The sequence below is a fragment of the Salinimicrobium soli genome, from assembly GCF_048323655.1.
GTDB classification, from domain to species: domain Bacteria; phylum Bacteroidota; class Bacteroidia; order Flavobacteriales; family Flavobacteriaceae; genus Salinimicrobium; species Salinimicrobium soli.
In genome coordinates this window covers 690,892-748,562 of the sequence record NZ_JBLUWW010000003.1, presented here as the reverse complement: position 1 = coordinate 748,562, position 57,671 = coordinate 690,892, and the positions used below count along the sequence as shown (strand labels likewise).

The window sequence follows — 57,671 nt, the reverse complement described above, 5'->3', positions numbered from 1 at the left end:
TAGTTTTGTACCTTTTGTTATCTGTGTTGTATTGGGAATAGTTTCCAGAATAGAAATAATTCTAATTATTCTAAAACTGAAAAAATGGACAACAGATGTGCCTTCGGTTTTTTCAGTTTCTAAACTTAATCGTGGGCTCCCGATAAGGAAAAATAAATTATTTAATAGCTGAAACCGGAAAGGAGGAGAAGTATAATTTTCACCAAACCTGAAATATAGTTTACCATGAAGACCTTTCGCAATGTTTTACGTGTTCTGCTTTCTCTCGCGGCTATCATTTATGTGCTGGTCTTTATTGATGAAGCGTTTCCACCTTATGATCCCGCCACAAGAGAATCAGATATAGGAATAGTAATGGTTTTTGTACTCTTTCTTTGGTTCCTGGCAGCCTATATCTTTCTATGGAAAAATGAGAAGATCTCCGGAATCCTTTTTACCACCTGGTGGCTGGCGCTCCTGTTAACGGCCTGGTTCATTTGGGTCTATGGAAATGTGACCGTCATACTGGGACTCCCGGTTTTTATAATGGGAATTCTTCTTCTCGTATATGACGGCAAAAAAGGTAAATAGCCCTTGGGAAGGCAGGGATCAATTCTTAACCTTTTCTTTCATGTGTTCGATCACGTTAGTATGTTCTTTTTGTGGGCTGAACATAATGATCTCGGCATCTTCTAGCACCTTTACATTATGTCCCGGAGGCCAGTAAAAAAGATCTGAAGCCTTTACCTCTTCTTCTTTTCCGTCAGCATCTGTAGTAACTATGTTTCCACTCAAAACATAACCCCAGTACGGACACTGGCATTGATCTCCTTCCAGCCCTATGAACAGCGGGGTAGTATCTACTCCTGCTGACAGGCTAAAGTATTCGGCACCAATTTTTCCAAATCCGGTAGCATCACCAAAGTCGGTTCTTTGCCGAAGAATTGCTCCGGGAATTTGCATCTTCACGTCCACTTCATTCTTTGAAATTTTCATAGCATTTTGATTTTAGTTACCGGGGGAATATCAGGCTTAATGGAGGGAAATATTCAGTAGCCTTACCTATTAAAGATAAACAATAAAATGCGGTTGCAGTTATTAAAATAAAATAGTTTAAAAATGCCACTTTTGAGGACCTTCAAAAATGGCATTTTTTAGTAACCTTAAAATTCACAATCAACTCTAACTAAAGTCTTTTCAATTGAAGTGGTTTGAACAAAATTCTAGAGCAATAGCTAATCTTTCAAACAGGTGGGTGTGATGTCCACCCTCATAAGTTTCATAAGTGTAATCAATCCCATAGATATCAAGTTTAGCGGTCACCGGTACATGAGCCAAATGAGTGAAAAGCTCATCAGTTGTTCCCACGTCCAGATATAATCCGTCCAGTGAATATAGAGCATCAAGGTGAGAATCTATTAAGTGAAAGACATCATTTTGATGCCATAGTTCTACAACATCGGGAATTGGGTAAATATGACCATCAGCATGGAATTCAATCGGCAGATCTACATAGAAAGGAGGATTGTCAAGATTGGGTGACCAGGCAGCACTCATAGCGTATCCTGCTGTGGTTAGAAATTTATTGGGATCAGGCCCCATAAAGCCTTCCGGATTTTCCTGTTCAAGCAGGTCAAGAAAAACTGGGGAAAAAAGTGCGTCTATAAATAATAATCCACTGTGACTGGCTATAGTTCCGAAGGTTTCAGGATACAACATTCCGAATTTTACGGCAGCATAGCCGCCCTGAGAATGCCCAATTACGGCTCTACCTGAAGGATCTGGAATGGTATTGTAATGGCTGTCCATATAATTCACAAGATCATTCACAATAAAATCCTCAAAATCACCATTGAGTATAGAATTGGAATATAAACTGAAACCAAAAAGCGAAGCCCCTGCATTTGGCATAACAAGGATCATAGGATCTATAGTGCCTTCTGCAATTAGATTATCCATCCATTGCCTAAATCCTTCTTCAGGAAAATCAGGATATCCCTGCCAAAAACCAAGTGAGATAAAAGGATCCCACAGATCCCGATCAACAAACGCCTTTTCAGAAAAAGGAAATCCGTGTAACAGATAAACCACCGGGTATTGTTCAGAACCATTTTCCATGTAGCCCGGTGGAGTATAGACCTGTAATTTCCTGGTAAAACGGTTGTCCATTAAATTGCCTTTTAGAGCCTCACTGTTTAAAACTTTGTTCTGTAACTGGCCTTTGTTGGCATTTTCACTCTTCTCAACTTTCATGAAATTGAGTTCTGCTGACTGTTCATTGGTAAAATCCCCATCAATGGAATCTTTCTCACATGCAGTAAGAAATAACAACGTCAAAACAGCGATCCAAAATGATTTGAATGTTTTCATGTTACTTTATTTTAGTTAATAAATCTGTGCAATGAACTTAATACGGTAAGACTCGATGGCTTATTTAAAATACAGACTAATCTCCTGCTGTACAATGAGATATGTCATATATGAAGGACCGAAAGTTGAAGAAGCAAGTATTATGAACAGAAGCCCTCTGCTTCATAGCTCAGGAAGAGACTCAGGGAATTTTTATAATTTCGGTCTCGATACATTTTTAAACAGGAAACAAATGCATAAACCTTTGAGTCTGCTGATACTATTAATTGTCTTCAGCAGTTTCCAAATTGCGAAAGCCCAACAGGAAAAGTCTTCAGAAAGGTTAATCTACAATGCTGAACTGGCAGCCGAACTTTCAAAAATGGCTGAAATTGATCAGATCGCTGCAAACAAACCAAAGGGGGAATACGCAAAACTGAGTGAGGAAGAATTTGAGGCTTTTCAGGACAGTGTTTACAGAACCCACGAAAAGCGTTTACGGAAGATCATTGAGCAATATGGTTTTCCCGGTTATGACCGGGTAGGAAAGGAGGGATCTGCAGACTTCTGGCGAATGGTACAGCACTCAGATCATGATCCTGCTTTTCAGAAGCTTGTACTAGACAAGATGCTTCCTGAAGTTAAGAATAATAATGCCGAAGCTGAAAAATATGGATACCTGGTAGACCGGGTGAATTTGAATACGGGCAAGCCTCAATTGTATGGAACCCAGTTGGCTTACAGAAGTAATACGGGACAGCCTTATCCACGGAACCTTTCCGACAGCTCAAATGTCAACAAAAGGAGAATGGAGTTGGGAATGGAACCTTTAGAAGATTACCTGAATAAGATTTCAAAGTTTCATTATCAAATGAACCGGCAGCGATACATGCAACAGGGGATCACCGGACCCACTTTATACCCGCAAGGGGCTTTTTCGGGCGCTTCTACTGAAGACAATCATGGTACTTTTATTACCCAAAGTTTAAATGATACCCTTGCAAAGAGGATCAGAAATTATCTCACTTCAGAATACCTTACGGCTAATGATCTGGAAATAATTACACAGGAGCAGCGAAAATTTCAGCTATTCCAGATCGATCTGAATAATGACGGGGAGAAGGAGGTATTTGTGAATTTTATTACTCCTTATTTCTGCGGAAGCGGGGGATGTACCATATTACTTTTGAGCAAAAATCTTGAGCTTCTCACAAAATTTACGGTCATGAAAACTCCTCTCTATGTTGAAAAAGCCATGAAGAATGGCTGGAGGATACTCCTCATTAGATCGCAAGGGGAACTGAAGGAGTTGTTTTATGAAAACGGAAGTTATACAACCAATCCCTCTGTAGTTAATAAGGCAGCTTACGATGCTCCAGGCGAAGGTGCTACCATTCTTTTTAATGAAAATTTCACTGGCGCAAAAACCTACAGTTTCTAAAAATTTTAACGATCTTTATGAGACTAATCAATTGCTACTCTTATGACAGATAAAAAAGAAGACAAAAGCACCTGGGCTATAGGTGGCGGACTTTTAGCCGGGGTGGGTGCAGGTTTCTTTTTCCTTCCGGGATCGCCACTGGCTTTTGTAGGCTCTATTATTCTTGGCTTGGGCCTCGGCCTGATTATCACCTCCCTGCTTTCCCGAAGAGGAAATTGATGTTTTATGATTACTTCTACTATTTACGAGACCGAGCGATTGCTGCTCAGGCCCAGCACTGAAGAGGATGCCGATATGATCCTTGAACTCTTCAACAGTCCTAAATGGAAAAGATATGTGGGAGAGCGCAAGGTGAATACGCTTGAAGATGCGGCAAAATATATTCGGGAGCGAATGATGCCTCAGTTGCATCGATTGGGATTCAGCAATAATACGGTAATAAGAAAGTCAGACGGCGCAAAGCTTGGCTGCTGCGGACTCTATGACCGTGAAGGCCTGGATGGTGTAGACATCGGCTATGGATTTCTTCCGCAATACGAAGGTCATGGCTATGCTTTTGAAGCTGCCTGCCGGGTAAAACAATTGGGTATTGAAGATTTCGGAATAAAAGAAATTCTGGGTATTACCGCCCAGGAAAATTTGGCCTCCCAAAAAATACTCTTAAAGCTGGGTTTACGGGAGGAAGGGCTAATAAGCCTTCCTGGAGAAACTAAAAAATTGTTGTTGTACAGGTGGAAGCTTTCCGGATAAGACCATTTTTACATAAATTTTTCTTAATTTGTCCTTCAATGTGATTGTGATCGATCAAAAATTGATAATGATGAACCACAGAACCTGTCCCCACTGCAACTACAAATTCACTTTCTGGCAGTACCTTAAGAACCCTTTTTTCAAAGGGGTCTACGCGCAATGGAAATGTGTGAACTGCAATACTTGTCTAAGTATCGACATGAAAAGAAGATGGTTGGTTTCTTTCGTGGGAATAGTACCTACAGTATATGCACCCCAACTTGCCGGCCTTTTTGAGTCGGTAGGATTCTCTTCAGGAATTTCCTGGGCTACTGCCATTACAATGGTCCTTGCATGGACCTTGATGGTATTCAGTTTCGATAGGTTTGAACTTCCCGAATTTCAAAACCAGGGTTCTTCCACCTCCCGGTAAACAGTCATTCCGCCTTGAAGTATGAAAAATACTTTTTTAGTATTTCTGCTGCTGCTTTGCTTTTCCCCGGCTTCGGGATTTGCACAAACCGATTGTTCCTGTTGTGAGGAATCCTATCGCCAGTTCGATTTCTGGATAGGCGAGTGGACGGTCTACAATTCTGAAGGTAAAAAAGTGGGCGAAAATACCATTTTACGAAAGGAGGAAGGTTGCCTTCTTACTGAAGATTGGAAAGGAGCAGGAGGTAGTACAGGCAGTAGTATCAACTATTTTGACAAAGGAGATTCCTCCTGGCACCAGGTATGGGTCGACAACCAGGGCAATGTGCTGAATTTAAAAGGAAAGCTGGAGAACGGTAAAATGGTCATGCGAAGTAGGTTAAAAGAAACCGAAGACGGAAACAAGATCTACGACCAGGTCAGCTGGACTCCCATGAAAGATGGCAGTGTACAGCAGCTCTGGGAAGTGTACGACGAGCAGGAAAATCTTCAGAAAACCCTCTTTTTGGGTATCTATAGAAAATAATGGATCCCAATTACCTATTCCGTTCTGAGCGGCTTGGTTTCAGAAATTGGACAGCTGATGATGTGCCGAAGATGACAGCAATAAGTGCAAATCCCGAGGTAATGCAATTCTTTCCGGCGCCCGCCACTCCCCAACAAACCCAGGATTTTGTAATTTCAGGCATCCCAAATTAAAGGAGCATCCGCGGCTGGAACCTTGCGTTTGCTATTCTGCAGTGCCTGCAGAATAATTTTTTGTAACTTTTTTCAAATCTTTTGCTATGAGAACCTACCATCCTTTTAGAAGAGCCATTCTTTTGATGCTGTTTTTCGTCCTGCTTACTTCCTGTCGCCTTGGAAAAATAATGAGCGAGGCAGATCCCGATACTAAAACTGAAGTGGAAACAGAAAAGGACAGTTTAGATTTAGATAAAGGCTGATCCTCAAGTACAAAAATTCCTACCTTCGTAGTTAAATTTTTCTTCATGGAATATCTTACCCTGGCAAGGACCATTCATGTGCTTGCAGTTGTTCTCTGGATAGGTGGAGTCGCTATGGTTACCACCGTTATTATCCCGGCCGTAAAGAAATTAAAATCAAAGGAAGAACAAATAGATACTTTTGAACGCCTGGAGGGGAGGTTTTCCATTCAGGCAAAGATCACTACTCTTTTAACCGCAATTACCGGGTTTTACATGATGTATGTTTTGAACGCCTGGAATCGGCTACTTGATCCGGCCTTCTGGTGGATTCATGCCATGATCCTCATTTGGCTGTTGTTTACGGTGGTGTTGTTCATTCTGGAGCCCTTTCTATTGCATAAGATCTTTCGCAGGTACGCGTACAATGATCCTGAAAAGGCTTTTCGCATCATGCACCGGGCTCACTGGATCCTGTTAAGTTTAAGCCTTATTACCATTTTTGGAGCAGTAGCAGGAAGTCACGGTTGGTATCTCTTCTGAAAATGGGGACTTTGGTGGTAAAAGTGCCGCGAGAGTGGTATATTTATTACCTGAAAATTCTCAACCAACCACATAATGAAAGAATACTTCTTTTCTGACGGCCTTTCCAAACACGGACCTTTTACGCTGGAGGAATTAAAAGAACGCAAACTTAGCCGGAACACCATGGTATGGAAGCATCCCATGGAAAAATGGATTCCGGCCGAAGAGCTGCCTGAACTTCAGGATTATTTTTCAACCCAACCTCCTGAAATGGGAGGAGCGGGGAGACCTGAAAGACCGGTGGTTCAACGAAATTATGAACCGGAAGCAACACGGCCGCGCACCTGGCTGGTAGAATCTATTCTGGTAACAATATTCTGCTGCCTCCCTTTTGGGATCGCAGGAATTGTCAACGCAGCACGGGTAGAATCCCGCTTTAACTGTGGAGATGTTGCGGGAGCCAGAAGAAGTTCGGAGGAGGCCGGAAAATGGACCAAAATAGGATTCTGGATAGGCGTTGCATCAATAGTTCTCTATTTCATCTTTTTGGCTTTCGTAATTGCAATTGACCACTAAAAATATTATCCAATATAGCGGCGCCGGAATACTCTTATTGGGACTGGCCGCAGTCTACTGGACCTTTGATCCTGCAGGCTCGGGATTTTTTCCGCCCTGTCCTTTTCATTCCCTCACCGGACTTTTATGTCCCGGCTGCGGCTCCCAAAGAGCGGTGCATCATTTGCTCCATCTCGAATTAATGCCGGCCTGGAACCAAAATCCGTTGTTGGTTGTTTCTATTCCGTATATCCTGATCGGGTTTGGATTTGACCACATTTGGACTCCCGCAGGAAAAATGCTCAAATGGCGCGAACGTCTTTATGGCAAGAAGGCTATTATGGTGGTACTTGCCATAGTACTGCTGTTCTGGCTCTTGAGAAACCTTATAACCTTTTAAAAATGAAATTTCTAAGCCCCCTTTTCCTTCTGCTAGTTACTTTACCCGTATTGGCTCAAAGTACGGCTTCAAAAAATGTGCAAACCTTTCAAATAGGGGCCCCGCAGTTGGATACGATCCGGAAAATTTGGGTGTATCTTCCGGAAGGCTATAACAGTTCGCAGAAGCGCTATCCCGTACTGTATATGCATGATGCGCAAAATCTTTTCGATGCTGCAACTTCGTATGTAGGAGAGTGGAAAGTGGATGAATACCTGGATTCCCTTGCCATCAGGGAAGTTATCGTTGTGGGAATAGAACACGGGAATGAAAAAAGGATCGCAGAACTTACTCCTTTTCCACATGAAAAATACGGTGGCGGCGAAGCAGATAAATACCTGGATTTCCTGCGAAATACCTTAAAACCTCATATAGATGTGGCCTACAGGACCCTTTCCGGAAAGGAAAATACAGGGATCATGGGATCCTCTCTGGGTGGATTGGTCTCATTCTATGCGATATTGAAATATCCTGAAACCTTCGGGCAGGCCGGAGTGTTCTCTCCATCCTTCTGGTTTAGCCGAAAGATCTATGACTACGCCAGAGAAGCTGAGATAGGACCGGAAACCAGGTTCTACTTTCTTGCGGGAACCAAAGAAGGGGAAGAAACAGTTCCAGATTTACAGGAAATGGCAGAACTTCTCAAAGAAAAAGGTGTTCCTGAGACTAATCTCAGTGTACATGTAATTGAAGGAGGAGAACACAATGAAGCATTTTGGAGCAGGGAATTTCCTGCAGCTTTTGAGTGGTTATACCCAAAACAATAAATTGAAGTCATGACAACCTTCACCCAAACAGATAGGAAATATTACAACCTGGCCCTTGGGCTGGCCATTCTCACGATTGTCTACAATGTTCTGGAGGGGTTGGTGTCTATGTATTTTGGCTACGAAGATGAAAGTCTTGCCCTTTTTGGATTTGGTGCAGACAGTTTTATAGAAGTGATCTCCGGCCTCGGCATTGCGCATATGGTCATTAGGATCAAACAAAATCCGCATAGCAGTCGCGACCCTTTTGAAAAAACAGCCCTTCGGATCACCGGAGTAGCCTTTTATCTCTTAACCGCCGGATTGATCATTTCCAGCATCTACAACATCTGGACAGACCATCAACCGGAAACTACTTTTTGGGGTGTGGTGATCTCAGCTATTTCCATTCTCACTATGGGCCTATTGGTTTGGGCAAAGCGGAAAGCCGGCAGAAAACTGGCCTCTGAACCTATTCTTGCCGATGCGAACTGCACGCTCGTGTGCCTGTATATGTCAGTGGTGCTGCTCATAAGCAGTGGTGTTTACGAACTCTCTGGTATTGGCTTTATTGACAGTCTTGGTGGATTGGGATTAGCCTGGTTCTCCTTTAGCGAAGGCAAAGAGTGTTTTGAAAAGATCAAAAGTGATAAATATTGTTCCTGTTAAAAATGAGAAAATTATCAGTACTGCTGCTAGGCCTGCTGGTTTTAACCTCCTGTAAATGGAAAGAAAATGACCAGCAATCCCAGGCTGTAAAAGTTTCAGCCGGCTCTATTGACCATATAGAGAATTTTAACTCCGATTTTATCTCTCCCAGAAATATTGAGGTTTGGCTTCCGGAAGATTATGATCATGGAAAAAAATACGCCAGTCTCTATATGATGGATGGGCAAATGCTGTTTGACAGTACTACCACCTGGAACCGGCAGGAATGGGGTGTGGATGAAACAATGCATCAGCTGGTGTCAAAAGAAGAGATTAAAAAGACTATTGTAATAGCGATCGGGAATGCAGGAGCAAGTCGGCACGCAGAATATTTTCCGCAGAAACCTTTCGAGGCCCTTCCGCAGCAATTGCAGGATTCCCTTTTAGACCTGAAAGGAGACAACAGATTGTTTGCTGAAAAAGTATATTCCGATGACTTTCTGAAGTTCCTCGTAAAGGAGTTGATCCCTTTTATAGAGAAGAATTATTTCGTTAAGCAGAACGACAGGTATATTGCCGGTTCCAGTATGGGCGGTCTTATTTCCTGGTATGCGGTGTGCGAATATCCTGAGGTCTTTGATGGTGCAGCATGTCTCTCCACCCACTGGCCCGGTAATTTTGATACTGAGAATAATCCCATACCCGAAGCTTTTCTCGCTTACCTGGATTCTAATTTACCTCCTCCCGGCCACCATAAGTTCTATTTTGACTATGGTACCGAAACCCTTGATGCCATGTATGAACCCTACCAGAAAAAGGTAGATTCTTTAATGCAGGCTCATGGTTACACTGGAGCGAACTGGAAGACCGAAAAATTCGAGGGTGCAGACCACTCCGAGAATTCCTGGAAAAAACGTTTGAAGATCCCGCTGCGTTTTCTGCTAAAGGAATAAAGGGTTTTCACCTGCTTTTCTGCTGAAGATTTCTCCTTAACTTGCAGAAAAAAGTTGCCAAGGCCCAAACAATCTATAGCACCCAAAAAGGTCAATTTCAGGGAAAGTTTTGCCGCCCTAAAATTTGTTCCCAGATTCTTTAGAGAGATAAGGAAAGTCAACCCATTGCTTTTCTATACCAATCTCTTTTGCAGGATCCTCAACGCAATACTTCCGGTGCTCATGCTTTGGGTTGGAAAGTTGCTCATAGACGAGGTGGTAGTACAGATAGCTGCTGAAGTCAAATTTATGGACAGGCTATGGCTGCTGGTTGGTGCCGAATTTATCCTGGCCGTAACTTCAGATCTGCTGAGCAGGGCTATCAGCTTAACCGACGGACTCTTAGGCGACCAGTATTCCATAGAAACTTCTGTAAAGATCATTAGGAAGACTTCCGAAGTAGAACTGGGGGAACTGGAAGATTCTGAATTCTATGACAAATTGGAGCGGGCAAGGCAGCAAACCACCGGCCGCGTGGGTCTTATGTCCAACATTTTGACCCAGGGCGAAGATCTGATCGTGATAGGGTCTTTGTTGATTGGGATCGTGGCCTTTGAACCATGGCTCATCCTTCTGTTAATTGTCTCCATTATTCCCACACTTATTAATGAGATAAAATTTAGTGGCACCAGTTATTCTCTTGCCCGAAGCTGGACGCAGGAACGAAGAGAACTGGACTACCTGCGCTATGCCGGTGCCAGTGATGTGACCGCAAAAGAAGTGAAGCTTTTTGGCCTTTCTGAATACCTTGCAAACCGGTTTAAAGGTCTTTCTGATAAGTACTACCTTCAAAGCAAAAGCCTGGCAAAGCAAAGAGCGGGCTGGGGATCCTTTTTCAATGTTATTGGAACTACCGCTTATTACGGAGCTTATGTTTTGATCATCTTCAGGACAGTAGCGGGAATTTTTTCCCTGGGTGATCTTACCTTCCTTTCCGGTTCCTTCAACCGGCTCCGTCAGAAGTTACAGGGCTTTTTTACTCGATTTACTGCCATTACAGAAAGTGCGCTTTATCTTCAGGATTACTTCGAATTTTTGGATCGCACCTATCATAAGACAAATACGGAGGGAAATTTACCCCTTCCTAAGAAGATACAGACCGGTTTTACATTCCGAAATGTGGGTTTTAAGTATCCGAAGTCTGAAAAATGGGTAGTACGGCATATAAATTTCGAACTAAAGGCAGGAGAGAAGCTGGCCTTTGTAGGGGAAAATGGCGCAGGAAAAACCACCCTTATCAAGCTGCTTTTGCAGTTCTACGCACCTACAGAAGGCGAGATCCTGCTCGACGGAATTCCCATTAAACAATACGATCAGGTTGCTTATCAGCAGTTCTTTGGGGTTATCTTCCAGGACTTTGTAAAGTTTGAACTCACGCTGCGAGAGAATATTGCAATGGGTGAGATCTCAGAGATCAGCAACCAGCCAAGAATCGAAAGTGCAGCCCAAAAAAGTCTCGCAGACCAGGTGATAACCGAACTTCCTTTGGGATACGAACAGCAGCTGGGGAAACGCTTCAAACAGGGAAAAGACCTTTCCGGGGGGCAATGGCAAAAAATTGCTATCGCACGCGCTTATATGAAAGATGCGGAAGTCCTGATACTTGATGAACCTACATCAGCCCTTGATGCCAGAGCTGAAACCGAGGCTTTTGACCGGTTCATTAAACTAACCGAAGGCAAGACTGCGGTTATAATTTCCCATCGGTTTAGTACAGTGAGAATTGCGGACCGAATAATGGTGCTGAAGGATGGCGCGGTGCTTGAAATTGGAACTCATGAAGAGCTGATGCAAAATAAAAAGCTATATGCCGAGCTCTTTAATTTACAGGCTGCAGGCTATAAATAACAGTTCCACACGGCCTGTCCTGTGTTTTTAACAAAATTTTTTGTATTTTAAAGGCATAATCAATTCCTGAATCAATGAGCAGGGGTAAAGTCGGGGCCTTCTTTTTCGGACTGTTTGCAGGCGGAATTTCCACCTGGTTCCAACCGTACAACGAGATTGAGATCTTTGGAATTGATTATCGTATAGTCATGGCTATGGCAGCATTGATCCTCGCTTTTCTGTACAAGTTGTGGTTTGATGCGGGAACGGTAAACACCGGACTCTTCCTAAGCTATGGGATCATTACCGCGCTTTTTCTTCGAATAATTGCTGATGTAATTGTGGACCCTACAGATCATAACCTCTGGCCCCTGGAAATAGCAATTTTTGTGGTCATTGCCTTTCCTTCTGCACTTATTGGTGCTTACCTGGGGGAACTTGTTCAATGGGTAAGAAAAAAATAGTACAGGCTTACTCTATTGATCTTTAAGTGTTAAAAATTGTAACAATAATTTTTTTGGCCGTCAAATATTTAAACCTGAATCTACTTTTGAAAATAGATGACAATTGAAGAGGCTATTAGAAAGCTTGAAAATTCGGTAAATTCCGGGGGCACCAAGGCTGAGCAGCAGCTAAAAAGGCGCTTCAGCAATATTCTGAATGAGCTAAAACACAAAGACCTTGATCTTTCTCAGCAGAAGTGCCTGGAGGAGGAACTAGACCTCCTGTTTTCTGAAAAAGCTATTCTCTCCGGAAACAAAAAGGAATTGAAGGCTTCTTTAAATCATTTTTTGAAAGTGCTTAGAAAGGAATGTTCTCTGGTTCCTGAAGGTTATTGTGCGAGCAACGGAATGATCTTCGGGATGCTCTCCGGGACTCTCGTATTGTCCTTCTCTATATTGTATACAGATTCCCCTCTAAAATATTATGCTCCCCTGGCAGGCATGATCATAGGTATGATCTTTGGTTCCCTGTGCGATTATAGAAGAAAGAAAAAGGGAAGGACCTTACTAACCAAAATGTATTGATCCTGGGAAAGAGGATCAAAAAATGACATTTTTGAAGACTCTTTATTTCATAGCGATCATTCCTGATCCTATTCTCTGCGGAAGGATAAGGCAGCTCAAAGAAGAGCTGAGAGATACGTATGGAGTAAGCCATGCTTTAAAACTTCCGGCTCATGTCACTCTCCAGATCCCGTTTCACATGAATCCGATGAAAGAATTAAAATTGGAAGGACTGCTTTCCTCTTTTTCAGAACGTCATAAAGCCTTTCCGGTAAAGATCAACGGATTTGGTGCTTTCAAGCCTCGTGTCATCTACTTAAAAGTAGAAGATCATGCTCCATTTATTGAATTACATAAAGACCTGCAGCCAATGTTGGCAGAAGAACTGGAACTGCTGGAAAGGGAAGTAACGTCAAAGATACATCCGCATTTTACAGTAGCTACCAGAGATCTTAAAAATGCTATTTTTAAAGAGGCCTGGCCACAATTGGAAGCCCGTGAATTCAAAGCTGAATTTACAGCTCAAAAGATATCCCTGCTGAAGCATAATGGAAAGACCTGGGACATTCTTAAAGAATTTCCTTTAAAGCAATAATTTTCCAGGTTGCTGAAAATATGATCGGGGTCACTGTTAATGACCCAAAAAGAAGCTAAGTTTGAATTATTGACCAAATAACCTTTTTATCATGAAAAAGAACATGGGCACCGTTGATACGATCTTACGCGCTTTTATAGCTCTTATGATCGTGTTCCTGTTTCTGGCAAAAGTTATCACCGGTACACTTGCCATAGTACTGCTCATTCTGGCAGGAATCTTCCTTCTCACCAGTATGGTGAATTTTTGCCCGCTATATACTCTCTTCGGATTTAATACCCGTAAGAGTAAAGTGCGCAAAGGAAGAAGATAATTTTACTTCAAAAAGGACTAATGACAGCTGCCGCAAGGCTCGCTGAAAAGGTATTTTTTGACCTGTGATAAACAGAAAAATCTGCGGGAAAAGCCTTATTTTTAAGTGACCTAACAGCCAAACAAACCGTTTATGGATTTTCCTTTACTCAGGGACATAGTTATTCTTCTTGGGTTTTCGGTAGTAGTTGTATTTTTTCTACAACGAATTCGTCTGCCCTCCATCCTGGGCTTCCTTCTCACGGGGATCATCATAGGACCTTTTGGATATAGTCTTATAGAAAATCATGAGCAGGTAGAGATGCTGTCGGAGATCGGCGTGATCCTGCTGCTCTTTGTAATTGGACTTGAACTAACGGTAAATCAGCTTTCTTCGATCAAACGCACCGTCCTGTACGGTGGTTTTTTACAGGTAGGCCTGACGGTTGCTGTAACTGCTGGAATTTATCTACTGTTGGGCTTCAGTTGGCAAATTGCAGTTTTTGGTGGTTTTCTTTTTTCACTTTCCAGTACTGCTATTGTTCTAAAGATCCTTCAGGACCGCAATGAGATCTCGGCACCTCATGGGCGTACTGCCTTAGGTTTATTGATCTTTCAGGACATCATCGTGGTACCAATGATGCTGGTAACTCCTATTCTTGCCGGAAATTCTACCGATATCATGCAAGAGATCATCCTCTTGTTTGTCAAATCTGCATTGATCATCCTTTTCACCTATGTGAGCGCGAAATACCTGGTGCCAAAAGCCATGTATCTTATTGCCAGGACTAAAAGTAAAGAACTGTTCTTGCTGGCTACCATTACCTTATGTTTCGCAGTTGCTTTTTTGACTGCAGCGGCAGGACTTTCCCTCGCCTTCGGTGCCTTTCTTGCCGGTCTCATCATTTCAGAATCTGAATACAGCCACCAGGCTACAAGTACCATCTTGCCTTTTAGGGAGTTGTTCATCAGCTTCTTCTTTATATCTATAGGTATGTTCCTTGACCTCAATTTTTTCATGAAGAACATAGGACTGGTCTCTTCCCTGGTGCTGATCGTTTTTATCGTGAAAGGTTCAATAGTGGGATTGACAGCGGCATTTTTAAAATATTCCTTACGAACCGCGGTGCTTACAGGGCTCGCTCTTTTTCAGGTTGGGGAATTCTCTTTCATCCTTTCCCGTGTGGGGCTGGAAAACGGGCTCCTTACTTTTGAAATGAACCAGTATTTTCTTTCAGTTTCCATTATCACCATGCTGTTGACCCCTTTGGTTATCATATTTTCTGAAAGGATCACAGCTGCAGTTATACATTCAGGATTAAAACGACCCTGGCACAAGTTGATCTCTTCTCCTAAAATTTCAGCAACGGTGCAGAAGAAGGATCTGGAAAATCATTTGCTCATCATAGGCTATGGTATTAATGGTACAAATTTAGCCCGGGCAGCGAAATATGCCAGCATTCCATATTTAATCCTGGAATTGAATGCCGAGATCGTTAGGAAAGAAAGAGCCAAGGGAGAACCTATTTTTTATGGGGACGCGGTACATGAACATATTCTCGAATCGGTAAGGATCAAAAAGGCTAGGGTAGTGGTAGTGGCTATTTCCGATCCCAGGGCCACAAAAACTATAGTTTCTAACATTCGTCACCTTTCCCCTTCAGTCTATCTGGTGGTACGAACCCGGTATGTAAAAGAAATTGAGACACTGCTGGCATTGGGTGCCGATGAAGTAATTCCGGAAGAATTTGAGACTTCTGTTGAAATATTTACACGGGTGCTCACCAACTACCTGGTTCCTATTGATGAACTAGAGAACCTGGTGAATACTATACGAGCTGATAATTACCAGATGTTCCAGTCCCGAAAACAATTACCGCATACTCTGAGTACCACCAAAATCCCTGATTTTAAGATCACATGTGTTAGAGTTATGGCCGATTCCGGAGAAGTAACCGGTAAATCGATCGAAGAGATCGATGTACGAAAAAAGTTCGGGGTCAATGTATTGGCTGTTTCCAGAAAAGACCAGATGATCAACACCGTTACTCCTGACCTGAAGCTACTTAAGAACGACCTCGTTTTTATCAGTGGAGACCAGGAACATATTGACAGTTTTTTCAAAGCAGTCAATTAAAAAGCCGGACGTTTTTTACATCCGGCTGTACCTCCAAAAATGAGCTTTTCTACTTATATTTCTCGAACCACGCCAGGATGTGGGCTACTTTGGTGATCAAATTGCTTGGTCGTGCGGCAATCCCATGGGAAGCTTCAGGAATTTCAACCAGTACTGTTTCCACCTTCCGCAGTTTTAAGGCATGGTATAATTGCTTGGCCTCACTTGGTGGCGTACGCAGATCATCCATTCCAACCATTACCATAGTCGGCGTTTCAACATTTCCTACCAGCGATAAAGGTGAAAACTTCCAGTAACCTTCGAAATTCTCCCAGGGCTGGCCGGGATAACGCGAGTCAGCATATCCATAGTAATTATCAGCCACCAGGGTCTTACTTATCCAGTTCACAACCGGTTTTATCACTGCGGCAGCTCTAAACCTGTTATTCTTTCCAATGATCCAGGCAGTCATTATTCCGCCGGCACTTCCTCCTGTCACATATAAATGCTCAGCATCTGCCTTCCCGTTTGCGATAAGATGATCCACACCGTCCATGACATCATTGTAATCTTCGCCGGGATAATTGTTGAACAGGAGATTCCCGAATTCTTCACCGTAACTGGTACTTCCTCTGGGATTAGGAAAGAAAACAATGTATCCGTCTGCAGCAAACAATTGTATCTCGGCAGAAAAATGAGGTCCGTAGTTTAATATAGGGCCGCCATGATTTTCCACCAGCAAAGGATATTTTTTGGCAGGATCATAATCCGGAGGATAAACTACCCAACCCTGAATATCTCTATCATCTACAGAGGACTTATACCTCACCTCTTCAGTCGTTCCCAGATTACGGTAGGCGAGGAGATCTTCATTTACTGAGGTAATTACCTTCGGCTCCTTTTTCCGGTTTTCCATTACAGCAACATCAGCGGGGCGGTCAGGTTTTGAAAAAGTAAATGCGACAGTGCCTTTGTCAGATACACTGTAGCTACCACTGGCATAAGGGCGACCAAGACTGGTGCCACCTACTTTATCTGTAAGGTCACGCACATTTCCCTTTAGGTCCATATAAGCGATCTTGGTGTCTCCAAGATCATTGTACATAAAGAAGAGTCCCTTACTGTCTTTAGCCCATTCAATATCACTTATACTTCGATCCAGCCCTTCAGAAATTGTTCTTTTGTTAGTGCCATCTAGATCCATTAACTGAAGTTTCTCCACCTGGTAAGCCTGCACCTTGTCTTCGTAACCCAGGTAGGCGATGTGTTTTCCATCGGGAGAGACCTTCGGAGAATGGTCAGGTCCGCTGCGTTCTGTTAGCGCCCGGATCTCCAATGTATTTAGATCAACAGAATAGACTTCGGAATTACGAAATTCATATTCCCAATTTTCATTTCGGTTTGAGGAGAAATAGATCTTTTGGCCATTTGGAGCCCAGGAAAGGCTTCCGGAGTGATCAAAGTCTCCGCTGGTCAATTGTCGGGGTGTTCCACCTTCTGCCGGAATTGTAAAAATATGTGTGAAGCCGGGTTCGATATATCCTGAACCGTCGGATTCATGTTTTAATCGGTCAGTAATTCTGGGAGTTTGAGCCCATTTTGCATCCTTGGGTTTGGAAGGCATTTTAGCGATCACGGGAGCTTCAGAATTGATCTTCAGTGTAAAGGCGATCTTTTTTCCGTCTGGAGACCAGGTGAGGGAAGAAGGGCTGTTTTCAAGCTGGGTAAGCCGCGCAATAGCGCCTGTTTCCATCCAGTAAAGATATATCTCGCTACCTTCATCTGTCGTGCTTACAAATGCAAGACGGTCTCCGGAAGGAGACCAGCTGGGTGAGGATTCATTCACCTCACGTGCAGTAAGTTTATGATGATTGGATCCATCAGCATTGATCACCCAAAGTGCCTTTTTGGAGCGGTCTTTTAGAATGTCAAAACCCGTTCTTTCGTATACGATGGTTTTTCCGGAAGGGGAGATCTGCGGATTGTTCGCATATTCCAGTTCAAATACATCAAGAGGTTTAAAATTCTGTTTTTCCTGGCCAAAACCAGTTAGAAAAACAAACAAACATAATGTTGGCAGTAAGATTCTTTTCATAAATATTGTTTTCAAAGAGCTAAAGATAACATTTTGAAGAAAACCTTCTTTTCTGTTAGCCGGAAAGAATTAAGCTACCGGGATCACCCGGCAGCTTTTAGTAAACTGGTTGGTTAGAAAATATACTATTGGGCCACGATCACCTGTTCAAAAGACCGGTTGTCACTGGTGGTTAGTTTACAGATAAAAGAACCCGATGGCAGATTCTGACGATCAAAAGTTACCACGTATTTTTCATTGGCCATCACAACCCCCGAAAAAGCAGTAACAACTTCTTTGCCCATAAGATCATATACCTTTATAGTAACATCAAGATCTGTAGCAAAGCTGAAACTTAATTGGGTAGTTTGAAGGAATGGGTTAGGAGCCACCGTTAGACCTTCAGTAGCGGTCAAAGTGAGACCAGCGTCTACCATAGCAGTTTGAACTGTGGAGGCTAATTCTGAATATTCCAAAGGAATTTCGCCCACATAAAGCGGCCGCATCATATCATAATCCTCATGAGAAAGTATATGACAGTGCCACACATACATGCCTTCCCTGTCAAATAAAGCTTTTACTCTGGCTACCTCTCCGGGATAGACAATAAAAGTATCTTTCAAACCTGCATTTTCGGGAGCCGGTGGCATTGTACCTCCCTGTAGTTCGATTACCGGTTGATCAACACCAAAAACAGAATTCTTAACATTGAACTTTTGAGTATTGATTACCTGAAAATGTACCAGGTGCAAGTGAATAGGGTGGGCATCGGCAGTGGTATTATAAATTTCCCATTCCTCTACTGCATCCAATTCAGGGTTTTCTGTAATTTTATCCATAAATCCCAGAGGACCTTCCTTGGCTGTACCTAACTGAGGTTTGAGCCTTCCATATTCATCAGTGCCTTCAAAAAGAACCAACTGGCGTGTTTTACTCGCATTTAACACTGGTAAAGGTTTATTTCTCAGGTCCATGGGTATGGTTGTAACAGGCATTGTTGTAGAAGCTTTCACATCGAAGCGCATTATTTGTCCACTTGTTTGAGGATTGGCTGTAGCTCCAAAGGGATAAGGAGAACGAGCAGTATTCTTCATTATAAGCTTTTTGCCTTCCATTCCAGAAAAATCTACGATCACGTCCAATCTTTCTCCCGGGCCTATAATGAGCTTATTCAACTCAACAGGATTAGGAAGGAATCCACCGTCAGAACCTATTTGTTTGAAAGTTACCCCGGGTAGATTTAGTTCATAAAACCTGGAATCGGAACCATTAAGTAATCTTAACCTGTATTTGGTAGGCTCCACTTCAACGTAAGGCCACACCTTACCATTGACCAGGATAAATTCCCCAAAGAATTCAGGAAGTACAGTATAAGCTGAAGGAAGAGGAGCAGTTGGAGGGGTTTCAAGTAAGGCAGGACTAGAAGGATAAAAAAGTTGCCCATTTGCGTCAAAAGAGCGATCCTGGATCACCAGAGGGATCTCATAATTTCCTTTTGGTAAATTGAGATCTAATTCGTGTTGATTCCTTAAAAGGTAAAAACCGGCAAGACCTGCATATACATTTAGCCGGGTAATTCCCATTGTATGGTCGTGGTACCACAAGGTTGTGGCCTCCTGATCATTTGCATAAGTATAGAGGTCCCGGGTCTTTTTTACAAACAGTTTTCCAGTTTCTTTAAATTTAGGAGTATACCAGGCCAGAGGGTTTCCATCGCTCGCTGCCTCAGTATGTCCACCGTGGAGGTGAGTAACTGTAGGTATACCACTAAGGTTTTGATAAGAACCCGCCCAGTGCAAGGTTGGATCAATATCAAACAAATGGTTCTGAAAGACATCTCCTGTAGGTAAGTTGTTCACCCATCTCACCTGTATAGGTGTTCCTTCTGTAGCTTCAATAGTAGGTCCGGGGTAAGATTTGTTGTACCCCCAGACAGTAGTCTTGACGGGTTTTTTATTGATCACCAAACCCAGATCCTGCTGGAATTGAGAAATGATAACTTCATACCTTCCAAATTTGTCAGGTGTTAATACTGCGGGTCGTGGGAGTTCCTTTTGGAATTTAGGTTGTGATAGCGGGTCGAGGAGGGCGGTCTGGGAATAGGTCACTTGCCAGACTAGTAATAAGCTAAGGATCAGGCAAAGCTTTTTGCTGAAGAGTAATAGTTTTTTCATGATAGGAATCATTTAAATTAGACAAAAGGGGAGAACTGAAAAGGGGAGGAATTCGTATTAATTTACTTCCAAATACTTTCTTGTAAACTGATAAAAATCAGTTAATTACAATTTCACTCCTTTAAAGGTAATTTGGATTAAGACTCATTATCAATAAGTTGAATTCCGGGAAGAGTGGGAGAAAACCGAAGTTTTGAAAAGCTTCTAAAGTTTTTTCCATTCCTGATAGAAGTCATACTTTAAGCTTGATTTTCTTCCTTTCTTTGAGGTGTAATAAAAGAAGGAACGAAAACGATTTCTTCAATTGTAAACGAAAGGAATTATCTGCAGTTATGAAAAACACCAAACCGCTGAGCGATATTGAAATTGCCCAGCAAGTGCAACTCCGAAGAATTTCTACCATCGCCGAAAAGATGGGGCTCGACCCGGAAGAAATTGAAATGTACGGGAACTACAAAGCCAAATTACCACTCTCTCTTATAGACAAGGATAAAGTAAAGAACGGGAACCTGATCCTGGTTTCAGCTATTTCCCCGACTCCTGCGGGAGAAGGTAAGACCACTGTTTCTATTGGTCTTTCTGAAGCCCTTAACCGTCTTGGAAAAAAGACAACCGTTGTTTTACGCGAACCTTCTCTGGGGCCTGTCTTCGGAATAAAAGGAGGAGCAACAGGAGGCGGATTCTCGCAGGTGCTTCCAATGGAAGATATAAACCTGCATTTTACAGGAGATTTTTCAGCCATTGAAAAGGCTCACAACCTGCTGGCCGCTCTTATTGATAATAACCTGCAAAGTAAGACCAACAACCTTGGCCTGGACGCACGAACCATTTCGCTAAAGCGTGTAATGGATGTCAATGACCGTGCGCTTAGAAATATCGTAATCGGTCTTGGAGGTACAGGTTCCGGTATCCCAAGGGAATCCGGATTTGACATTACTGCGGCTTCAGAGATCATGGCCATACTTTGCCTTTCTGAAGATCTTGACGACCTTAAAAGAAGACTGGGGAATATATTCGTAGGTTATACTTTCGACAAGCAGCCCGTTTATGCTCGGGATCTGAATGCCGAAGGAGCAATGACAGCACTATTGAAAGATGCTATTAAACCTAACCTTGTACAAACCATTGAAGGGAATCCTGCCATCATACACTTAGGACCATTTGCAAACATTGCCCAGGGAACTAACTCCGTGATCGCAACCCGCATGGGAATGAGCTTTTCTGATTATACCGTCACCGAAGCAGGCTTCGGATTTGACCTGGGAGCAGAGAAATTTTTCAACATAAAATGCCAAAGCGCCGGACTTTCACCGAAAGCCGTAGTCATTACTACTACTATTCGTGCTTTGAAGTACCACGGAGGTGCTGCCTTGAATACTTTAACTGTTCCTAATGTGGAAGCCTTAGTGAACGGTCTTCCTAACCTTGAGAAACATCTCGAGAATGCGAAGCTCTATGGGGTGACTCCGGTGATCGCAATCAATAAATTCCTTACCGACAGTGATGAGGAGATCGCTGTCATTAAAGAACTGGCCGGCAGGTTAGGTGTGAAAGTAGCGATGGCCGAAGGCTGGGCCAAAGGAGGTGAAGGTGCCTTAGAATTGGCTGAAAAAGTAATTGAAGTCGTAGAAAAATCTCAAAGCTCTTTTAAACCGCTGTATCGCTGGAGCTCAGACGTCGTTACTAAAATAGAGACCATCGCTAAGAATATATATGGGGCTGCAAATGTGGAATTCTCTCCTAAAGCAAAACGTGATCTAAAAACTATTTCTGATCTGGGTCTTGAAGGACTTCCGATTTGTATAGCAAAAACACAGAAAAGTCTTTCAGATGATCCAAAACTCCTGGGAAGACCAACAGGTTTCACCCTGAACGTGCGTGAAATAGAGATCGCAGCCGGGGCAGGATTCCTCATTCCTATTACCGGAGACATGATGCGGATGCCCGGATTACCGGCTCATCCGGCTTCAGAAAGAATTGATATTAGTGCAGAAGGAAATATTTCGGGGCTGATCTAAAGGGCAAGATTTATATCCTTCTAACATAGCGGGTCCATAAGGACCCGCTATTATTTTTGACAAAAAAATAAGCAGGAACCAATGGTTCCTGCTTAGCTGAGATCCAGAACCCTTATGTAACCATTTTTGAAGTCAAAGAATGAATCTTACTTCACAGTTAAACTGGTGTTCTTTTTCTCGAAATTTAAGACGATCAACTGCAATTTTTGCCCCCCAGAAAAAATTACACGACCCTCTAAAATCGAAAATTTACGGTAAGAGCCTCTTTCGAGTTTCTTAACCTTTAACATGATAAAAATAGATGTAATTCCTAAAACAAGCTTCACTCAAAAGGGTGATTAACAGAAATTTAAATGTTATTTAAGTTTCGTTGTTAAAGAAGCATTAAAAAGGTAAGCTCTGTAGACACGAACATTCACCACGGTTTCTTATATAAAACCTGCCTGTTACGCCACCATTGTTTGTATGTCTATGGACATCTGATAATTAATTGCATTAGCTTTAGGATGTTTAAATCAATGAACAATAGAGCTTTAATAATTTTTAAATTTAGAATATCTACTCCGCCTTTCTTCCTTTATTTCTGAAAAGGAAAATTAATGGACGTCAATTGATTTTTATCCCGTCAATCGTTTTTTACTATAACTTTGATTCGTATTTTAAATTTATTAATGAACAAGTACTTAGTAGTAAATAAACCTGAACACTGGAATATTTCCCTCGAAAATTTGAAAGTAATTTCTGCCAGGGAGTATCTCACCAATCCGCAGTTTGCAAAACATAAGAATGCGAGGATCTTCAATCTTTGCAAGGATTATTCTTATCAATCCAAAGGCTATTATGTTTCTCTCCTGGCAGAGGCCCGGGGCCATATGGCTATTCCAACGGTTAAAAATCTGGTGGACCTTAGAGAGCCTAAACTGGTAAAAATAGTATCTGACGAGTTTGATGATCTCATCCAAAAAAGCCTGAAGGCCATAAAATCTCCGGAATTCACGCTGAGCATTTATTTTGGACAGAATGTGGCTCAGAAGTATCGGGAACTTAGTGCGATGTTTCATCGACACTTTCAGATCCCTTTTCTTAGGGTGAAATTCCATTACACCAATAAGTGGAATATAAAGTCGATAAAAGCCCTTTCTGAAGCTGAAATTCCGGAGGAACATAAAGCGAGCATGCAGGAGTTTGCCGTGCAATACTTTGCTAAGAAGCGATATGACACTCCGCGCAACACCAATTATGAATACGACCTGGCCATCCTGGTACAACAGGATGATCCTGCACCACCAAGCAATTCGAAAGCCCTGAAGAAGTTCGCTGAAATTGCTGAAAAACTGGATTTTTATGTGGAGTTCGTTACTCCGCACGATCTTTCCCGCCTTTCTTCTTTTGATGCCCTCTTGATCAGGCAGAGTACAGAAGTGAATAATGAAGCTTACGCTTTTGCACGTAAAGCACAGCAGGAAGGTATAGCCATCGTTGATTATCCCGATGCCATCCTGAAGTGCTGTAACAAGGTCTTTATGGCTGAAGCTCTTGAAAATGCCGGGATTCCCACACCGAAGACTATTATTGTCCATAAGGGCAACCGCAATAAGGTGATCGAAAAAACGGGTTTACCGCTGGTCTTAAAATCGCCCGATTCCACTTTTTCCTTTGGAGTGAAAAAAGCGGCTACTGAAGAGGAATATGAAAAACTGGTAGCTTCCATGCTCAAGAATTCAGAATTGGTGATCGCTCAGGAATTCTCTCCTTCCGAATATGACTGGAGAATTGGCGTTTTAGACGATAAACCGCTGTATGCATGCCGCTATTACATGGCCAAAGGTCATTGGCAGATCTACAACTGGGAAGCTCCCAAAGTAGATGACAGGGACGGAAATGCCGATTGTTTGCCTATAGAACAGGTGCCAAAAAAAATATTGAACGCTGCTCTTAAATCTGCACGGCTCATGGGGAAAGGTTTGTACGGCGTGGATGTAAAAGAGGTCAACGGAAAGCCGCTCGTAATTGAGATCAATGATAATCCTAATATTGACCTGGGAGTGGAAGACGCGTATTATGGAGATAAGATCTATACCGAAATATTAATGGCTTTGAAAAACAGGCTGGAGAAAAAAGAAGAATGAGCTATCACCTTTTTGAAGTCTACGGAATAGAGTTGGAGTATATGATCGTTCGTTCGAACGACCTTAAAGTTGCTCCCATTGTGGATAAATTGCTTACGAAAAAGCACGGTTCTTTGACCTCAGATGTTGAGAACGGTGCTATTGAGTGGAGCAATGAACTGGTAGCTCATGTAGTGGAGCTAAAGACCAATGGTCCTACAGCGAATCTTGAAGAGCTCGATGAACTTTTTGCAGAAAACGTACGGGAAATGAACGAGCTGCTTACTGAATTTGGAGCAGAACTCTTACCTACGGCTGCTCATCCTTTGATGCATCCAGAGACTGAAATGCAGCTATGGAAGCACCATTACAGCAAGATCTATGCACTTTATAACCGGATCTTTGATTGCCGTGGGCATGGCTGGAGCAATGTTCAAAGTATGCACATCAATTTGCCCTTTTTCGATGATGAGGAATTTGAAAGATTGCATGCGGCTATAAGACTGTTACTCCCTATCATTCCGGCTCTAAGTGCCAGTTCTCCCATTTTTGAAGGGAAATTCACAGGTTTCAAGGATGCCCGAATGCAGGTCTATAAGACCAATCAAAAAGAGATCCCCGAGATGACCGGAAAGGTTATTCCGGAGCAATTCTTTAACCGGCAGGATTATTTTACGGGGATCTTCGAACCAATTAATAAAGCGATAAAATCGTTTGATACTGAGAACATTCTGGACCACCACTTTTTAAATTCCAGGGGAGCTATTGCTCGTTTTGACAGAAACGCAATTGAGATAAGGGTGATAGATATACAAGAATGTCCAAAAGCCGATCTTGCCATTGCTGTGCTTATCATTGAAGCTTTAAAATTGCTAACCACTCAGGAACTGGTATCTCTGGAGGACCAAAAAAGCTGGAACGAACACGAATTATTTGACATTTTTGATCGGGTGATCAGGCATGCTGAAGAAACTCCAATAGAGAATGCACGTTACCTGGCCATGTTTGATCTATTGGAAGGCACTGCGAAAGATATCTGGCTTAGGCTTTATGCTTTGGTGAAGCATAATATTTCTGAAAAGCAACAGGAGGATATTGAATTTCTGCTGAAGAACGGAAGTCTTTCCACACGGATTCTAAATGCGTTGGGAGAAGATCCTTCTGAAAATGCCATTTCTGAGACCTATCGTGAACTGGGAAAATGCCTGGCCGAAAATCGCTTTTTTAGATCATGATCCTTGTTCTTACTTGCGAACACGCAGGCAACCTGGTGCCTGAGAAATTTCAGGATCTTTTCAAGGGGAATGAAGACGAGCTTCAAACTCACCGCGGATTTGATCCCGGGGCTTTAGATCTTTTTAAGGTACTCAAACCTCATGCTGCTTTAAGTCATTTTCAGATGTTGAGCAGGCTTGTGATCGAAATGAACCGAAGCCTTCACAGTACCTCTTTATTTTCGGAATTTTCAAATCCCCTACCTGCAGAAACCAAACAGGAATTGTTGCGGGAGTATTATTATCCCTATCGGAATTCAGTAGAAGAGGCGATCGAGAATTACCTGGGAAAAGGGGAGGAGGTATTGCATTTATCGGTGCACACTTTTACTCCTCAATGGAAGGGAGAGCAGCGAAATGCTGATGTAGGGCTTTTATACGATCCAAAACGGAAAAAGGAGAAGGAATTTTGTAGTCGCTTCAAAAATGCCATTTTGGAAAGGGATCCTGATCTGAAGATCCGCTTCAACTTTCCCTATGCAGGGGTTGCCGATGGTTTTACGACCTTTCTCCGGAAGCGATTTTCTGAAAATTACCTCGGAATTGAACTGGAAGTAAACCAGAAATTCGTGGATAATAATCATATGGATTCAGGCTTAAAAATGACATTTTCAGAGAGTATTTCAGAATTACTTCAGAAAGGAAACTGAAACTAATACGGGTTCTTCCATATAAAAAAAGCGGAAGAGAACTTCCGCTTTTGAAATATTCAGCAAATGCCGATTTAATTATTTAATGTAGTCTCGATGGTTATTTCAGCATTTAAAAGCTTGGAAATAGGACAGTTTTTCTTCGCGTCTTCCACAAGTTGATCAAATTTTTCCTGAGAAATTCCATTGACCTTGGCCTTCAGAATAAGGTGAGAACGCTTTACAGTTCCATCCTCAAAAGTTATTTCACTGGTAGTTTCAAGTTCTGCAGGATCAAAATTCTCTTTTGAAAGGTTCGCAGAAAGTTGCATGGTAAAACAACCCGCGTGAGCAGCTCCTACCAATTCTTCAGGGTTAGTTCCTTTCTCATCTTCAAAACGCATTTTGAAAGAGTAGGGAGTCTTATTTAATACTCCACTTTGAGTAGATAAATTTCCTTTTCCTTCTTTTAAAGTACCGTTCCATACGGCTGTAGCTTTTCTTTTCATTTTTATAATTGGTTTTTATGGTTAATTTTTCAAAGATTTCATGTCTATCACGAAACGGTACCGGACATCTGAATTCAAAGTGCGTTCGTATGCCTCGTTTATCTGGTCAATATTGATCATTTCCACATCTGAAACAATTCCGTGTTCTGCACAGTAATCAAGCATTTCCTGTGTTTCTTTAATTCCTCCAACGAGAGAACCCACCAGGCTTTTACGCTTCATGATCAATTGCCCGGCCTGTACAGGTGAAGGTTCCGGAGGAATTCCCAGTAGTACCATAACCCCATTCGTATTGAGTAGGTTCAGATATTCGTTGTAGTCGTGTTGAGCAGAAACAGTGTCAATAATGAGATCAAAAGTACCGGCCATACGCTTCATATTTTCCTTGCTGGTAGTGAGTTCAAAATGTTTTGCGCCCAACTCCTTTGCATCCTTTTCTTTTTCGGGAGAACGGCTAAGCATAGTGACTTCAGCACCCATGGAAGAAGCTAATTTTACTGCCATGTGTCCGAGGCCTCCCAAACCAACTACTCCTACTTTATCTCCTTTTTTCACCTTCCAGTATCTCAGGGGTGAATAGGTGGTAATGCCGGCACATAATAATGGGGCTACTGCATTTAAAGGTAATTTGTCTGAGATCTTCAGCACAAAATCTTCCTGTACCACAATATGAGTGGAATAACCACCATAAGTTCTTACATCTTTGTCTTCAGGAGATGGTGAATTATAAGTAGCAGTAGGTCCATTAAGGCAATATTGCTCCTGATGATCTTCACAGTTCTTGCAGTGACCACAGGAATCCACAAAACATCCTACTCCAACTGTTTCTCCTTCTTTGTATTTCTTTACATTTTTCCCAACGCGCGTTACTTTACCCACGATCTCGTGACCGGGAACGCAGGGATATTGGGTGCCGCCCCATTCATTTCGCGCAGTATGTATATCTGAATGGCAGATCCCGCAATAAAGGATCTCGATTTCGACATCTTCAGGACCCGGTTCTCTCCGGTCTATCTGGAAAGGTTCCAGATCTTTATCGGCCGACTGGGCAGCATAAGCTTTTACATTTTTCATAAATTTTGCTTCAAATTTTGAGATCCTTAAGTTACTGAAATTATAGCAAGGGCGCGGGATTCTAAGGAAATTTTAAGATAAATCCCTTGTAGATAATTTTTAATCATTGGCGGCAATGAACAGAAAAAAAGCCGCTCCATTTTGGAAGCAGCTCTTTTCCTGGCTAATCACTTAATAAATACTCAAATTTTAATCTTTCTTCATATAAACCACACCCATTGGCGGTATGGTTAGAGACAGAGATTGCTCCCGGTGATGTGCGGCAATGTCTTCTGTATGTACCTTGTCATTATTGCGCACTCCACTGCCTCCAAAGCGACTATCATCACTATTAAAGATCTCTTTCCAGCTTCCTTTTTCATTGGCCCCTATACGATAATTCTCTCTTGGAACAGGAGTGAAGTTGCAAATGACCAGGACATCATCTTTCCGGTCATTTCCCTTTCGAAGGAAACTAATGATGCTATTCTCGTCGTCATTGATGTCTATCCATTCAAATCCTTCATGAGAAAAAGTTTTTTCATAAAAAGCAGGTTCGTCCTTATATATTTTATTTAACTCTTTCAGAGTCTCCTGTATCTGTTTATGCCTATCCTGTTCAGTCAGATGCCATTCGAGACTGGAATCATGGTTCCATTCTGAAAATTGTCCGAATTCTGCTCCCATGAAGAGAAGTTTTGTTCCGGGATGAGCATACATGTAGGCATACAAGGTTCGCAGATTCGCGAATTTATTCCATTCATCTCCGGGCATCTTATTGATGATTGAGTGTTTTCCATATACCACTTCGTCATGAGAAAGCGGTAACATGAAATTCTCGGTGAACGCATAGGTTGTACTGAAGGTGATGGTATTTTGATGGTGTCTTCGGTGCACAGGATCTTTGCTGAAATATTCCAACGTATCATGCATCCATCCCATCATCCATTTCATTCCGAAGCCTAAACCGCCGATATAGGTAGGTTTGGAAACCATAGGCCAGGCCGTGGATTCTTCGGCAATGGTAACAGTATCAGGAAACTCGCGGTATACTACCTCGTTGAATTCCTTCAGAAAACTGATGGCTTCAAGATTCTCTCTTCCGCCGAATTCATTTGGTTCCCATTCTCCCTCTTTTCGGGAATAATCGAGGTATAACATAGAAGCAACGGCATCTACCCGCAAACCATCAGCGTGGAATTTATCGAGCCAGAAAAGAGCATTACTGATAAGGAAAGCTCGTACCTCATTTCTTCCGTAGTTAAAGATATAGCTCTGCCAGTCAGGATGGAATCCCTTTTTAGGATCGGCATGCTCGTATAAAAATGTGCCATCAAAATAATGGAGTCCGTGCATATCATTCGGGAAATGGGAGGGAACCCAATCCAGAATGACACCTATGCCTTCCTGATGCAGCTTGTCGATCAGGTACATGAAATCCTGTGGAGAACCAAACCTGCTGGAGGGAGCAAAATACCCTGTGATCTGATAACCCCATGAGCCAAAGAACGGATGCTCCATTACAGGCATGAACTCAACATGAGTGAATCCCATTTCCTTAATGTATTTTGGCAGGTCTTCAGCCAACTCACGGTAAGTAAGAGAGCGTAGACCATCTTCAGGAACTCTTTTCCAGGAACCTAAATGCAATTCATAGACAGAATAAGGCTGGGCTTTTCCTTCTTTTTTCTTCCGGTCCTCCATCCATAGCTTATCTTTCCAGGTGTTTTCCAGATCCCAGACCATAGAAGCCGTGTGCGGCGGAGTTTCCCAGGAAAATGCGAACGGATCTCCTTTTTCAGCTTCATACCCATTGTTGCTGCGGATAAAATACTTGTACAAACTGCCCTTTTTGGCTTCCGGAATAAAGACTTCCCAGATCCCGGAATTATCCCACCTGGACCTCATTTTATGAGACTCCTTGCTCCAGTTGTTGAAATCTCCCATTACCGAAACCGACTCGGCATTAGGAGCCCAGACTGCGAAATAGACTCCTTTGGTGCCCATATATTCCATAAGGTGGGAACCAAGTTTGTTGTACAGGTGATAGTGTTTTCCTTCTTTAAAAAGATGTATATCAAACTCGGTAAGCAGCGTAGCTTCCACCGGTTTGTCTTCAGAAGACTTTTGTTTCATTTTGGTCTCAGAAGTAGCTTTCCTAACCGCTTTTTTAGCTTTTTTGGCTACTTTTTCCACTTCCTCTTTGTCCGGAAGTATACCTTCTATAAAATCTTTAGCTTTTTCGGCGGCTTCTTTTACCTGTTCTGAATCCGGGATGATATCTTTGGCCATTTTCTCCAGATCATCTTTGGTCTTTTGGCTGGGTTTCACGGTATCGGCAAGATCTTTCCCCAGTTCTGCCGCAGTATCCCGAATTTCTTCGGTGGCAGAGGTATTGGACAATTTCATTTTTTCCTCAGCACTTATTCCCGGTTCAGCCTTTTTACGGGACATCTTTTTGGGTGCCGGTTTGGCCTTTTCTTTGGAGTCTGCAGGTTTTTGTTTCTTTCCTGCCGCAACAGACTTTTCTGAAGCTGTGACCTTTGTTTTGGTTGTTTTCCTCACTTTTCCGGTCAATCCTTCATCGGGACTGGCTGTTTTCTTCGTTGCAGGTGCAGCAACATGCGGCACCTGTTCATCAGTCAGGGGCTCCTTGAATTTGGCAGCTTTGGCAGTCGTGGTTTTCTTTGAGGAGGAACTCTTTTTTGCTGTTCCCTTCGCCGCTTTCTTCAAAGGAGCCTTGGGAGCAGTCTTTTTGTCCACTTTAGGTTTTTTAGTTTCCGAAGCACTTTTAACAACAGGACTTTCTTCGGCTTTTTTAGTACTGCCTTTTTTGGGTGCAGCCTTTTTATCGCCAACTCCTGCCGGTCCCTTTACCTTTCCTGAAGTCTTTGGTCTTCCCGCAGTTTTCCCGGTGCCGGTTTCTTTCTTTATCTCTTTATTATCTTCTTTTTTCTTAGCCATTTCTTTATTTTTTAATACACGATTTGATCCCCCTCAATGGAATTAATACCCAATCGGGACGATTGTTCAGTTCGTAATTCAGTTCATAAATTGCTTTTTCAAGCAGGAAAGTCTGCATCAGTATCTCAGTATCTTCAGCATCTGTAGGCACAAAATTATTGTCGCCCACATTGTCATAATATCCCTTCAAAAAGATACGTGTAGCCAGATAATACCAGTTTTCTGCCCACTCATCCAGATCACCTTCTTTTTTCTGCTGATCGAATTCGGGTTCAATAATGCTGCTATAAGAGGCATAATGAAAGGAACGAACCATTCCCGCCACATCTCTTAGCGGAGAGCGTTTTAGCCTTCTTTCGCTGAAAGATCGCGCAGGTTCTCCTTCGAAGTCAATGATGACGAAGTCTTTACCGGTCCACAACACCTGTCCTAAATGATAGTCACCATGGGTCCTTATTTTCATGATCGGGATCTTGTGGTCGTAAACTTTTTTAAAAGTCTTTAAAACCTCTCCTTTCATGTCCAGAACTTCCTGTGCTTCAGGTTGTATATGCTTCGGAAGTGTCTTCAAACTCTTTTGAAGATTCTGAAAAGCATTCCTGGTAAGCGATTGCAGGGAAGAGAAAAGTGAACGCTGGTAATGCAGGGAAAAAGGCTCATGTTCAAAGTCCTTTTCCGAAGGATTTGCCGCCAGGGCCTTATGCATTTCTGCAGTTCGTTTACCCAGGAGGGAAACCCTTTCCGGAAAAACTACCCCCATCAGTTCTTTCATAGGTTCTGAAAGCTCCTGATAACTCATTGGCTCCAGGGTATGTTCCACTGTTTCTTTTGGAAGATCTTTTGGCCGCGTCATTACGTTTTCAAAAAAGCGGTTTAAAGAATCCTTTGTATAATCCCAGGCGTCACCCTGATTTGGGATCAGGTCCTGCATCATGCCCAAAACAATAATATTACGGGCATCGGGATTGTATTCTATGGCTCCAACAAAACGCGGAGAGTTCTTGTATTCTGTCTTTTCTGTGAGATAGCGGGTGATCTCAAGATCCGGATTGATAGTATTGTCAAGTTTGCGATAAAGCTTCAGAAAATATTTGTTGTCAAAAATGAGCGAGGTATTACTCTGTTCTGCATTCAGGATCTTACTGTGCACCTTATTTTCTTCGGGATCAAATCCATTATCACTGTGATAGAAGACGAGGTTACCACGTCCACTTTTCAGCTCTCGGCCTTTTTTAATGTTCTTAAAGAGTACATTTCTGAAACTTTCACTGTAGACCGCGTCAAAGAGATAACCATCTTCATTATCTACTTTTAACTTGGCAATAATTCCTTTGGAGGGTACTTCCCTGAAATCATCTTCTTTTTTCTGAGTTATAAATCCTAACGGAAGTTGATAAACATCAGGAAGTCCGTCGTTGTAATTCACTTCGATCGTAATGAGGGTAGAGGGCATGTCCCTTACCGGAATATCTACTTTGTTCAGCACATTAATGCTCTGGATCACCCGGGATTTTCCACCAAACCAACGACAGGTATTCAAATAATTTGGAAGAATTTCGTTCTCAAACCTGGCTCGCACCTTTCCGTGCAGTAATTCCTCCCATTGACCTACCTTGATCTCCGGAGTCTCTGATTTCTCTGTATGCCCTTTTTCCTTCTGAAGCTGGAACCAGTAATATCCATGCGGCGCCATTGTAAACAGATATGGATGATCTGTTATACGTGGGAATTTATTGTGACTAAAAACTTCCACCGGGATATAGCCATCGTAAGGCTCAAGATCCAACTCGGCCGCCTGCGGGAAACGGGAAAGATTTCCCAGCACCAGGATGTCCTCATCTTCGTAGGTACGGGTGTAAGCGATGATCTTGGCATTACTTGGAGAAAGGAAGTTGATATCTCCCCGCCCGAAGGCCTTGAATTTTTTGCGCATGCTAATGATCCTTTTCATCCACCACAGCAGGGAGGAGGAATTCATTTGCTCTGTCTCTACATTTACAGATTCATACTTGTAGGATGGATCAATAATTACAGGAAGATATAGTTTATGGGGATTGGCCGTAGAAAATCCGGCATTTCTGTCTGAGGACCACTGCATCGGTGTTCTCACCCCGTCCCGGTCACCCAGATAGAAATTATCTCCCATTCCTATTTCATCACCGTAATAGATCACCGGAGTTCCCGGTAGGGAGAACAACAACACATTCATTAGTTCTATTTTGTTCCGGTTGTTTTCTAGGAGAGGTGCAAGGCGATGCCTGATCCCGACATTGATCTTGGCCTGCGGGTCTTTTGTATAAACTTTATACATATAATCCCGCTCCTCATCTGTAACCATTTCCAGGGTAAGCTCATCATGGTTTCTCAGGAAAATAGCCCATTGGCAGCTCTCGGGGATTTCGGGGGTTTGGTCAATAATATCCATGATTGGATAGCGGTCTTCCATCTTTATAGACATGAACATCCGCGGCATGATTGGGAAATGATAATTCATGTGGCATTCATCCCCGTCTCCGAAATAAGCGGCGGAATCTTCGGGCCACATATTCGCCTCGGCCAGTAAAAGTTTGTTGTCAAAATTCTCATCTACGTGAGCCCGTAGTTTTTTTAGGAAAGCGTGTGTCTCTGGCAGGTTTTCACAGTTGGTTCCTTCCCGCTCAAAAAGGTATGGAACAGCATCCAGTCTAAACCCATCCACTCCCAGGTTGCACCAGAAATCAAGTACATCAAATACCTCTTTTTGAACCTTTGGATTATCGAAGTTCAGATCTGGCTGGTGCGAAAAGAAACGGTGCCAAAAATACTGTTTTGCGACCGGATCCCAGGTCCAGTTGGAAGGTTCTGTGTCGGTAAAAATGATCCGGGTGTCCTTATATTTGTTAGGGTCGTCGCTCCATACATAGTAGTCGCGTTCTTCAGATCCCTGTGGGGCAGTCCGCGCTCTTTGAAACCACGGGTGCTGGTCTGAGGTGTGATTGATCACCAGCTCTGTGATGATCTTTAGCCCGCGCTCATGGGCTTCATCTATTAATTTTTTAAAAGTATCCAGATCACCGTAAGCAGGATTTATGCTGTAGTAATCGGCAATATCGTACCCATCATCCCGCAAAGGAGAAGGGTAGAAGGGAAGAAGCCAGATAGCTGTTACCCCAAGATCTTCCAGGTAGTCAAGCTTTTCCAACAGGCCTTCAAAATCGCCCACGCCATCCCCATTGCTATCAAAAAAGGCTTTTATGTGTAATTCGTAAATAATGGCATCTTTATACCAGTTCTCCTGATCATCTGAAAATATCGGTTTGATCATGTTTAATTCTTTTATCGGATTGATTTTTTGGATTCGACTTTAAAAATGTGCGCCGGTATGGCTTGCGGATGGAGTTCGACATAATTCCACTCATCCTGCCATATATAGCTGGCTCCGGTCAATTGATCGGTCACCGAATAAGATTCCTGATGCTCAAGTCCCAATCTCGCCAGCGGCACTTTTACCCAGCCGGACTGGGTGTGATTAGGATCGAGGTTGACTACCGTAATGATCTTATTTGTCTGGTCCTGGTCCACCTTCGTGTAACAAATGATCTGATCATTATCTGTATCATTGAACTCAATGTTCCATGTATTTTGAAGCGCGGGATTTTCGCGTCTCACCCGGTTCAAAATGGTGATCATCTCCTTTATTTTAGTATTGCGTGGCCAATCCCAGTGTTTGATCTCATACTTCTCGGAGTGGTTGTATTCTTCTTTTCCGGGATAGGCTTCATTGTGCCCAAATTCGAACACGGGTCCGTAGATCCCGTAATTAGAGGAAAGGGTTCCGGCCAGAATCAGTCTAATAATAAAAGAAGCCTCATGTTTGTTCTCCAGAGAGATCGGTAGGATATCCGGAGTGTTAGGCCAGAAATTCGGTCGGTAATATTCCCGTACTTCGGTCTTTGTAAGCTGAGTGAGATATTCAACAAATTCCTCTTTCGTGTTCCTCCAGGTGAAATAGGTATAGGATTGATTGAAACCAATTTTTGCCAGCTCTTCCATTACTCTTGGCCTGGTAAATGCTTCAGCAAGGAAAATGATGCCGTCATGTTTCGCATTGATTTCCTTAATAAGCCACTCCCAAAACAGGAAGGTCTTGGTATGCGGATTATCTACACGAAAGATCCGTACACCTTTATCAATCCAGAATTCAACTATACTTTTTAGTTCTTTCCAGAGATTTTCCCAGTCTTCAGTCTCAAAATTAACCGGCAATACATCCTGGTATTTCTTCGGCGGATTTTCAGCATATTGTACAGTACCATCAGGTCGCCATTTGAACCATTGGGGATGTTCCTTGACATAAGGATGATCTGGCGAACACTGGATGGCAAAATCCAATGCGATCTCAATATCCATATCATTTGCCTTTTTCACCAGGCGTTGAAAATCTTCCATAGAGCCCAGTTCCGGATGAATAGATTTGTGTCCTCCCTCTTTTGCGCCTATGGCCCATGGAGAACCCGGATCTCCTTCTTCAGCTTCAGTAGCATTGTTGCGCCCTTTTCTATGGCTGCGTCCAATTGGATGAATAGGCGGGAAATAGATCACGTCAAATCCCATTTTTGAGACCTCTGGTAGAACATTCTCACAGTCTTTAAATGTTCCGTGCTTTCCTCTTTCAGGAGAAGAGGAGCGGGGAAAGAATTCATACCAGGCACTAAATAGGGTTTTCTTTCGCTCTACCCGCAGATCCAGAATACGATCATAAGGAAAAGACCTGTTAGGATCACGGGATTCGTACATCGCCCTGGAAGCAGAATCACTTAGAGCCTCAGAAATGGCCAGGGCTTCATGTTCTTCATCACGAAGCAATTGAATCCATTCCTTTAATTTCTTTTTGTTTTGAGCAGACGCCCGTGGCAGAGCTTCCTCCATAAGTTCAGCTCCAATAAGTAGTTCGGTTTGCAGGTTTTGGTTGGCGGCAGCTTTCTTTTTCAATCCATCCTGCCAGGTGGTAAAGTGATCGACCCAGGCCTCTATGGTATATTCGTAATCTCCGGTCTCATCAATCTTAAAGGTTGAAGACCAGTGATCATTACCTTCAAAATCCATTGGTTGTTCCTGCCACTTCCGTTCCCGGCCCCGGCCTTTTCTCTTTGGCCGGTAGAGTAGAACGGCATCTACTTTGTCGTGGCCATCACCAAAAATATCGGCGTCTACTTTTACCTCTTCATCTATTACTCTTTTTATCGGATATTTTCCACAATCTATTTCTGGAGATACATTTCGAATACTTACTCTCTTATGACCTTCTAATTCCATACAGTGTTTTTAGTAAAATTTTTTTGATTTCCCCCATTACACAGGGGTTTTTGGCGACCTAAAGCACTTAAATTTAGGCAAGTAATATCACAAGCTTAGTTAAAAAAGTATTAAACATTAAATGATCCGTCTTATCCTTCTTAGCTTTGAAAGTGTTTGATTTTACAGGGAAAAGAAGGAATTCGTCTATGAGTAGGAAAGTTGGTGCCGCGTATACAAAAAATGGAACTTCCAGGTTCAGTGTCTGGTCTCCCTTTGCGGAAAAAGTTGAACTCATCACAAAGCAACCTCCACGTAATCTTCCGCTTGAAAAAGATCCTGAAGGTTATTGGAAAGGGGAGTTTAAAGAACTGACTCCGGGAACCCTTTATAAGTTCAAACTCGATGAAGAGGATGAATTTCCCGATCCTGCCTCGCTCGCACAACCTGAAGGAGTGCATTCCTGGTCAAAACTTGAAGATACTTCCTTTGAATGGGAAGATTTCGATTGGAAAGGACGGGATTTGGACGAAATGGTGATCTACGAACTGCATGTAGGCACTTTTACCCCACAAGGAACTTTTGAAGCCATCATTGAACGTTTAGACCATTTTAAAGAATTGGGTGTAAATACCATAGAACTAATGCCCATTTCTCAATTCCCGGGTTCCCGTAACTGGGGCTATGACGGAGTTTACCCTTTTGCTTCCCAGGATTCTTATGGAGGAATCGAAGGTTTGAAAAAGCTTGTAAATGCCTGCCACCAAAATGATATCGCCATCATTCTTGACGTGGTGTATAATCATTTGGGGCCGGAAGGGAATTACCTCTCACAATACGGGCCATACTTCACCGATAAATATCACACTCCCTGGGGAAGTGCCGTTAACTTTGATGATGAATATTCAGATCAGGTGAGGAGGCACTTCATTGACAGTGCACTCATGTGGCTGGAGGAATTTCATTTTGACGGCCTTCGGTTAGACGCTATTCATGAGATCATAGATCGCGGCGCACGTCATTTTCTGCAGCAATTGAGCGAAGAAACAGATGCCCTGGAGCAGAAGACCGGAAAAAGGTATGTTCTGATAGCTGAAAGTGATCTTAATGACACCAGACTGGTAAAGGACTATCAAATAGGAGGATATGGCCTTGAAGGGCAGTGGGTGGATGATTTTCACCATTCCCTGCATACCGTGCTTACCAGCGAAGATGCGGGCTATTATAAGGACTACGGAAAAATGGAATACCTGGCAAAAGCTTTTAGGCAGGCCTTTGTATATGACGGGAAATATTCCGAATTCAGGAAGCGTACTGTGGGGAATTCTCCGGAAGGGCTGGATCCTCATAAGTTTGTGGTGAGTATCCAAAACCATGATCAGGTGGGAAACAGATTGCTGGGTGAGCGTATCGCTTCCCTGGTTTCTTTCGAAAAAACCAAATTGGCAGCCGGGGTCATGCTGGCTTCTCCTTTCGTGCCCATGCTGTTCATGGGGGAGGAATTTGGAGAGACCAATCCGTTCCGGTATTTTGTAAGCCACGGTGATAAAGAGCTTGTAAAAGCCGTACAGGAAGGAAGGAAGCGGGAATTTGAATATTTTAATCATGCCGAAGGTGATTTCCCCGATCCGCAGGCCGAAAAGACCTTTGAAGAATCCAAATTGAACTGGAACTTTAGAAAGGACCCTTCCAAAAATGCCATTTTTGAGTTCTATAAGGAGATGCTTCGTCTTCGGAAGGATGGTGCGTTTGATCTCTTCAGAACTTCCGAAGTAAAAGTGAAATCTGATGAAGCTAAAAAAGTGCTGGAAGTTTCCGCAGCAGAAGGTAATGAGACCTTATACGGGCATTTTAATTTTAGCGATAAAGAGATCTTCAATCCTGTTTCTGTAGAAGGAGCTGCCATTATAATTGCTTCCTCCGATAAAAAATATGGAGGTAAAGAAACGGCTGAAACGCTTATTCAGGACGGTTCCTTAAAAATTCCTGCAGGATCTTTTGTGATCTACAGGACTTAAATCTTTCGTGAAAACCGAAAATGTCTTTACATTTAAAAAGGGCATTTTTCAAGTTTGTTTGCCTCCCACCACTAATTAGAAAACATTATGAGTAGAAAATATATTTGTATCCACGGACATTTTTATCAACCCCCACGCGAAAACCCCTGGCTGAATAAGGTGGAGATGCAGGAATCTGCATATCCCTATCACGACTGGAACCACCGCATCAACGCGGAGTGCTACCGCAGGAATTCAGCTTCCAGGATCCTTGATGAAAAAGGCCGCATTGAGGCTATCATGAACAATTATTCGTGGATGAGCTTTAATATCGGGCCCACTCTTCTGGCCTGGATGCAAAACGAAACCCCGGAAACCTACGAAGCGATCCTGCAGGCCGATAAAGACAGTATGGAAGCTTTTTCAGGTCATGGCGCCGCCCTGGCCCAGGCCTATAATCACCTTATAATGCCACTGGCCAATGAGCGCGATAAAGAGACGCAGGTGATCTGGGGAATTGAAGATTTTAAAAGCCGCTATAATCGGTTTCCGGAAGGAATGTGGTTGGGAGAGACTGCCGTGAACACCGAAACTCTGGAGATGCTGGCTAAATATGGTATTAAGTTCACGATCCTGTCACCTTATCAGGCTAAAAGAGTGCGTAAAATTGGAAATACCGATTGGAAAGATGCCTCTAATGCAAAAGTAGATACCAAAAAAGCTTATTTGTGTAAGCTTCCTTCCGGAAAAGAGATCAGCCTGTTCTTCTATGATGGTCCGGCTTCACAGGGAGTTGCCTTTGAAGGTCTCCTGAACAATGGGGAGCATTTTGCTCAACGGCTCACCGATCTTTTGTCTGACAATGAAGAACTGGAGCTGGTAAATATAGCGACCGACGGTGAAAGCTACGGGCACCACCACAAACTGGGAGAAATGGCACTTTCCTACTGCCTCAATTCTTTAGAAGAGAATGAGGATGTCATCCTCACTATCTATGGTGAATTCCTGGAAAAATTTCCACCCGAATATGAGGCGGAGATCATTGAAGACACTTCCTGGAGTTGCTACCATGGTGTGGAGCGGTGGCGCAGTGATTGTGGCTGTAATACCGGTGGCCATCCGGACTGGAATCAAAAGTGGCGAGCCCCGTTGAGACAGACCTTTGACAACCTTAGGGAAAAATTGATCGTACTCTACGAGAAGGAGATGAAAAATTTCACTTCAGATCCCTGGGGCGTTAGGAACAAATATATCAAAGTCATTCTTGACCGCAATAATGACAACGTACTTGCCTTTCTAAAAGAGAATTTTGGGGAGGAACTTCCCGAAAAAGATCAGATAAAGCTGTTGAAACTTCTGGAAATGCAATATCACGCTATGTTAATGTACACCAGCTGCGGATGGTTCTTTGACGAGGTAACAGGTATAGAGTCCATGCAGGATATCTTTTACGCCACCAGGGCAGTTCAACTGGCTGAGGAGATCACCGGAAAAAGCTATGAAGCCCAATTCGTGGAAGATCTGAAAAAGATTCCGAGTAATCTTCCGGAATACGAGAGTGCGCTTACCGCTTATGAGGAAAGTGTCAAGCCTATGGAACTTGATATGATAAGGATAGGAGCTCACTATGCGATCTCCTCTCTGTTTGAAGAATTTCCCGAAGAAGTTACGCTCTACAACTTTAGTGCAGCTGTAAAAGCCAGTCATTATTATGAAGCCGGGAAGCAGAAACTTATTGTAGGCCGTACCGAATTCAGGTCTGATATTACCTGGGAAAAAGTGGATATTTCATATGCGGTACTTCACATGGGAGACCATCATTTATTTGGAGGGGTACGACAGTACATTAGCGCCGAAGCTTTGGAAGAACTTCATAACAAGATCTCTATGAGTTTCCAAAAAGGGAATGTCTATGAGATCTTTAACCTGATGGATTCCTATTTTGGAACTCATAACTATTCCTTCTGGCACTTGTTCCGTGACGAGCAGCACCATATCATGGAGCTGGTCATGGAGAACAATTTGACGGGTGCTGAAGGAGCCATGCAGCAGCTTTATGAAAATACCTATCCGTTGCTGAAGACCTTTCAGGAAATAAATATGGTGGTTCCCAACAAGCTGAAACTTCCGGTGCAAATGGCCGTAAACAATCGGCTGGTAAAAGAACTTAAGAAACCTGATTTCAGCCTGCGGAAGGTTGAAAAACAATTGAAATCAGCGCAGGCAATTAATGTAGAGTTGGATTTGGTAACCTTGAATTTTCTTATTGATCAACGCCTGACAGATCTTATGTTTCAGTTTGAAGATGATCCCGAAGACCTGAAGCTCTTGTTGTATATAAATCAGGTACTGCAGTTGATAGAAGATACTTCTCTTAATCCGGAGAAATGGGAATCTCAGAACATCGCTTTCAGGATCAAAGAGGACTATTATGAAGATATGCTGGAACGCAGTGATAATGGAGATGAAGAGGCCGAAGATTGGGTAGATGCATTCCGTCAACTGGAGGAATCCGTAAATCTCGTGATTGAATGAGAAACCCGGTGTGTACATACCGCCTTCAACTCTCTCCGGATTTCACTTTTGCTAACCTCCGGAAGATCCTAGATTATCTCGAGGAACTGGGTATCTCGACGATTTATTCTGCGCCATTTTTCCAGGCCCGCAAGGGCAGCAGTCATGGTTATGACATCATAGACCCTTTTAAGATCAATGAAGAGATTGGATCGCTGGAGGAATTCCGGAAAATAGGGGAGCAGTTGCAGGAAAAAAAGATGGGCTGGCTGCAGGATATCGTTCCCAATCACATGGCTTTTGATGGCAAAAATGTATGGCTGCGGGATATTTTTGAACTGGGTCAGGATTCAGAATACTTCAGGTTCTTTGACGTGAACTGGGACCAAACCGAACAACCACAGATCATGGCTGCCTTTTTGGGAGATCCACTTCCGCAGGTGCTTCAAAAAGGGGAAATTAGCGTGAAACTTTGCGGAGAAGGATTTACGTTCAACTATTTTTCACACCAGTATCTTACGTCCACCCAAACCTATGCCGCTGTTCTTTCTGAAACTGAATACCTGGAATGGCAGAAAAAATTCGGCGGATTCAATGGTTCCGCAGAACAATGGCAATTGCTGAAAAAGGCATTTTTGGATCAGGTAGAGCAGAATGCCTCCTTAAGATCAACTATTGAAGAACGATTGGAAAGCATTAATTCTTCCGAGGAAAAATTAAAGGAGCTGTTGGACCTTCAATACTTTATACCAGTTCACTGGAAAACTACCGAAGGCAAGATCAACTACCGCCGTTTCTTTACCATCAATGACCTTATTTGTTTGAGCATGGAGGACCGTAAGGTCTTTAACCAATATCATCAATTTATTTTTCAGTTAGTCAATGAAGGTTTGATCACCGGACTGCGCATTGATCATATTGACGGCCTTTTTGACCCCAAAGAATACCTGGTGCGACTTCGAAAGAAAGTGGGCGAAGGTTATTATGTGGTCATTGAAAAGATCCTGGAGTGGGATGAAAAACTTCCTGCGCATTGGCCTGTGCAAGGCACCAGTGGGTACGGATTTTTAGCAGCGGTAAACCAGGTGTTGACGCAGGAAAAGAGCGAAGCTGCTTTTTCTGATGCCTATGACAAGATCAACCCACGGCATTCGGAATATGCCGAATTGGTCTATGAGCAGAAACTGTTCATTCTGAAAGAGCGAATGGGAGGCGAATACGCCAATCTTTGGGAGCTGGCATATGAACTGGACCTCATGGAACCGGAATACAGGACGGACGGTTATAAAGAAGCATTGGGTGCTTTTTTGGCCGGATTCCCTGTTTATCGCATCTATCCTGAAGAATATCCCCTTCGGAAAAGGCAAAGAAAGATCATCAATTCGGCCTACGAAATAGCCCTTGAAAATGCTCCACATTTGAAGAAACAGCTGGGTTATTTCAGAAAATTATTTTTGGGGGAAGCGGAAAAAGACAAGACAGACATGCTCTTCTATCTCCAACGTTGTCAGCAGTTCACAGGACCGTTGGCTGCGAAGGGAGTGGAGGATACCAGTTTTTACATTTTCAATAAGTTATTATCTCATAATGAGGTGGGTGATTCTCCGGAAAACTTTGGACTTACCATTAAAGGTTTTCACGAGCGAATGAAAAAGAGAAGGGAAGGTTTCCCGCTTTCCATAAACGCCACTGCGACGCATGATACCAAAAGGGGAGAAGATGCCCGGATGCGGATCAATGTTCTGAGTGAAATTCCCGAAGAGTGGTTCTCAAAAATGACAGAATGGAAGAATCTTTTTTCTTCTCAGCGTGATCAATCCAATATTCCCGATGACAATGAGGAATATTTCATTTTTCAGATGTTGATAGGCCACTGGCCTTTTACCAATGACCCCGGAGAGGAATTCTACGAGAGATCAAAAGCCTATCTGCAAAAAGTGCTTCGGGAGGCCAAAGAGAATTCATCGTGGGCAGAACCGGATGAAGCCTACGAAAATAATGTCTTTGAATACCTTAAAAACCTGCTTTCGCATTCGAAATTTAAGAGTTCCTTCGTGCCTTTCCAACAAAAGGTCGCTGCTTACGGAGCAATAAAATCCCTTTCCCAATGCCTTTTAAAAATGACCGCACCGGGAATTCCGGATATTTACCAGGGAACGGAACTTTGGGACCTTAGCTATGTAGATCCCGACAACCGGCGGCCTGTTGATTACGAACTCCGGAAAAAATACCTGGCAGAAATAAAATCCATTTCTAAAGAAGAGCTTCCGGATCAGCTGAAATCTTTCAAGCAGAATTACCCTGATGCCAGGATCAATATGTACTGCCTCTATAAAGCCCTGGAATTACGGAACAAGAACAGGCTGATTTTTGAGGAGGGAACCTACTTACCTTTAGATCTGGAAGCAGATTTTTCTGAAGATATCGTGGCTTTTGCAAGGGTTTGGAGCAACATTTATGCGATCATCTTCGCCCCTGCAACTGTTAGTAAAATTTTCGATGAACAATTGGAACTCAAGGAAAATGTTCTGAATAAAAAAGTACTTTCGCTCCCCGATAATTTTCCGAAGAAGTGGAAGAATGCCTTCACAAAAAGAAAATTTGAAGAACAAACTGAATTTACTGCAGCCGAGCTTTTTCAGGAGTTCCCGGTCGCTGTATTAATACAATCCTGAGACTATGAAGCTTGAAAGAAGCAGCGGAATATTGATGCATATAACTTCCCTTCCTGGGAAGTTTGGAATAGGGGACCTTGGACCGGAAGCTTATAATTTCCTTGAATTCCTGGAAAGGTCTGCCCACCAATATTGGCAACTACTGCCGGTAAACCCTACAGATCATATTTACAGCCATTCTCCTTACAGCAGCCATTCGGCATTTGCCGGGAATCCGTTGCTGATTAGTCCGGAATTACTGGAGGAAGAAGGATATATCAGTTTAAAGGACGTGGGAATTCCGCAGGGAATAAGTTCCGAAAAGGTCATTTTTGAAGAGGTAGAAAAATTTAAGACAGGGATCTTTGAGGAAGCCTTCCGCAGCTTTAAAAATAATGGAACGGGTGCTTCTGCTTTTGACGAATTCTGTGCCCAACAATCGCATTGGCTGGATAACTACTGCCTTTACCTTGCCTTGCGGGAAAGGTATGAAAGGGTGAACTGGATCGATTGGCCTGCTGAATTCCGGGACCGGGACGCAGTAGCCTTACGAACTGCTGAAAAAGAACTTGCCGAAAAGATAGAAAAGGAAAAATTCATTCAATTCCTTTTTTATTCCCAATGGGGTCGCCTGGTAAAAGCCGCTCATGAAAAGAATATCAAGCTCATTGGCGATGTGCCTTTTTATGTTAATCACGACAGTGCAGATTGCTGGGCCAATCCTTTGTTTTTCAAGTTGGATGCAGAGAAAAAGCCCACGCATGTTTCAGGAGTCCCTCCAGATCTTTTCAGCAGAACAGGACAATTATGGGGCACCCCGGTCTATGACTGGAAAGAATTAAAGAATCATCATTATGAATGGTGGATCGCCCGACTGCGACAAAATCTCTTGCTCTTTGATGTGGTTCGTCTGGATCATTTCCGGGCTTTTTCAGCCTATTGGGAAGTTGGGGCCGGAGAGCGCACAGCTATTCACGGCACCTGGACCAAAACTCCGGGAACTGACTTCTTTAAGACCCTTAAAAATGAGTTTCCTGAAATGCCTTTTATAGCAGAAGACCTTGGCTCTCTGGATCAACCGGTTTTCGACCTGTTGGAGCGTTTTGATTTTCCGGGAATGAAGGTGCTGCAATTCGCTTTTGGAGATGAAAACAGGGAAAATCCTTATTTGCCATACAATCACGTCGCAAATAGTATCGTTTACACCGGTACTCACGATAATAATACCACCCTTGGCTGGTTTAAGAATTCCGGCAGGGAAGTGAAGGAGCACTTGAAAGATTACCTCGGATATTCTGTAACTGAAAAAAATATAGTTCCTGTCTTTCACCGGCTTGCGTTGAAATCGGTTTCTAAACTTGCTGTTGTTCCAATGCAAGATATCGTGGGAATGGGGGAAGAGGCACTCATGAACATTCCGGGGAGTACGGAAGGCAATTGGACGTGGCGTATTCTGCCGGAGCAGATGCCCTGGGACGAGCTAGAGCACCTTCGGCACTTGAACCAACTTTACGGAAGAACATAAAAAAAGCTCCTTTTTGGAGCTTTTTAGTTTTAGGCCCGGAACTTTTTAAGTGCATCTTCCAGTTCGCGGCAAGCCTTAGCACATTTTTTACAGTGGTCTGATGGCCATTTTTCACATTCATCACCACACTCCTTACAAATCTTGAGACAATAGTCTACCAGCCCCTGCACATTTTTGTAATTAGTGGCAAGTATTTCTGCAAGTGAGTTGCAGGTAGTAGCACAGGCTTTATCTACCCGTATACAAGCAACCATGTCTTTAACATTGTCTTCTTCTAAACATGCATCAGCACACCAGTTACAGTGATTCATACAATTAGTCAGACTGTTTAATAATTCCTGATTTTTCATTTTTCACATTTTTTTGGTTAGAATTCTTTGCTAATCAATTTAATAAACAAAGACTGTGTAACCGTGTGAAATTCTGTTAAACAATGAATAACAGGGGTTAAAAATCCTTTTTCCGAATAACATTTTTAATACGCCATAAAGGAAACAGCACCCATAGAACCAACATGCCCATAGAAGTAAACGCTCCCACGGGTGTTCCGAAGAATTGCTTGAAGACTGCCCCGGTATAGCTTAAAAGGGCAGAAATATCCAATTTCAGGAGAATAAGAATCCTGGAAAGATCTATGGGATTAAACATAGTGGCGATAAGTGAAAATTTATCAAGCGGATATTCCTGAAAGTATACAAGAGAAAGGAGAAAGATACCGTCATAGATCACCGCGAGAAATAGCCACAACAAAATGGCATATCCAAATCCCTTTATCTTGTTCTCGTGAGACAGTGCTATATTAAAAGCCAAAGCCGAAAAGATAAGAGTAAGGAACAGGCCCGTGATCAAAAGCATTATAAAATCCCAGATGGCCGGCGACTTAAAGAGTCCGTAAGCAGCAAATGGAATTCCAAGTCCTAGGATCAAGCTCAGGGAGAGGGAAATCGCAACCCCAAAATACTGCCCCAGAAAAATAGAACTCCGCTTAACGGGCTGGGCGAGGAGCAACTCGGTAAATTACCTGGAATTGTAATAATACATCACGCCAAAGATGGTGCCTATGAGAGGCACAATCATGATAATGACATTCATAAGGGTGATAATTGCGGTTGAAAGGTCATTGTTCAAAAACAATAGAACGACTCCCAAAAGAAGATAGAAAAAGAAGTACACATAACTCCAGCTACTTCTTGTAAGGTCAAAAAAACTGTATTTTAAAATCTTAAACATATTCCTCAGTTAAAAGATTGGCTATAGCGTGTTCAAAATCCTCTTGTCCTGTTCTGGATTTCAGTTCTGATACCGTACCGTCAAAATAAATTTTCCCTTCGAGCAAAAAGACGATCCTGTCAGCGACCTCTTCCACGAAATTCATGATATGAGAAGTAATGAGAATAGTTTTTCCCTTCTCTTTTTCCAGCTGAATAAGTTCCCGAAGATGTAAAAGTGAAATGGGATCAAGTCCCGAAGTAGGTTCGTCTAAAATGATCAGCGGACTGTCAAACATAAAGCAGAGAACGAGATTGACTTTTTGTTTCGTTCCACCTGAAAGCTTATTAAGTTTCTTGTCCAGGTAAGGCTGTAGCTTAAAGAATTCGATCAGCTCCTTATCCCTTGCTGACTTTCCTCTTAGGTCTTTGATCATGGTGATAAGTTCCATCACCTTCAAATTTCCGGGAAAATTAGCTATCTGCGGTAAATAGTCAATGTTTTTGCGGTAGTTCCAACGGTTTAGAACACTGTTCCCGTCCAACTCTATCTGGCCTTTATCAGGCACTACCATTCCTAAAATGCTCTTTATAAGAGTTGTTTTTCCGGAGCCATTAGGGCCAAGAACAGCGACAATGCCCTGGTCTTTGACATCCAGGTCCAAACCGTTCAGCACCACCTGAGGGCCGAATTTTTTATGCAGGTCTTTTATTTGTATCATTTTATCTTTCTCATTTGGGGTTCCGGGTCTATCAATTCTGCAGGTGTAAAAATGGGGGACACTTTTTCTGAAAAATCCAGTAGACTAATAAACATGCTCCTTAAAAGGATAATTGCTTCCGGAGTTTGGGTGACTACATAAGAAAAAAGCTTTACGGGACGGTAGGGGACATCTCCGGTTCCATCATGGTTCAAATCATAGCCCGTATAATCACTCCAATAATTTTTACGGAATTCGTTCTCATTAATATTCCCGGTGTAGGCTACATCAAATGAATTTGACAGGAAATTATTCAGGGTGAAATTATTGTTATAACATGCCCCGCGAATTCTTATTGCATATCCATTACCTATAAAGTCGTTATGTGTATAATTGATCCTGTTAGTATTATCTGCACTAATTGCAATGGTATTATCTTCAAAGGTGTTGTTGATCAAATCTGAATCACTGATTTCTTTAAGGAGTAATCCATACGAAGCGCTCCCCCAGTTCTTTCTGAATAGGTTCCGGCGCATTTCAATGAATTTAGAATACATTACTGCCACACCGGCTCCATTGTTCTCAAAAGTATTTTCAAGATAGGTATTATGATCAGAGAACATGAAATGCAGGCCGTATCTTAGATTGTCTTTGCAGATGTTCTCCTCAATAGTACAATTGTTCACGAACTCCAGGTAAATTCCGTCTCTTACTCCAATAATTTCATTACTTTTTACCGTAAGGTCATTAGAATGCCACATGTGAATGCCATTACCGGATTTTGCCTGTATCTCTGATTCACTCTTTATCCTGTTGTTAGAAATAGTTCCGTTGGACGATCTTTCAATAAGGATCCCAAAAAACACGTTTTCAAGCCTGTTATTGTTGATCTTAAAATTTTTAGAACGGGAAACCAGAATAGCGGCAAAATCTGAGGTGTGGCTCGTACCTATATTGACTATCTTAATGCCTTCAATGGAAAAGTTTTCACCTCTTACTGTGATAGCAGTTCCATTCATGCTGGCATCGATAACAGGATAACCCTCACCAATAATCTGGATTGATTTATCGATTATCTGAATCCCATCTTCTTTGTATATCCCGCTTTTTATCCGGATAACATCTCCATCTTCAGCCAAATCCACTGCTGCCTGAACAGTATTTATTTTACAATCAGGACAGACTTCAATTTCTTTAGCGTGAAGGGAGAATCCAGTGAAGATCAGGATAAGTAATAAAACCCTCATTATCTGTTAATTGTATACACTGAATCATTCCGAAGAAAATGAACCTTTAGACCTTCCCAGTCAAAAGTTGATTCGGTGTTGATCAGGCTCTTTCTTTCGTTTTTCTTTACTGCAGCCAGGTTGGCTCCCATAGGGCTTTTTATAGAGTCATTAACAACAAAAACGGCATCCTTGACAGAAATCATAGTTCCGGGATGAGCGTAATCTGCAACTCTAAGAACAGCCATATCTACGTCTATTTGATGAAGATCATTTACCATGCATTCAATTGCATCATATTTAAACTGTTTTCCTTTTGTGCTCACAGCCTGAGCAGAAAAAGCAGAACTCACTATCGTCATTTCACAAAAATCACAGGCATCTGCTCCATAATTTATGGGCTCAGGTTCATTACTGCATGAAACAGAAATTATCAATATCAACAGGTAAATGATCTTTTTCATCTTTTAAATTTTTTCACTCACATTTCTTCTTCCAACAATCCAGGCTATCAAAGTTAAAAACATTCCTATGAACATCATATAAGCTCCTTTTTCTGGATAAGAATGGGCCGTAAAGTTAAGAATATCTTGAGAGCCCAGTAATGGCGGTTTATAGCTCAAAGGATTCCCTTCAGCATCTGTAAGTTTGATTATAGCCTTTGGATCCAGGTCAGTTCCATAATCGATCAACCAATTATTAAAATCATACATACCCAGAATACCCAGAACACCCATTAAGACCAGCCAACCTAAAAACCAGTTTGGACTGATCTTTTTTAAGAATCCAAGGAGGCCCAAAACAATTCCTAATGCAGCCATTCCACCTATAACCAGGGGAAAGACATTGAATTCCCACATTTCTGCAGGCTTTGGAATTTTTTTCATTCCTATATAATGGTTAATTCCATCAATATTCTGAATGTCAAATTCTTCTTCTCCCTCTATTCCTGCGATATAAATATCCATTCCAAGAGGATCGGGGTACTGAGGTGCTTCAAGTCGAATATTCCACAAGGGATATACAAAAAGTCCCAGTAATAAGGCGGAACCAATTATCATTAAGATTCCAGAAGTTTTCATATTTAAAAGTTTTAGAAAAGAAAGCGGGTAGTTACCCAACCCGCTTTCAAAAATTGAAGAGTTAAATTTCAACTAATTAAACCTAACTACTCTCCGTCCAGAGTCCATTTAAGCGGCACATTGGAATTCTTTCCTGATACTCTTACGTATCCCTGCATTTCCTGGTGAAGGGCTGAACAGAAATCTGTACAGTAGAAAGGCCAAACCCCTTCTTTTTTAGGCTCCCAGGTAACTGTTTTGGTTTGCCCCGGCATGATCAACAACTCTGAAGTATTAGCTCCAATCATTGCAAAACCGTGTGGTACATCAAAGTCCTGTTCCAGGTTAGTCACGTGGAAATAAACTTTATCACCCACTTTGATACCTTCAAGGTTGTCTGGAGAGAAGTGGCTTCTTACAGTAGTCATATAGACATGAACTTCATTTCCATTGCGAACCATCTTAGTATCTCCTTCGGTTAGTGCAGCATACTTGTGCTTATTCTCATCAAGGCGATAGATCTTTCTGGAGTTAGCCTTCACTTTATCAGCAGAAATACCTGCAGCGTAGTGAGGTTCCCCGTGAGTTGGGAAATCAAGTAGCAATTCCATTTTGTCTCCTGAGATGTCATACAACTGTGCAGAGTGCTCTAATTCAGGACCTGTAGGCAGGTAACGGTCTTTAGTGATCTTGTTCATAGAAACCAGATACTTACCTTCAGGATTTCTGGAGTTTCCTCCTGGTATCATAAGGTGACCAACAGAGTAATAACTTGGTTGCCTGTCAAGAACTTCCCAGGTTCCGAGCTTCCATTTAACAACTTCAGAAGAGATAAAGAAAGTTGTGTAGGCATTTCCTTTACCATCAAATTCGGTATGTAGTGGCCCAAGACCTCCTTCTTTTACAGTACCGGCAAGGGTAGACTCGAAGTTAAGGATTGGAATTCCATAAGCTTCCCCATCAAATTCCTTGTTTTCAATAGCTTTTAGCATTTTAGAGAAAGAGTGAACTGTAAGGTCTGTTGAAAGTTTACCGTTTCCTACGATATATTCTCCGGAAGGATCAACATCACAACCGTGCGGAGACTTTGGGGTTGGCATAAAGTAAACAGCTCCTTCAACTTCTCTTGGATCTACTGTCAATACTTTTTTCATCATGGTAGAAGTAGCAGCATGAGTTTCATGATCATAAACGTTATGAGCATACTCTGCATCAATTTCTTCACCACCTCCGTTTGCTACATACTCCTGGATCTTCTTCCAGTTTACAGCTGCGATAAAGTCTTTATCGTTTTGAGAAGCATTTACTTCCTGCAGGGTATGAGCTTCTTCAGTATTATAAGTAGTGAAGAAGAACCAGCCGTGAGAATCTCCGCGACCTGGGTGGGAAAGATCGTAGTTGAATCCTGGCATTTTTAACTGGAAGTCAATTTTCATATGTCCTTCATCGTCAACAGCAATAAAAGTAAGAGGGCCTTTAAAATTTCCTTTCATGTTTTCTATTGCCACATCTTCTTGTGGGTAAGGAACAGAGAAACGGGTTCCTGCCACTACGTATTCTGTATTTTCAGTAACGAAAGAGGAGGAGTGGTTTCCAGCACTGTGAGGAATTTCAATGATCTCTTCAGTCTCAAAAGTCTCAAGGCTAATACGGGCAATTCGTGGCGTGTTGTTTTCATTGATAAAAACCCAACGACCATCAGTCTCTCCGTTAGTCTGAGAAATATCAGGGTGGTGAGAATCTCCCCATGGCACAAATCCGAAGGAAGTATTCAGCATAGGCTTGGTTTCCTCAGAATACCCATAACCAGAAGTTGGGAATTGAGAGAATACAGGAATCTCCTTTAACATCCTTCCTGAAGGAAGTCCGTAAACAGTAAGGTTTCCACTATACCCTCCAGAGATGAAAGCATAGAATTCGTCGTGCTCTCCTGGAGCTACATATACTCTTTCTGCAACATTAGCTGCCATGGCACCACCAGATTTGCTGGTCTTGGTATCATCATCTCCGCAGCTAACCATTAACAACGAAAGAAAGGCAATAGATAAAATAGAACTTAGTTTTTTCATTTTATAATTGTTATTAGTTTTTTGGTAAAATCACGGCATCAACCACATGAACCCAACCATTACTGGCATTTACGGTTCCTAATATCTTTGCGCCGCCCACATAGATATCATCTCCTTCCTGAGTAACTTCAACGTTTTCCCCAGAAGCCATATAAAGCTTTCGTCCCTTTTCTACGTTCTTTTTGAGCATATCAATGGGATAATTGCTTGGAGCCACATGATTCGTAAGTATAAAAGCTAGTTTACTTTTGTTTTCTGGTTTAAGCAGGTCATCCAAGGTTCCATCAGGAAGCTTGTCGAAGGCTGAATTTACAGGAGCAAATACAGTTAGGGGACCTACATTAACAAGGGCGTTTTGCACATCAGCTGCTTCAACCGCAGCAACCAGAGTAGTATGATCTTCAGAATTTATAGCTACCCTTAAAGCATTAGGGGTTTCACTCTCGTCGTCAATGAACGCCTGACCTTTATTAGACCCAGACTGGACGGTTTCTTGCTCCGATCCAGAAACTGACTCCGAAGTTTTCGCGTCTTCTTTACAACCTGTAAAAAGGAAGAGACCACTTAAAAATAGACTCAGGAAATAATGATTTGTTTTCATAAATATTGGTTTTTAGTGATAGGTGGTTATGGCAGAGGGGTATTTAATTATTTTTCATCAAGTTGCCTGAAATACTCCAGTATTGCACGAGCCTGTTCTTCAGACAGGTTTTGGTTGGCCATTGGAGAACCATTGTGCTCCATAAGAAGTTGCTTTGCTAATGGGTCTTTCTGCACCATCTCAGTAGGATTAAGGATCATATTCATGATCCATTCAGGAGTTCTTCTTTCGGTCACCCCGGAAATAGCTGGTCCAATGAATTTTTTGTCTGTTTTATGACAAGCGGTACACATTTGTTTAAAGGTAGCTTCTCCTCTTGCCGCCATCGCTTCGTCGATAGTAGGGGATAGGTCAACTTCTTTAATAGGACCCACACCTTTAGTTTCCATTGGATCGATCTCAGAAGTTTTAGCTTCTGTGGTCTCGGCAGCTTGAGAGGTGGGTTCATTGTCATTTAAACGAATTTGTTCTTTTTCTTCCTTTTTGCCGTCACCACAGGCAACTGCAAAAAGAACTAGTAATAGAGATAGGATCTTAAAAGTTAATTTCATGATAAAGAGTATTTAAATTATTGGACAAATTTACGACATTTGATTTAATAAAAGATAAAAAGGTCTTTTAATATTTAATGTTCCATTCTATAAGTTATTAGCTTAATAGGACACAAATGTCTCTTTTAAATAAGCTTTATAATATGACACAGATCAGGTTTGGGAATTTTTTTGAAGATTCTCCACTGTGGCAGGAATAATAGTACTTTTGCAAACTAAATTTAGCCGTTATGCTTTCAAGTTCCGGAAAATATGCTGTCAATGCTGTCCTGTATCTGGCAGTTAACTCAACCGAAAAGAAGAAGATAAGAGCCCGTGAGATTGCCGAAGCGATCAAACTGCCCTCACCTTTTTTAGCTAAACTATTGCAGACACTTTCCCGGGATAAGATCATTTCTTCCAGCAAGGGGCCCAATGGAGGATTCTATATGACCCCTGAAGCCCAGGAAATGAGTTTGATACAAGTAGTAAAGAGTATTGATGGAATAGAACGCCTTGAAGAGTGCGTACTTGGCCTCAAGAAATGTAGTTCCGAAAAACCCTGTCCTGTACATTTTGCAGTACAACCAATGAAAAAAAGATTTCTACAGGAACTGGAAGAAAATACGATTGCATCTTTCGCCGAAGGGGTAAAAAAAGGGGAGACCTATTTGTTCTTATAGCGCCTCCCCTCAAAGATTATCTTAAAATGCCTTTTTAAGCAAGCATATCAAATGTTTGTTTTGCAATCTCCAGTTCTTCATTTGTCGGAATAACAAAGATCTTAACCGAAGCTCCTTCTTTATTGATCTTCCTGTTTTCTTTTGAGCGTACAGAATTTTTCTGTTCGTCCAGTTTCAATCCAAGGTAATCCATATTTTTACAGACCATTCGTCTTATTACATCACTGTTCTCCCCAATCCCCGCCGTAAAGACAACAGCGTCAAGACCATTCATCGCTGCCGCGTAGCCTCCAATATATTTTTTGATCCTATAGGCATTCATTTCTAAAGCAAGCTGACATTGACGATTACCCATTTCGGCCTGTTCTTCAATATCGCGAAGATCACTGTAACCTGTTAGGCCCAGCATTCCACTCTTATGGTGTAATAAGTCGCTTACTTCTTTAGCAGTATAGCCAAGATGCTCGATCATATAGAAGATAACCGATTGGTCAATATCACCACTTCTGGTTCCCATGATCAACCCATTCACCGGCCCAAAACCAAGACTGTGATCTACGCTTTTGCCATTTTCCACAGCCGTAATACTACAGCCATTCCCTAAGTGAACAGTAACAAGCTTAGTATTATCATCTCCCAGAAGCTCATTTGCCTTTTCTGAAACATACTTATGACTGGTCCCATGAAAACCGTATACCTGAATCTGTTCTTTATCAAAAAGCTCATTTGGAATGGCATACCTGTTTGCTCTTGAAGGAATGCTCTGGTGAAAAGCTGTATCAAAAACGCCTACTTGTTTTGCCTGCGGAAAGATCTCCTCTGCAACTTCAATTCCTTTCAAATTGGGAGGGTTGTGTAACGGTGCAAGAGAAAAGAGTTCCTTGATCTTACCTTTCACCTTTTCATCAATTACTATAGTATCAGAAAAAGTGGCGCCCCCGTGAACCACCCGGTGACCAATGGCCGCGATCTCAGCCGGGTCTTTAATAACCCCTTTTTCGGGATCCATCAAATGTTTGGTCACTTCTTTTAGTGCCACGGAATGGTCTTTAACCGGCATTTCTTCGGAAGTTGAAAAGCTACCCGATTTGTAATGCACTTTTCCAGTGTCCAGGCCAATGCGTTCCACTAATCCTGAAGCCAGGACTTCTTCTGAAGGCATACTGATCAGCTGAAATTTTAAAGACGAACTTCCGGAGTTTATTACTAATATGTTTTTCATTTCTATTTCTTCTTGTTCCAAAAGAGGCTTCAAAAATAGCTTTTTTGGAACCTATTTATTTTCAAATTAATTATTTGATCGATCTTATCTTGAATCCTGAATTTTAAATTTTAAATTAAATCCCCTGTGCCTGGATCGCGGTTAAAATTACGGTGTTGAAAACATCGTCCACTGTACAGCCACGGCTAAGGTCATTAACCGGTTTGTTAAGTCCCTGCAGCATTGGGCCTATGGCCAAAGCTCCGGTTTCCCTTTGCACGGCTTTATAGGTGTTGTTTCCGGTGTTAAGATCCGGGAAGATCAATACGCTGGCCTGACCTGCCACTTCAGATCCCGGAAGTTTGCTCTTTCCAACATTAAGATCAACTGCCGCGTCATATTGTATAGGTCCTTCGATCTTAAGATCGGGACGTTTTTTCTTCACAATTTCGGTTGCCTCGCGAACACGGTCCACGTCTTCTCCTTTTCCTGAACTTCCGGAAGAGTAGGAGAGCATGGCTACTTTTGGTTCGATTCCGAAGGCTCTACTACTTTCAGCAGAAGAGATACATATTTCCGCGAGTTCTTCCGCAGAAGGATTCGGATTGATCGCGCAATCACCAAAGACAGATACGCGGTCTTCCAGACACATAAAGAACACCGAAGAGACCACAGAAACACCTGGTTTGGTCTTAATGAACTGCAGCGCCGGACGAATAGTGTGCTGTGTGGTATGTGCGGCACCTGAAACCATTCCGTCAGCATGGCCTTTATAGATCATCATGGTTCCATAGTAAGACACATCGCTCATGAGATCGCGTGCAATGTCCATATTCACATTTTTGTGCTTACGCAGCTCATAGAACGTCTTGACGTAATCCTCAAAATATTCTGAAGTAACAGGATCAACAATATGAAGTTTTTCCAGGTCAATAGGCAACGCCAGTTTCATGATCATCTTTTTGATCTCCTCTTCGTTCCCAAGAATAGTAAGATCTACAATATCCATCGCAATGAGGCGGGAAGCAGCGGTAAGGATGCGCTCATCAGTCCCTTCAGGAAGCACAATATGTTTTCTTTGTTGCTGTGCACGCTTCACGAGACCATATTGGAACATACGCGGAGTCATACCGGCAGGTTTGAAGTTCACAAAGCGCTCGATCAATGGATCTATGGTAATATACTTTTCAAAAGTGCTTACAGAAGCCTCAATTTTTTGAGTACTGTCTGCATAAATATTCGATTTGATCGCGCCAACTCTGTTGGTCACATTGAAAGTTCCGTCATTTACCGAAATGATAGGAACCACCTGCGACAAACCTTCAATAAGCTTGATGATGGAGTCTTCCGGAATTAATCCACCGGTCAGGATGATCCCTGAAATTCTTGGATAATTACTCGAAATATTGGCTTGCAAAGCTCCAAGAATAATATCGGCACGGTCACCCGGAGTGATCACCAGGCTTTCATTTTTAAGGTGGTTAAGATAGTTGCGTAATTGCATCGCTCCTACGTTGAAACTACCCGATTGATTGTCCAGATATTCCTCTCCAAAAAGGATCTTTCCGTCAAGAACTTCTACGATCTCTTTGAGAGTAGGGTTGGCCAGAGTATCAATTAACGGAATAGCAAAAACCGCCACATCGTCCGGCAGGAATTCCCTCATCCCATTGGTGGCAATGTTAAGGTTAGCGAGTTCAATTTTATTGCTCACCATAGCCAATACTCGTACATCTTTATTGACAAAACTCTGGTAAGCCATTTGCAGGCTACCCATCAATCCTTCTTTGGTCTTGCCTCTACCGCTGGCAACGATGATCACCGGTAGCCCAAGGTTCTTGGCAATGGTGACATTCTCATCGAATTCAAAAACACTTCCTTCTCCAGAAAAGTCACTTCCTTCAACGAGTACAAAGTCGAAGGAATCCTCCAACTTTTTGTATTTCCTAATAATGGTGTCGATGATCTCTCCAGACCGGCCTTCGTTACGCTTTTGCGTCACCTCACTTCGGGTAAAGGCATAAGAATCCTCGTATGCCAGGGGAAGATCGAAATATTTTAAAACGGTTTCTATATGGTTATCTCTGGCTCCCGGTTTTTCATCATTAATAATGGGCCTGAAATAGCCCACTTTTACTGTTTTTCCGAGAAGCGCCCGCATCAAACCGAGCGATATAAGTGATTTACCGCTATGCGGCTCCATTGTAGCAATGTATAATCCTTTGTTCATAGTCTTAGAATTGTGATGCAAAAGTAAGCTTAATTGGAAACCTGCAGGGAATACCCGAGGTTAAAAAGTCGTGAAAAGTGACTAAAATCAGACAGTTTAAAGAAAATGGCTACACCTGAAAATCGAGAATCTTTTTTCATGACCTTGGTCAGTTTTGGATTCTGTTTTACCTTACCTTATTATTGACTTGTGCCATGAAAGACTATTTTTCTACGGGTTCATCAGATTATGCGAAGTATCGCCCGCATTACCCTGCGGAATTATTCTCTTTTCTGAAAAAGCTTACTCCGGAAAGAAAAAGAGCCTGGGATTGCGGAACTGGGAGCGGACAGGTGGCAGGAGAATTAGCAGAATTCTTTGAGCAGGTAGAAGCCACTGACATAAGCCGGTCTCAATTAGATTCAGCTGTAAAGAGATCCAACATCAATTACTCTTTACAACCTGCTGAAAAAACCAGTTTTCCTGAACATTTTTTTGATCTGGTTACAGTAGCCCAGGCAGTACATTGGTTTGATTTGGAATCCTTCTTCCAGGAGGTGCAAAGAGTTTTAAAACCGAATGGTTACATAGCCGTAATTGGGTATAGTCTTTTCAGAAGCAATTCGGGCACTAATGCTGTGATCGATCATTTATATAATGATATCGTAGGACCATTCTGGTATCCGGAAAGACGTTACCTCGATGAAAAATATGAGACCATTCCTTTTCGTTTCCGCGAGATAAAAACACCTCATTTTGAGATCAGTCAAAAATGGTCTTTTGAACACCTCTTAGGCTACCTGAGAACCTGGTCTTCAGTAAAAAATTATCTTAAACAAAAGGGAGAAGATCCGGTTTCATTAATAGAGGCAGAGCTATACAACAGCTTTGGAGAAACGGGAGAAGTGGTGTTTCCCGTTTTGCTTCGGGTGGGAAGAAAGGAAATTTGAAGGGTTTAATTTCCGCAGAAAGAACAGGGAGTATTTTCTCATTACTTATACCTATATTTGCAGCCGCAAAAACAGGAACAAATAGTATTATATGAAAGCCGGAATCGTAGGACTGCCAAACGTAGGAAAATCAACTCTTTTTAATTGCTTGTCAAATGCCAAGGCACAGAGCGCGAATTTTCCTTTTTGTACCATTGAACCTAACATTGGAGTGGTCAACGTACCAGACCGGCGCCTGGAAAAACTGGAAAGCCTGGTGCACCCTGAGCGCGTTCTTCCTGCAACAGTGGAGATAGTTGATATCGCCGGACTTGTGAAAGGGGCCAGCAAGGGTGAAGGATTGGGGAACCAGTTCCTTGGGAATATCAGGGAGACTGATGCAATTCTTCACGTGCTGAGATGCTTTGAAAATGACAATATTGTTCACGTTGATGGAGCCATTAATCCTGTTAGGGATAAAGAAACCATTGATATGGAACTGCAGCTTAAAGATCTCGAGACAGTTGAAAAGAAGCTGGAGAAGGTCAAAAGAGCAGCAAAAACAGGAAATAAAGAAGCACAAAAAGAAGAAGCTGCTTTACTAAAAGTGAAAGCAGGTCTTGAAGCCGGAAATTCTGTTCGCGCCATCGACCTTACCGATTCTGAACGGGAAGAATTCATTGCACCTTTACAGTTCATCACAGATAAACCGGTAATGTATGTTTGTAATGTGAATGAAAGTGATGCCGTAACAGGTAATGAATATGTTGAAAAGGTAAAAGAGTCTGTAAAAGGGGAAGGGGCAGAGGTGCTAGTGCTTGCCGTGGGAACCGAAGCTGATATTACCGAGCTTGAAGATTACGAGGAGCGCAAAATGTTCCTTCAGGACATT

51 protein-coding genes and 1 pseudogene (2 of these 52 only partly in view) are annotated in these 57,671 nt (G+C 42.4%); 32 read left to right on the top strand and 20 right to left on the bottom strand.

Annotated features, from left to right (window positions below; all coding sequences use genetic code 11):
* A protein-coding gene (locus tag ACNORC_RS12825; RefSeq protein ID WP_418336049.1) for a CDP-alcohol phosphatidyltransferase family protein crosses the window boundary here: on the top strand, nucleotides 1-172 show its end. 431 nt of this gene lie to the left of the window's left edge; only the last 172 of its 603 coding nucleotides appear in the window; its start codon lies off the left edge, out of view; the stop codon is at nucleotides 170-172.
* A 53-nt stretch (nucleotides 173-225) separates the two neighbouring features.
* Nucleotides 226-570 carry a DUF7670 domain-containing protein gene (locus tag ACNORC_RS12820; protein ID WP_418336048.1) on the top strand — a complete coding sequence of 115 codons (345 nt, stop codon included), beginning with the start codon at nucleotides 226-228 and terminating at the stop codon, nucleotides 568-570.
* 18 nt (nucleotides 571-588) lie between these two features.
* Here the strand turns inward: ACNORC_RS12820 and ACNORC_RS12815 are convergent, their stop codons facing one another.
* Both ACNORC_RS12815 and ACNORC_RS12810 read right to left on the bottom strand, forming a co-directional pair.
* On the bottom strand, nucleotides 589-975 hold the full coding sequence (locus tag ACNORC_RS12815) for a cupin domain-containing protein (RefSeq protein WP_418336047.1): 387 nt from the start codon (nucleotides 973-975) through the stop codon (nucleotides 589-591).
* 201 nt (nucleotides 976-1,176) lie between these two features.
* Nucleotides 1,177-2,349 (bottom strand): alpha/beta hydrolase, encoded by a 1,173-nt coding sequence (locus ACNORC_RS12810; protein WP_418336046.1) that lies wholly within the window; start codon nucleotides 2,347-2,349, stop codon nucleotides 1,177-1,179.
* A gap of 232 nt (nucleotides 2,350-2,581) precedes the next feature.
* Here ACNORC_RS12810 and ACNORC_RS12805 point away from each other — a divergent pair, with 232 nt between their 5' ends.
* From ACNORC_RS12805 to ACNORC_RS12715, 19 genes are all read left to right on the top strand, one after another.
* Nucleotides 2,582-3,769 carry a DUF6624 domain-containing protein gene (locus ACNORC_RS12805; protein ID WP_418336045.1) on the top strand — a complete coding sequence of 396 codons (1,188 nt, stop codon included), beginning with the start codon at nucleotides 2,582-2,584 and terminating at the stop codon, nucleotides 3,767-3,769.
* Nucleotides 3,770-3,811: 42 nt separating this feature from the next.
* Nucleotides 3,812-3,988: a hypothetical protein gene (locus ACNORC_RS12800; protein WP_418336044.1), complete on the top strand. Its 177-nt coding sequence runs from the start codon at nucleotides 3,812-3,814 to the stop codon at nucleotides 3,986-3,988.
* A gap of 6 nt (nucleotides 3,989-3,994) precedes the next feature.
* On the top strand, nucleotides 3,995-4,519 hold the full coding sequence (locus tag ACNORC_RS12795; RefSeq protein WP_418336043.1) for a GNAT family N-acetyltransferase: 525 nt from the start codon (nucleotides 3,995-3,997) through the stop codon (nucleotides 4,517-4,519).
* Nucleotides 4,520-4,586: 67 nt separating this feature from the next.
* Entirely contained in the window at nucleotides 4,587-4,931 is a 345-nt protein-coding gene (locus tag ACNORC_RS12790) for a TIGR04104 family putative zinc finger protein (RefSeq protein WP_418336042.1), read from the top strand.
* A gap of 21 nt (nucleotides 4,932-4,952) precedes the next feature.
* Nucleotides 4,953-5,456: a hypothetical protein gene (locus ACNORC_RS12785; RefSeq protein WP_418336041.1), complete on the top strand. Its 504-nt coding sequence runs from the start codon at nucleotides 4,953-4,955 to the stop codon at nucleotides 5,454-5,456.
* Nucleotides 5,456-5,629, top strand: a complete 174-nt coding sequence (locus ACNORC_RS12780; RefSeq protein ID WP_418336040.1) for a GNAT family N-acetyltransferase — start codon at nucleotides 5,456-5,458, stop codon at nucleotides 5,627-5,629. The genes ACNORC_RS12785 and ACNORC_RS12780 overlap by 1 nt, the downstream gene beginning before the upstream one ends.
* A gap of 86 nt (nucleotides 5,630-5,715) precedes the next feature.
* The gene (locus ACNORC_RS12775) at nucleotides 5,716-5,874 is read left to right on the top strand and encodes a hypothetical protein (protein ID WP_386779939.1); all 159 of its coding nucleotides are present in this window, start codon (nucleotides 5,716-5,718) and stop codon (nucleotides 5,872-5,874) included.
* Nucleotides 5,875-5,919: 45 nt separating this feature from the next.
* A complete protein-coding gene (locus tag ACNORC_RS12770; RefSeq protein ID WP_418336039.1) occupies nucleotides 5,920-6,396 on the top strand; it encodes a hypothetical protein in 477 nt (158 codons plus the stop codon).
* Nucleotides 6,397-6,471: 75 nt separating this feature from the next.
* Complete coding sequence (locus tag ACNORC_RS12765; protein ID WP_418336038.1) at nucleotides 6,472-6,954, top strand: CD225/dispanin family protein; 483 nt, start codon at nucleotides 6,472-6,474, stop codon at nucleotides 6,952-6,954.
* Entirely contained in the window at nucleotides 6,944-7,333 is a 390-nt protein-coding gene (locus ACNORC_RS12760) for a DUF2752 domain-containing protein (protein WP_418336037.1), read from the top strand. The genes ACNORC_RS12765 and ACNORC_RS12760 overlap by 11 nt, the downstream gene beginning before the upstream one ends.
* Nucleotides 7,334-7,335: 2 nt before the next feature.
* Nucleotides 7,336-8,139 (top strand): alpha/beta hydrolase, encoded by an 804-nt coding sequence (locus tag ACNORC_RS12755; protein ID WP_418336036.1) that lies wholly within the window; start codon nucleotides 7,336-7,338, stop codon nucleotides 8,137-8,139.
* Between the two features lie 9 nt (nucleotides 8,140-8,148).
* Nucleotides 8,149-8,787: a cation efflux transmembrane domain-containing protein gene (locus ACNORC_RS12750; RefSeq protein ID WP_418336035.1), complete on the top strand. Its 639-nt coding sequence runs from the start codon at nucleotides 8,149-8,151 to the stop codon at nucleotides 8,785-8,787.
* A gap of 2 nt (nucleotides 8,788-8,789) precedes the next feature.
* Nucleotides 8,790-9,719 carry an alpha/beta hydrolase gene (locus ACNORC_RS12745; RefSeq protein ID WP_418336034.1) on the top strand — a complete coding sequence of 310 codons (930 nt, stop codon included), beginning with the start codon at nucleotides 8,790-8,792 and terminating at the stop codon, nucleotides 9,717-9,719.
* Nucleotides 9,720-9,773: 54 nt separating this feature from the next.
* Entirely contained in the window at nucleotides 9,774-11,606 is a 1,833-nt protein-coding gene (locus tag ACNORC_RS12740; RefSeq protein ID WP_418336033.1) for an ABC transporter ATP-binding protein, read from the top strand.
* A 74-nt stretch (nucleotides 11,607-11,680) separates the two neighbouring features.
* Nucleotides 11,681-12,049, top strand: coding sequence for a hypothetical protein (locus tag ACNORC_RS12735; RefSeq protein ID WP_418336032.1), 369 nt, complete (start codon nucleotides 11,681-11,683; stop codon nucleotides 12,047-12,049).
* Between the two features lie 96 nt (nucleotides 12,050-12,145).
* Nucleotides 12,146-12,613 (top strand): hypothetical protein, encoded by a 468-nt coding sequence (locus ACNORC_RS12730; protein WP_418336031.1) that lies wholly within the window; start codon nucleotides 12,146-12,148, stop codon nucleotides 12,611-12,613.
* A 22-nt stretch (nucleotides 12,614-12,635) separates the two neighbouring features.
* Entirely contained in the window at nucleotides 12,636-13,187 is a 552-nt protein-coding gene (locus ACNORC_RS12725; RefSeq protein ID WP_418336030.1) for a 2'-5' RNA ligase family protein, read from the top strand.
* 91 nt (nucleotides 13,188-13,278) lie between these two features.
* Complete coding sequence (locus ACNORC_RS12720; protein WP_418336029.1) at nucleotides 13,279-13,500, top strand: YgaP family membrane protein; 222 nt, start codon at nucleotides 13,279-13,281, stop codon at nucleotides 13,498-13,500.
* A gap of 132 nt (nucleotides 13,501-13,632) precedes the next feature.
* Nucleotides 13,633-15,615: a monovalent cation:proton antiporter family protein gene (locus ACNORC_RS12715; RefSeq protein WP_418336028.1), complete on the top strand. Its 1,983-nt coding sequence runs from the start codon at nucleotides 13,633-13,635 to the stop codon at nucleotides 15,613-15,615.
* A gap of 49 nt (nucleotides 15,616-15,664) precedes the next feature.
* On the opposite strand, the gene ACNORC_RS12710 is transcribed toward ACNORC_RS12715, so the two are convergent.
* Both ACNORC_RS12710 and ACNORC_RS12705 read right to left on the bottom strand, forming a co-directional pair.
* Nucleotides 15,665-17,689 carry a S9 family peptidase gene (locus ACNORC_RS12710; RefSeq protein WP_418336027.1) on the bottom strand — a complete coding sequence of 675 codons (2,025 nt, stop codon included), beginning with the start codon at nucleotides 17,687-17,689 and terminating at the stop codon, nucleotides 15,665-15,667.
* Between the two features lie 125 nt (nucleotides 17,690-17,814).
* A complete protein-coding gene (locus ACNORC_RS12705; RefSeq protein ID WP_418336026.1) occupies nucleotides 17,815-19,842 on the bottom strand; it encodes a multicopper oxidase domain-containing protein in 2,028 nt (675 codons plus the stop codon).
* A gap of 332 nt (nucleotides 19,843-20,174) precedes the next feature.
* Between ACNORC_RS12705 and ACNORC_RS12700 the strand changes: the two genes are divergently transcribed.
* The 4 genes from ACNORC_RS12700 (at nucleotide 20,175) to ACNORC_RS12685 (ending at nucleotide 25,892) form a co-directional block, all read left to right on the top strand.
* Nucleotides 20,175-21,860 carry a formate--tetrahydrofolate ligase gene (locus tag ACNORC_RS12700; protein ID WP_418336025.1) on the top strand — a complete coding sequence of 562 codons (1,686 nt, stop codon included), beginning with the start codon at nucleotides 20,175-20,177 and terminating at the stop codon, nucleotides 21,858-21,860.
* A 671-nt stretch (nucleotides 21,861-22,531) separates the two neighbouring features.
* Nucleotides 22,532-23,989 (top strand): RimK family ATP-grasp domain-containing protein, encoded by a 1,458-nt coding sequence (locus tag ACNORC_RS12695; protein WP_418336024.1) that lies wholly within the window; start codon nucleotides 22,532-22,534, stop codon nucleotides 23,987-23,989.
* A complete protein-coding gene (locus tag ACNORC_RS12690; protein WP_418336023.1) occupies nucleotides 23,986-25,203 on the top strand; it encodes a carboxylate-amine ligase in 1,218 nt (405 codons plus the stop codon). The genes ACNORC_RS12695 and ACNORC_RS12690 overlap by 4 nt, the downstream gene beginning before the upstream one ends.
* Complete coding sequence (locus ACNORC_RS12685; protein ID WP_418336022.1) at nucleotides 25,200-25,892, top strand: N-formylglutamate amidohydrolase; 693 nt, start codon at nucleotides 25,200-25,202, stop codon at nucleotides 25,890-25,892. Before ACNORC_RS12690 ends, ACNORC_RS12685 begins: the two co-directional genes overlap by 4 nt.
* 74 nt (nucleotides 25,893-25,966) lie before the next feature.
* Here the strand turns inward: ACNORC_RS12685 and ACNORC_RS12680 are convergent, their stop codons facing one another.
* The 5 genes from ACNORC_RS12680 to ACNORC_RS12660 form a co-directional block, all read right to left on the bottom strand.
* Nucleotides 25,967-26,380, bottom strand: coding sequence for an OsmC family protein (locus ACNORC_RS12680; RefSeq protein WP_418336021.1), 414 nt, complete (start codon nucleotides 26,378-26,380; stop codon nucleotides 25,967-25,969).
* Nucleotides 26,381-26,401: 21 nt separating this feature from the next.
* Nucleotides 26,402-27,454: an NAD(P)-dependent alcohol dehydrogenase gene (locus tag ACNORC_RS12675; protein ID WP_418336020.1), complete on the bottom strand. Its 1,053-nt coding sequence runs from the start codon at nucleotides 27,452-27,454 to the stop codon at nucleotides 26,402-26,404.
* 189 nt (nucleotides 27,455-27,643) lie between these two features.
* Complete coding sequence (glgB, locus tag ACNORC_RS12670; protein WP_418336168.1) at nucleotides 27,644-29,569, bottom strand: 1,4-alpha-glucan branching protein GlgB; 1,926 nt, start codon at nucleotides 29,567-29,569, stop codon at nucleotides 27,644-27,646.
* 832 nt (nucleotides 29,570-30,401) lie between these two features.
* Nucleotides 30,402-33,701 carry a maltose alpha-D-glucosyltransferase gene (gene treS, locus ACNORC_RS12665; protein ID WP_418336019.1) on the bottom strand — a complete coding sequence of 1,100 codons (3,300 nt, stop codon included), beginning with the start codon at nucleotides 33,699-33,701 and terminating at the stop codon, nucleotides 30,402-30,404.
* 11 nt (nucleotides 33,702-33,712) lie between these two features.
* Nucleotides 33,713-35,692, bottom strand: a complete 1,980-nt coding sequence (locus ACNORC_RS12660) for an alpha-1,4-glucan--maltose-1-phosphate maltosyltransferase (protein WP_418336018.1) — start codon at nucleotides 35,690-35,692, stop codon at nucleotides 33,713-33,715.
* 188 nt (nucleotides 35,693-35,880) lie between these two features.
* On the opposite strand from ACNORC_RS12660, the gene treZ reads away from it, so the two are divergent.
* The 4 genes from treZ (at nucleotide 35,881) to malQ (ending at nucleotide 44,361) form a co-directional block, all read left to right on the top strand.
* Complete coding sequence (gene treZ / locus ACNORC_RS12655) at nucleotides 35,881-37,689, top strand: malto-oligosyltrehalose trehalohydrolase (protein ID WP_418336017.1); 1,809 nt, start codon at nucleotides 35,881-35,883, stop codon at nucleotides 37,687-37,689.
* Nucleotides 37,690-37,776: 87 nt separating this feature from the next.
* Complete coding sequence (locus tag ACNORC_RS12650; RefSeq protein ID WP_418336016.1) at nucleotides 37,777-40,203, top strand: DUF3536 domain-containing protein; 2,427 nt, start codon at nucleotides 37,777-37,779, stop codon at nucleotides 40,201-40,203.
* The gene (gene treY, locus ACNORC_RS12645; RefSeq protein ID WP_418336015.1) at nucleotides 40,200-42,857 is read left to right on the top strand and encodes a malto-oligosyltrehalose synthase; all 2,658 of its coding nucleotides are present in this window, start codon (nucleotides 40,200-40,202) and stop codon (nucleotides 42,855-42,857) included. The genes ACNORC_RS12650 and treY overlap by 4 nt, the downstream gene beginning before the upstream one ends.
* A 4-nt stretch (nucleotides 42,858-42,861) precedes the next feature.
* Complete coding sequence (malQ, locus tag ACNORC_RS12640) at nucleotides 42,862-44,361, top strand: 4-alpha-glucanotransferase (protein WP_418336014.1); 1,500 nt, start codon at nucleotides 42,862-42,864, stop codon at nucleotides 44,359-44,361.
* Nucleotides 44,362-44,390: 29 nt separating this feature from the next.
* Here malQ and ACNORC_RS12635 read toward each other — a convergent pair whose 3' ends face one another.
* The 9 genes and pseudogenes from ACNORC_RS12635 to ACNORC_RS12595 form a co-directional block, all read right to left on the bottom strand.
* Nucleotides 44,391-44,711 (bottom strand): four-helix bundle copper-binding protein, encoded by a 321-nt coding sequence (locus tag ACNORC_RS12635; protein ID WP_503473628.1) that lies wholly within the window; start codon nucleotides 44,709-44,711, stop codon nucleotides 44,391-44,393.
* A gap of 97 nt (nucleotides 44,712-44,808) precedes the next feature.
* Nucleotides 44,809-45,591, bottom strand: a pseudogene (locus ACNORC_RS12630) (ABC transporter permease).
* A complete protein-coding gene (locus ACNORC_RS12625) occupies nucleotides 45,584-46,291 on the bottom strand; it encodes an ABC transporter ATP-binding protein (protein ID WP_418336012.1) in 708 nt (235 codons plus the stop codon). The pseudogene ACNORC_RS12630 and the gene ACNORC_RS12625 overlap by 8 nt, the downstream one beginning before the upstream one ends.
* On the bottom strand, nucleotides 46,288-47,517 hold the full coding sequence (locus ACNORC_RS12620) for a nitrous oxide reductase family maturation protein NosD (protein ID WP_418336011.1): 1,230 nt from the start codon (nucleotides 47,515-47,517) through the stop codon (nucleotides 46,288-46,290). The genes ACNORC_RS12625 and ACNORC_RS12620 overlap by 4 nt, the downstream gene beginning before the upstream one ends.
* Nucleotides 47,517-47,960, bottom strand: a complete 444-nt coding sequence (locus tag ACNORC_RS12615) for a nitrous oxide reductase accessory protein NosL (protein WP_418336010.1) — start codon at nucleotides 47,958-47,960, stop codon at nucleotides 47,517-47,519. Before ACNORC_RS12615 ends, ACNORC_RS12620 begins: the two co-directional genes overlap by 1 nt.
* A 3-nt stretch (nucleotides 47,961-47,963) precedes the next feature.
* Nucleotides 47,964-48,578: a hypothetical protein gene (locus ACNORC_RS12610; protein WP_418336009.1), complete on the bottom strand. Its 615-nt coding sequence runs from the start codon at nucleotides 48,576-48,578 to the stop codon at nucleotides 47,964-47,966.
* A gap of 86 nt (nucleotides 48,579-48,664) precedes the next feature.
* The gene (gene nosZ, locus ACNORC_RS12605) at nucleotides 48,665-50,626 is read right to left on the bottom strand and encodes a Sec-dependent nitrous-oxide reductase (protein ID WP_418336008.1); all 1,962 of its coding nucleotides are present in this window, start codon (nucleotides 50,624-50,626) and stop codon (nucleotides 48,665-48,667) included.
* Between the two features lie 13 nt (nucleotides 50,627-50,639).
* Nucleotides 50,640-51,227, bottom strand: a complete 588-nt coding sequence (locus tag ACNORC_RS12600; protein WP_418336007.1) for a fasciclin domain-containing protein — start codon at nucleotides 51,225-51,227, stop codon at nucleotides 50,640-50,642.
* Between the two features lie 47 nt (nucleotides 51,228-51,274).
* Nucleotides 51,275-51,778 (bottom strand): c-type cytochrome, encoded by a 504-nt coding sequence (locus tag ACNORC_RS12595; protein WP_418336006.1) that lies wholly within the window; start codon nucleotides 51,776-51,778, stop codon nucleotides 51,275-51,277.
* Nucleotides 51,779-52,008: 230 nt separating this feature from the next.
* On the opposite strand from ACNORC_RS12595, the gene ACNORC_RS12590 reads away from it, so the two are divergent.
* The gene (locus ACNORC_RS12590; RefSeq protein WP_418336005.1) at nucleotides 52,009-52,440 is read left to right on the top strand and encodes an RrF2 family transcriptional regulator; all 432 of its coding nucleotides are present in this window, start codon (nucleotides 52,009-52,011) and stop codon (nucleotides 52,438-52,440) included.
* A 34-nt stretch (nucleotides 52,441-52,474) separates the two neighbouring features.
* Here the strand turns inward: ACNORC_RS12590 and ACNORC_RS12585 are convergent, their stop codons facing one another.
* Both ACNORC_RS12585 and pta read right to left on the bottom strand, forming a co-directional pair.
* Nucleotides 52,475-53,662, bottom strand: a complete 1,188-nt coding sequence (locus ACNORC_RS12585) for an acetate/propionate family kinase (protein ID WP_418336004.1) — start codon at nucleotides 53,660-53,662, stop codon at nucleotides 52,475-52,477.
* Nucleotides 53,663-53,777: 115 nt separating this feature from the next.
* Nucleotides 53,778-55,871 carry a phosphate acetyltransferase gene (pta, locus tag ACNORC_RS12580; protein WP_418336003.1) on the bottom strand — a complete coding sequence of 698 codons (2,094 nt, stop codon included), beginning with the start codon at nucleotides 55,869-55,871 and terminating at the stop codon, nucleotides 53,778-53,780.
* A gap of 194 nt (nucleotides 55,872-56,065) precedes the next feature.
* Between pta and ACNORC_RS12575 the strand changes: the two genes are divergently transcribed.
* Both ACNORC_RS12575 and ychF read left to right on the top strand, forming a co-directional pair.
* Entirely contained in the window at nucleotides 56,066-56,800 is a 735-nt protein-coding gene (locus tag ACNORC_RS12575) for a class I SAM-dependent methyltransferase (RefSeq protein WP_418336002.1), read from the top strand.
* 91 nt (nucleotides 56,801-56,891) lie between these two features.
* Nucleotides 56,892-57,671: the 5' portion of a redox-regulated ATPase YchF gene (ychF, locus tag ACNORC_RS12570; RefSeq protein WP_418336001.1), read on the top strand. The gene runs 315 nt beyond the window's last position; the window shows 780 of its 1,095 coding nt (coding positions 1-780); it begins with the start codon at nucleotides 56,892-56,894; the stop codon falls past the right edge of the window.

Excerpts from the sequence above, each read along its gene's own strand:
- ACNORC_RS12820 (WP_418336048.1), top strand. The coding sequence starts at position 226 with ATGAAGACCTTTCGCAATGTTTTACGTGTTCTGCTTTCTCTCGCGGCT.
- ACNORC_RS12815 (WP_418336047.1), bottom strand. The coding sequence starts at position 975 with ATGAAAATTTCAAAGAATGAAGTGGACGTGAAGATGCAAATTCCCGGA.
- ACNORC_RS12810 (WP_418336046.1), bottom strand. The coding sequence starts at position 2,349 with ATGAAAACATTCAAATCATTTTGGATCGCTGTTTTGACGTTGTTATTT.
- ACNORC_RS12805 (WP_418336045.1), top strand. The coding sequence starts at position 2,582 with ATGCATAAACCTTTGAGTCTGCTGATACTATTAATTGTCTTCAGCAGT.
- ACNORC_RS12800 (WP_418336044.1), top strand. The coding sequence starts at position 3,812 with ATGACAGATAAAAAAGAAGACAAAAGCACCTGGGCTATAGGTGGCGGA.
- ACNORC_RS12795 (WP_418336043.1), top strand. The coding sequence starts at position 3,995 with ATGATTACTTCTACTATTTACGAGACCGAGCGATTGCTGCTCAGGCCC.
- ACNORC_RS12790 (WP_418336042.1), top strand. The coding sequence starts at position 4,587 with ATGATGAACCACAGAACCTGTCCCCACTGCAACTACAAATTCACTTTC.
- ACNORC_RS12785 (WP_418336041.1), top strand. The coding sequence starts at position 4,953 with ATGAAAAATACTTTTTTAGTATTTCTGCTGCTGCTTTGCTTTTCCCCG.
- ACNORC_RS12780 (WP_418336040.1), top strand. The coding sequence starts at position 5,456 with ATGGATCCCAATTACCTATTCCGTTCTGAGCGGCTTGGTTTCAGAAAT.
- ACNORC_RS12775 (WP_386779939.1), top strand. The coding sequence starts at position 5,716 with ATGAGAACCTACCATCCTTTTAGAAGAGCCATTCTTTTGATGCTGTTT.
- ACNORC_RS12770 (WP_418336039.1), top strand. The coding sequence starts at position 5,920 with ATGGAATATCTTACCCTGGCAAGGACCATTCATGTGCTTGCAGTTGTT.
- ACNORC_RS12765 (WP_418336038.1), top strand. The coding sequence starts at position 6,472 with ATGAAAGAATACTTCTTTTCTGACGGCCTTTCCAAACACGGACCTTTT.
- ACNORC_RS12755 (WP_418336036.1), top strand. The coding sequence starts at position 7,336 with ATGAAATTTCTAAGCCCCCTTTTCCTTCTGCTAGTTACTTTACCCGTA.
- ACNORC_RS12750 (WP_418336035.1), top strand. The coding sequence starts at position 8,149 with ATGACAACCTTCACCCAAACAGATAGGAAATATTACAACCTGGCCCTT.
- ACNORC_RS12745 (WP_418336034.1), top strand. The coding sequence starts at position 8,790 with ATGAGAAAATTATCAGTACTGCTGCTAGGCCTGCTGGTTTTAACCTCC.
- ACNORC_RS12735 (WP_418336032.1), top strand. The coding sequence starts at position 11,681 with ATGAGCAGGGGTAAAGTCGGGGCCTTCTTTTTCGGACTGTTTGCAGGC.
- ACNORC_RS12730 (WP_418336031.1), top strand. The coding sequence starts at position 12,146 with ATGACAATTGAAGAGGCTATTAGAAAGCTTGAAAATTCGGTAAATTCC.
- ACNORC_RS12725 (WP_418336030.1), top strand. The coding sequence starts at position 12,636 with ATGACATTTTTGAAGACTCTTTATTTCATAGCGATCATTCCTGATCCT.
- ACNORC_RS12720 (WP_418336029.1), top strand. The coding sequence starts at position 13,279 with ATGAAAAAGAACATGGGCACCGTTGATACGATCTTACGCGCTTTTATA.
- ACNORC_RS12715 (WP_418336028.1), top strand. The coding sequence starts at position 13,633 with ATGGATTTTCCTTTACTCAGGGACATAGTTATTCTTCTTGGGTTTTCG.
- ACNORC_RS12710 (WP_418336027.1), bottom strand. The coding sequence starts at position 17,689 with ATGAAAAGAATCTTACTGCCAACATTATGTTTGTTTGTTTTTCTAACT.
- ACNORC_RS12705 (WP_418336026.1), bottom strand. The coding sequence starts at position 19,842 with ATGAAAAAACTATTACTCTTCAGCAAAAAGCTTTGCCTGATCCTTAGC.
- ACNORC_RS12700 (WP_418336025.1), top strand. The coding sequence starts at position 20,175 with ATGAAAAACACCAAACCGCTGAGCGATATTGAAATTGCCCAGCAAGTG.
- ACNORC_RS12695 (WP_418336024.1), top strand. The coding sequence starts at position 22,532 with ATGAACAAGTACTTAGTAGTAAATAAACCTGAACACTGGAATATTTCC.
- ACNORC_RS12690 (WP_418336023.1), top strand. The coding sequence starts at position 23,986 with ATGAGCTATCACCTTTTTGAAGTCTACGGAATAGAGTTGGAGTATATG.
- ACNORC_RS12685 (WP_418336022.1), top strand. The coding sequence starts at position 25,200 with ATGATCCTTGTTCTTACTTGCGAACACGCAGGCAACCTGGTGCCTGAG.
- ACNORC_RS12680 (WP_418336021.1), bottom strand. The coding sequence starts at position 26,380 with ATGAAAAGAAAAGCTACAGCCGTATGGAACGGTACTTTAAAAGAAGGA.
- ACNORC_RS12675 (WP_418336020.1), bottom strand. The coding sequence starts at position 27,454 with ATGAAAAATGTAAAAGCTTATGCTGCCCAGTCGGCCGATAAAGATCTG.
- glgB (WP_418336168.1), bottom strand. The coding sequence starts at position 29,569 with ATGAAACAAAAGTCTTCTGAAGACAAACCGGTGGAAGCTACGCTGCTT.
- treS (WP_418336019.1), bottom strand. The coding sequence starts at position 33,701 with ATGATCAAACCGATATTTTCAGATGATCAGGAGAACTGGTATAAAGAT.
- ACNORC_RS12660 (WP_418336018.1), bottom strand. The coding sequence starts at position 35,692 with ATGGAATTAGAAGGTCATAAGAGAGTAAGTATTCGAAATGTATCTCCA.
- treZ (WP_418336017.1), top strand. The coding sequence starts at position 35,881 with ATGAGTAGGAAAGTTGGTGCCGCGTATACAAAAAATGGAACTTCCAGG.
- ACNORC_RS12650 (WP_418336016.1), top strand. The coding sequence starts at position 37,777 with ATGAGTAGAAAATATATTTGTATCCACGGACATTTTTATCAACCCCCA.
- treY (WP_418336015.1), top strand. The coding sequence starts at position 40,200 with ATGAGAAACCCGGTGTGTACATACCGCCTTCAACTCTCTCCGGATTTC.
- malQ (WP_418336014.1), top strand. The coding sequence starts at position 42,862 with ATGAAGCTTGAAAGAAGCAGCGGAATATTGATGCATATAACTTCCCTT.
- ACNORC_RS12635 (WP_503473628.1), bottom strand. The coding sequence starts at position 44,711 with ATGAAAAATCAGGAATTATTAAACAGTCTGACTAATTGTATGAATCAC.
- ACNORC_RS12625 (WP_418336012.1), bottom strand. The coding sequence starts at position 46,291 with ATGATACAAATAAAAGACCTGCATAAAAAATTCGGCCCTCAGGTGGTG.
- ACNORC_RS12620 (WP_418336011.1), bottom strand. The coding sequence starts at position 47,517 with ATGAGGGTTTTATTACTTATCCTGATCTTCACTGGATTCTCCCTTCAC.
- ACNORC_RS12615 (WP_418336010.1), bottom strand. The coding sequence starts at position 47,960 with ATGAAAAAGATCATTTACCTGTTGATATTGATAATTTCTGTTTCATGC.
- ACNORC_RS12610 (WP_418336009.1), bottom strand. The coding sequence starts at position 48,578 with ATGAAAACTTCTGGAATCTTAATGATAATTGGTTCCGCCTTATTACTG.
- nosZ (WP_418336008.1), bottom strand. The coding sequence starts at position 50,626 with ATGAAAAAACTAAGTTCTATTTTATCTATTGCCTTTCTTTCGTTGTTA.
- ACNORC_RS12600 (WP_418336007.1), bottom strand. The coding sequence starts at position 51,227 with ATGAAAACAAATCATTATTTCCTGAGTCTATTTTTAAGTGGTCTCTTC.
- ACNORC_RS12595 (WP_418336006.1), bottom strand. The coding sequence starts at position 51,778 with ATGAAATTAACTTTTAAGATCCTATCTCTATTACTAGTTCTTTTTGCA.
- ACNORC_RS12590 (WP_418336005.1), top strand. The coding sequence starts at position 52,009 with ATGCTTTCAAGTTCCGGAAAATATGCTGTCAATGCTGTCCTGTATCTG.
- ACNORC_RS12585 (WP_418336004.1), bottom strand. The coding sequence starts at position 53,662 with ATGAAAAACATATTAGTAATAAACTCCGGAAGTTCGTCTTTAAAATTT.
- pta (WP_418336003.1), bottom strand. The coding sequence starts at position 55,871 with ATGAACAAAGGATTATACATTGCTACAATGGAGCCGCATAGCGGTAAA.
- ACNORC_RS12575 (WP_418336002.1), top strand. The coding sequence starts at position 56,066 with ATGAAAGACTATTTTTCTACGGGTTCATCAGATTATGCGAAGTATCGC.